Below are 56,868 nucleotides of genomic sequence, written 5' to 3'. Positions count from 1 at the left end.
CCGGCGCCGGGGCTGGCCAAGCTGGCCTGGTGGCAGGAGGAACTGGTCGGCTGGAGCAGGGGCGCGCGGCGGCATCCGCTGGGCGTGACGCTGCAGCGGCTTGAGGCGCCCTGGGAACCCCTGGGGCGGGCGCTGGCTGCCTTGCCCGCCACGCGTGCGCCCGAATCGGCAGGCGACGACAACCGCGCACTGGAACTCTTCGTCGGCGCAATGCTCGCCTGCGAGGCGGCCCTGTTCGACGGAAGCGCGGTGCAGGGTCCCGCGCTCGCCGCCGGCGTAGGCGACCTGCGCGCCATGCGCGCGCTGGTGCAGGGTGGCCCGCTGCCCGAAGCCGGCATGGGTGCCGCGCCGGTGGGCCTGACCCGGCCGCGACGCCTGCACCAGGTCGCCCTCGACGAGCGCCTGCGCCGGCAGGCCAGCGGCGAGGCCATGGTGCGACCGGCAACGCTGCGCCTGCTGCTTGCCGGCTGGCGCGCCGCGCGCTGCGGATAGCGACAACGCAGCGTTGCGCGGGCGTTGCAGCCTGGGCCGTTAAACTGTCGCCTTTCCCGCTGTTGGATGTCCCGTGACCCAGACCCCCGCCCGCAACCTGCCCGACGTCGCCGGCGATGCCGCCCGCGCCGCCCGAGTGCTCGACTGGGTGGGCATGGACCGCATCTCGCTGCCGCTGCGTATCGCAGGGGAGGGCGGGGAGACCCACCTCGTGCCGGCCATGGTCGACGTGGCGGTGAACCTGTGCAACCCCGACGCCCGCGGCATCCACATGTCGCGGCTTTACCTGCGCCTGCAGGACGCGCTGGCCAGCGAATTGCCGGGCCACGCGATGTTGCGCCGGGTGCTGCAGGACTGCATCGACTCGCAGCAGGGCCTGTCCTCGAGCGCACGCGTGGTGATCCGCTACGGGCACATGCTGCGGCGGCCCGCCCTGGCCAGCGGGCACAGCGGCTGGAAGACCTACCCGGTCGAACTTTCGGCGCAGTTGGCCGATGGCCACCTGGCCTTGGACCTGGCGTTCTCGGTCGAGTATTCGAGCACCTGCCCCGCCTCCGCGGCGCTGTCGCGGCAGCTCAACGCGGAGCGCTTCGCCGGGGATTTCGCCGCGGCCGAACCGTTGTCCGTTGGCGTCGTCCATGACTGGCTGGCCTCGCCGCGCGGGCTGGCCGCCACGCCGCACGCGCAGCGCAGCCGCGCCGACATCAGCGTGCGCCTGCGCCCCGCCTTCGACCGGCTGCCCTTGGCCGAGCTGGTCGACGCGATCGAGGACAGCCTGGGCACGCCGGTGCAGACCGCGGTCAAGCGCGAGGACGAGCAGGCCTTTGCCGCGCTCAACGCCGCCAACCTGATGTTCTGCGAGGACGCCGCGCGCCGTGTTGCCGCGGCGCTGCAGGCGGACGCGCGGGTCGAGCGTTTCGAGGCCACCGTGTCGCATTTCGAGAGCCTGCACGCCCACGACGCCGTGGCGAGGGTCAGCTCGGCCCGCTGAACCCGGTCCGCCGATGGTTCCCCGACAGCGGCGATCGGATACGATCGCGCCATGGGGGATCCACGTCATCGTGATGCGTGGTGCGGCTGGCTGCTGTGCCTGCTGCTGTTGTGCCCGTCGTTGGCGGGTGCAGTCGGTCTGAGCGTGCGCGAACTGCGCGACGACCCGCCGGTCGCCGAGGTGCTGGCAGGCCGGCACGACGCGCGGCTGCTACCCCCACAGCCGACGCCCTATCTCCAGCAGGCCGGGCGCGAGGCGCAATGGTGGAGGATCGAGGCCGCCGCGCCGATCGATGCGGCTGACGCGCCGCAGCTGGTGATGCGCTCGCCGCGCTACTACCAGGTCGAAGCCTGGACACCCGGTTCCGTAGCGCCCACCCGACACGCGCTCTACGGTGAACATGCCGACGACCGTTACTCGCACCGCGCCCTGGTGATCGACCTGCCCCACGGGATCCCGGCGGGGCAGGCGGTGTGGCTGCGCGTGGAGCACCGCTCCAGCAATGTGTCGCCGCTGTCGGTGGAACCGCGCGACCAGGTGCATCGGGAAGATCTGGTGTTCGTCGCTTGGCGAAGCCTGGTGCTGACCAGCCTGGCGGTACTCGCGGTCCTGGGGCTTGCGTTCTGGGGCGGTACCGGCGAGCGCAGCTACGCGTACTTCAGCGCCATGCTGATCTTTGCGTTCGGTTACCTGGCGGCGATCAGCGGCGATCTGCGCTGGCTGGGTGGCGCGGACGTGTTCGGTGATGTCAGGGCCAACCGCGTCCTTGGGTGTCTGGGCGTGGTGTTCAGCAACCTGTTCCAGAGCGCCTACCTGGATCTGCGTCGGAAGGCACCCGTGTTCGACCACCTGCTTCGCGGGGGCACCCTGGTTGCAGCGGTCGCGGGGGGCATTTCAGTATTTGCGACCTGGAAGGTGCTCGCGTTGGCGGGCAACCTCTCGTTGCTGTATTCGGCCGTGGTCCTGCTGGCGGCAAGCAGCGTGCTTTCGCTGAGGGGCGAACGTGCGGCACGCGTGGTCCTGGCCTCGTGGAGCGGGCTGATGGTGTTCTGCGGCCTGGCCGCTGCGGAGATGATGGGCTTCTGGGTCGGCCCCACGTGGCTCGGCCAGGGGCTGGCCGGCAGTTTCGTCCTCGCCAGCCTGCTGCTGGCGTTGGGCCTGTCGGACAAGCTGCTGCAGCTGCGCCGCGATCGCGACCACGCCAGCCGCCAGGCCTCGGTCGACCCGGTGACCAAGACCCTGAACCGGCACGGCATCGAAGAGCGCTTGTTCAAGGAAGTCGAGGCCGCGCGCAACCGCAAGGGTTCGCTGTCGATCGCGTTCATCGACGTGGACTGCTTCAAGGACATCAACGACCGCCACGGACACAGCGTCGGCGACCAATGCCTGCGCATCGTGTGCTGGCGGCTGCGCAATCAATTGCGTCGCAGCGACGCGCTCGGCCGCTACGGCGGTGACGAGTTCCTGGTGGTGCTGCCGGGCCACGACGCGGACTCGGCGCTGCGGATCGCCGAGCGCATGCGGGTCTCGGTCAACTGCCGGCCGCTGTCGATGCCCGATGCCAGCATCCGCTCGACGCTGAGCATCGGCGTGGCCGAACTGACGCCGGGCGAATCGATGTCCAGCCTGTTCGAGCGGGCAGACACGGCGCTGTACGCCAGCAAGTCGGCCGGGCGCGACCGCGCCCTGGCCGCCTCCCCACCGGAAGGCCTCTGGACCACGTGACCCAAGGAGTCATCGCCATGGATATGCAAGCGGATAAAGCAGCGACACCTACTCTTCCTCTTCCCGCAGCGGAGCTTCGCACCGGCGACGTGCTGCTGATGATGGGCGATGGGCCGCTGTCGGACCTGATCGCCTGGGCCAGCGACAGCATCTACAGCCACGCAGCCATCGTGGCCGACGCGGGCGACCTGATCGAGGCCTCGACTGCGGGCGTGCGTCGCTATCCGATCGCCACGCGCCTGGAAAACAAGACCAAGTACCATTTTATCGACGCTCTGCGGATGGAGGGCCAAGGCGCTGCCCCGCTGACCGGCGCCGACAGTGCAGCCGTGCTCTCCAGGGCGGTGAGCCTGCTCGGCACCCCTTACCCCATCGACCAGCTGGCCCTGTTTGGCGCGATCATGGCCGTGCGCGGCAAGTGGCCGACGCACCCGTTGGGCAGGCTGGTGGTCCGCGTGGCCCTCGACCACGCCGTGCCGGACCAGACCGACAGCGTGGTCTGCAGCGAAGTGGTGTACCGCGCCTACGCCGAATGTGCGGCCACGCCGCAGGGCCGGCTGGCGCCGGTGATCGTGGTCGGTGAGCGCGGCACCGCGCCGTTCCCGGAAATCGACTGGAAGACGTTGTTCGACGAGATCTGGCCGCTGCTCCATCCCGAGGGCCAGCAGCGCCTGCAGGCAACGCGGATGCAGCTCAACTCGATGCGCAGCGCACAGGTGCATGGCCTGCATGCAGAGTTCGAGGCGCTAGCGGACATCAGCGACGAGGAGCTGGAGTTGGCACGCCAGGCGGTGCTGGGCCAGAGCGGGCTGCTGGCAGGCGCGGGGACAGAAGCCGTGGACGCGCGGATGGGTGGCCCCGGCACCGTGGTGCCCAGCCCCAACCCGCGACTGGTCTCGCCGCAGGACCTGGCGGTCTCGCCAAGCCTGTCGCTGCTGGGACGGCTGATGCAGCGCGACGCGGGGTGATCCTGAAGGGGGACGCCAGTCTGGCGAAGGTTTTGCCACGGATTGCGCGGATGACGCGGATTAGCAGCACGGATGGCGTTGCAGCGACTCACCGGGGGTCTGCCATGACCTGATCCGCGTCATCCGTGGCCAAAACACCGGCTCCACAGCCGACGCCATCCAAACGCAGTGGAAGATCTGGCTTTGGTGGTTGCATGCGCAGATCCCTCGCTGGCGCTCGGGATGACAGCGTTGGGGCGGATCGAGGGGACGCGGAGGGGCTGCAACGTGCCGCCGCGTGCGGAGCAGTGACGGTCCTAGAGCTGTCGTTCCAGCACCAGCTGCGGATCGATCCGCACGTCGAACCAGCTCATTCCCCAGTGCAGGTGCGGCCCGGTCGAGCGTCCGGTCGAGCCCACCGCCGCAATCACCTGTCCCTGTTCCACGCGGTCGCCCGGCTTCACGTCGATCCGCGATAGGTGCAGGAAATTGCTGCTGATGCCGTGGCCGTGGTCGATCAGCACGGTGCCGCCGGTGAGGTAGAGGTCCGGGTCGGCGAAGGTCACGACGCCTGCCGCGGGCGCCTTGACCGCCGTGCCGCTGGCGGCGGCGATGTCCATGCCCGAATGTGGTGCGCCCGGCTTGCCGTTGTAGACGCGCGCACGTCCGAAGCGCCCGCTGATGCGGCCTTCGACGGGGCGGACGAAGGGCGTGGTGAAATCGGTGCGTGCGTCGTCGCGCAGCCGTGCCTCGGACACGCGCGCCTGTTCGCGACGGATGCGTTCGGCGGTGGCCGGCGGCGGATCGACCGTCTTCTGCGGTACCCCGTCCACGCGCTGGAGCGGCCAGTCACGCGGCGTGACAGCGATGCGGACCTGTTCGCTGCTGCCGTCGGGGCGGATCACCTTCACCGACAGCGGGCCGGCGGTATCGCGTCCCACCCCGAACACCGCCGTGCCGTAGCCGGTGGTCCGCAGGCGCCGGCCCGCGTATTCCACCGCGCTGCCCGGCGGCACCTTGCCGATCACCATCGCGCCCTGATGGACGCTGGCAGGAAAGACCACGCGCTGGTCCGAAGTGGCCGCCTCCGGCAGCGCCAACACCGGCAGGCTGCCAGCAATACCTGTTGCGAGCGCCACGCTGGCCGCAACCGCCAGGGTCCGTGCCCGCAGGCTGCGCCCCGACCTCAACGTGCGAACTCCAGGCGTCGGCCCGCCGGCGAGCCGACCAGCTCGGCGCCGTTCCAGGCCAGCGCGCCATTGACCCAGGTCGAGGCGATGCGCGAACGGAAGGTCGTCCCCTCAAATGGCGACCAGCCGCACTTGGAGAGCACGTCCTCGCGCCGCACGGTGAACGGCGTGTCCTCGACCAGCACCAGGTCGGCGAAGAAACCTTCGCGCAGGAAGCCGCGCTCCTTCACGTCGAACAGCTGCGCCGGCGCGTGCGCGAACTTCTGCACCACGCGCGCGATATCGAAATGTCCCTCGTGCACGCATTCCAGCGCCGCCACCAGGGCGAACTGCACCAGCGGCAGCCCGCTGGGCGCGCGCACGTAGGGGTTCTGCTTTTCCTCCCAGGTGTGCGGCGCGTGGTCGGTGGCCAGCACGTCGATCACGTCCCCCGCCAGCGCTTCGAGCAGGGCGGCGCGGTCGCTTGCGTCCTTGATCGCCGGGTTGCACTTGATCTGGTGGCCCAGCCGTGCGTAGTCGGCGCGGTCGAAGCGCAGGAAATGGATGCAGGTCTCGGCGGTGATGCGCTTGCGGCTGCCGTCGGCACGGATCATCGGCCCGCGTTCGAACAGCGCCAGCTCGTCGGCCGTGGAAATGTGCAGCACGTGCAGGCGGGTGTCGTGGCGACGCGCCAGCTCCAGTGCCAGGCGGGTGGACTTGATGCAGGCTTCGCGCGAGCGGATGTCCGGGTGGCATGCGGCCGGGATGTCGTCGCCGTACTTCGCCCGATACTCGGCGAGGATCGCGTCGATGGTCGGCGTGTCCTCGCAGTGGGTGATGATCGGCACCGGCGTGTCGCGGAAGATCGCGTCCAGCGTCTGCGGGTTGTCCACCAGCATGTTGCCGGTGGACGCGCCCATGAACACCTTCAGCCCGGGCGTGGCGCGTGGATCGATGCCGCGCACGTCTTCGAGGTTGTCGTTGCTGGCGCCGAAATAGAAGCCGTAATTGGCGCGGGCGCGGCCGGCCGCGCGCGAATACTTGTCTTCCAGCGCCTCGCGGTTGAGCGTCGGTGGGCTGGTGTTGGGCATGTCCATGAAGCTGGTCAGGCCGCCCGCGACGGCCGCGGCTGATTCGCTGGCCATGTCGGCCTTGTGCTCGAGCCCGGGTTCGCGGAAATGCACCTGGTCGTCGATCATGCCCGGCAGCAGGCGTCGGCCGGCGGCATCGACCACGGTCTCGCCGGCCCGCGCGGACAGGCCGCTGCCGATCGCGGCGATGCGATCGCCGCTGATGCGCAGGTCGCCCTCGAATTCACGGCCTTCGTTCACCAGCCGGGCGTTCACGATCAGGGTGTCGGACATTCAGCCGTTTCCATCGGTCTTGGGCGGCACTGGGTCCAGGCCGCCCGGGTGAAGGGGATGGCAGCGGCCGATCCGGCGCAGGGCCAGCCAGCCGCCGCGCAGCGCGCCGAACCGCCCGATTGCCTCCATCGCGTATTCCGAGCAACTGGGCACGAATCGACAGCGCGGGCCGAGCAGCGGACTGATGAAGCGCTTGTAGCCGCGCAGCAGGGCGATGAGGAGGCGATCGATCACGGCGATGGTGGAAAACTCCGGCGCGGTTGCCGCTGCCGCCGGGGCAGGGTATAACACCCCGCTTTTCCCGTCCAAGGGAATCAAGAGGGATCGCATCAAGTGGCAGTCAAGAAGTCGGCGAAAAAGCCCGCGCAGCCAGCGAAAACGGCAAAGCCCATCGCCAAGGCGGCAAAGCCCGCAGCCAAGGCAGTGAACAAGGCGCCAGCGAAGAAGTCGCCGGTGAAGAAGGCGGCCGTGAAGCCGGCTGCGAAAAAGGTGGTCGCAAAGCAGGCGCCGGCGAAGAAGGTCGCACCGGCGGTCCGCAAGCCGGCCAAACCGGTTGCGGTCGTGAAGCCGGCCGCGAAGGCGGCGCCCGCGCCCGTGAAGAAGGCGGCCAAGCCGATCGCGAAGAAGGCGGCGGCTCCGGCGGTGAAGACCGCCCCGGCCAGGCCGGCACCGGCGCCGAAGAAGTCCGCCGTGGCCAAGGCCGCGCCGGCACCGGCCAGCAAGAGCGCAGCGGTCGCGAAGAAGACCAAGGCCGCGCCCGCCGCGCCCCAGGCCAGCAAGGCATCGCCGGCGCGGGTCAGCAACCGCCCGCGCGTGCAGGGCAAGGTCGCGGTCGCCCTGACCGGCAGGTCCTCCACCCCGGCGCCGCGCGCCAAGGTCAAGGTGGTGCCCTACGAGACCGATCCGGAAACCGGCCGTCCGATCCCCCCGGAGGGCTACAGGCCGAGCGCGGACGAGGAGTACATGAACCCGCTGCAGCTGGAGTATTTCCGGCAGAAGCTGCTCAGCCGCCGTGAGGAACTGGTCGACGAGTCGCGCCAGACCATCGAGAACCTCAAGGACGAGGTGCGTGACGTCGGCGACGAGGCCGAGCGCGCCAGCCGCGAGACCGAGAACGCACTCGAGCTGCGTACTCGCGACCGCTACCGCAAGCTGATCAACAAGATCGAGAGCATCATCCGCCGCGTCGGCGAAGGCGACTACGGCTACTGCGTCGAAACCGGCGAGGAAATCGGCCTCGATCGGCTGGAGGCGCGCCCGCAGGCCGAACGCACCATCGACGCCCAGGAACGCTGGGAACATATGCAGAAGCAGATGGGCGACTGAGGTCCAGAAAAACCCCGCGAAAGCGGGGTTTTTCTTGGTTCTTCTCCCAATCAAGGGCGAAGGTGGGCACGGTTGCTGGAAGTCCCGTGCGGGCTTCGAATTGGACGCCGCTGCTTCTGGCGCGAAGCTTCGATGCCATCTGTTCGAAGCCACATCAGTCACTGGGCGATGGTCGTTCCGGGGCGGGGGTTGCGGAGAGCAGCGCATGGATGCGCTGCGGCGGCGAGTCAGCCATGGATGGCTGACCGAGCCGGGGAGCAACCCCCGGCCCGGGACGACCCCCGGCCGCAGACCTGATCCATTTGCTTGCAATCCGACTGACTCCTCGAATGGGAGGAGAGCCTCCTTTCATTGCTGGCGGAGGGCCGTGACCGAAATTGCGGAGCTCGTCCCTCGCTCCGAATCTCCATCCCTTCACTTCAGTTCGCTGAACTGCAGTCTGCGCAGCCGTGGCGCGCGCCATGCGGTGACCGCAGCCACGCCCATCGTCACGCAGCCGCCCAGGACCACGGCGGGCACCAGGCCCAGCAGGCGCGCCATGGAGCCGGCGTAGAAGGCGCCGATCTCGTTGGATGATCCAACGAACAGGCCGTTGATCGACGAGACGCGCCCGCGCATGTGGTCGGGCGTGGCCAGCTGCATGATGGTCGAACGGGTGACGACCGACACGCCGTCGCACACCCCCGACAGCAGCAGGAAACAGGCCGACAGCCAGAACGCGCCCGACAGGCCGAAGCCCACCATGCACAAGCCGAATCCGACCACGGACAGCAGCAGCACGCGTCCGGCATGGCGGTCCAACGGATGCCGCGCCAGCCAGATGCCCACCGCGACCGCGCCCAGTGCCGGTGCGCCGCGCAGGATGCCGAGGCCTTCCGGCCCGTAATGCAGGATCTCCTGGATGAAGGCCGGCGCCAGCGAGATCGCGCCGCCGAACATCACCGCGAACATGTCCAGCGCCAGCGCGCCCAGCAGCACCTGGTGGCCGAACACGAAGCGCGCGCCCTCGGCGATGCTGGCGAAGATCGGCGCACGCTGCAGCTGCGGCGCCGGTTCGCTGACCCGCAGGCGCAGCATCGCCACCGCCGCGCACACCGCGAACACCGCGGCCACGCCGTAGGCGACGGGTTTCCCGGCCCAGCCGACCAGGACGCCGCCGATCGCCGGCCCGGTCACCAGTCCAGACTGGAACACGATGCTGCCCAGGCTGGCGCCGCGCACGTACTGCTCGCGCGGCAGCACGCGTGCAAACAGCGCGTTGTAGACCGGGCCGAGGAAGGCGCGCACGCAGCCGGTGAGCGCGATGGCCGCGTAGATCGCGGCCGTGCCGGCGGATGCCCACCAGCCCGTGGCGATCGCGACGAGCAGCAGCGGCGTGATCGCCAGGCAGCCGGCGGCGAGGGCACCGAGCCGGCGCCGCGGCAGCACGTCCACCAGGTAGCCGGCAAACGGCGCCACGCAGAAGTAGGGCAGCACCTCGGCCAGGCCGATCAGGCCTAGCATCCAGGGGTCGCGGGTCAGCTCGTAGACGTGCCAGCCAACCGTCACCGCGACGCACTGGTAGGAAAGGATCGTGAAGATCCGAAACCCCATCAGCAGGCGGAAGTCGCGGTTGCGCAGCGGTGCCGCGCGGCTGTCCTGCGGGCGGGTGGTCGTACCGCGGCTCACGCGAGCGCGCGCTGGGCAGCCTCGCGGATGAAGGCCAGCAGCGAGGCCAGGCCATTGCTGCGCGTCGGCGACAGGTGCTTGGCCAGGCCGATATCGGCGATGTAGCTGGCGTCGTTGTCGAGGATCTCGCGCGCGCTGCGCCCCGAGTACACGCGCAGGGCAAGGAAGATCAGCCCCGAGACGATGGCCGAATCGCTGGCCGCGGCGAAATCCAGGCGCGAGGCGTCGCCCGAAGGAACGATCCAGACCAGCGACTGGCAGCCAAGCAGGCGATGTTCCTCGATCCTGAGCACATCCGGGAACGGCGGCAGCTTGCGGCCGAGGTCGATCAGGTACTGGTAGCGCTCGGACCAGTCGCTGAAGAAGGCGAATTCCTCACGGATCGTCGCCTGGGCCTCGGCGGCAGTGGATTCGAGGGGGAAGGGGGAGTCGTTCACGTCGTTCCTGTTGATGTGCTCCCTCCTCCGCGAAGCGGGGGGAGGGTTGGGGTGGGGCCCGGCTTGCGCCACGTCGGCCCCGTCCCCACTCGGGTCTCGTATCGCGCATCCTGCGCCTGCGAGGAAGGCCTCAGGCCCGCTTCCAGCGTACGCCCTGCGGCGTGTCCTCGAGCAGGATGCCTTCGCCCGCGAGCTGGTCGCGGATCGCATCGGCGCGCGCGAAGTCCCGCGATTTCTTCGCCGCCGCGCGCTCGTCCACCAGCGCCTGGATGCGCGCCTCGTCATCACCCGATGCGCCGCGCGCGAACCATGCCTGCGGCGACTGTCGCAGCAGGCCCAGCGCCAGGCCCGCGCCCAGCAGTTCCGCCTTCAGGCGCGCGCGATCCTGCGTCGACTGCGCCTTGCGTGCCTCGCCGGCAATGCGGGCCAGCTCTGCCAGCGCAGCGGGCGTGTTGAGATCGTCGTCGAGCGCACTCTCGACCGCCTGCGGGATCGCCGGGCCCGCGTCGACATCGCCGAGGTCGCGCAGCGTGCCGTACAGCCGGTCCAGTGTGCGCACGCTCTGCTCGATCAGCGAATCCGACCAGTCCAGCGGCTGTCGGTAGTGCGCCGACAGCAGCGCGTAGCGCAGCGCCTCGGGCGGATGCTGGCCGACCAGGTCGTGCACCTTCTCGATGTTGCCCACCGACTTGGACATCTTCGCGCCCGAAAGCGTCAGCATGCCGTTGTGCAGCCAGGTGCGGGCGAAGATGCGGCCGCCGTGCGCGCATTCGCTCTGCGCCACCTCGTTCTCGTGGTGCGGGAACTGCAGGTCCACGCCGCCGGCGTGGATGTCGATGGTTTCGCCCAGGTGCGCGGCCGCCATCGCCGAGCATTCGATGTGCCAGCCGGGCCGGCCGCGGCCCCATGGCGAATCCCAGCCGGGCAGGTCTTCCGTGGACGGCTTCCACAGCACGAAATCGCCGGCGCTGCGCTTGTACGGTGCCACTTCCACTCGCGCACCGGCCAGCATGTCGTCCGGATCGCGGCGTGAGAGCTTGCCGTAGCCGGCAAAGGTGTCGACCGCGAACAGCACATGTCCCTCGGCCAGGTAGGCGTGGCCGGACTCGATGAGCCGCGTGATCATCTCCACCATCTGCCCGATGTGTGCGGTCGCGGCCGGCTCGATGTCGGGCGCGAACGCGCCGTCCACGCCCAGCGCGGCCATGTCCTCGCGGTAGGCGGCGGCGAAGCGGTCGGTGATGGTCGAGATCGGCACGCCCTGGGCGCGGGCGGCGGCATTGATCTTGTCGTCGACGTCGGTGATGTTGCGCGCGTAGCGCAGCGTGCCGTGGCGGCGGCGCAGCAGGGCAGCCAGTACCCCGAACACGACCGGCCCGCGCGCATTGCCAATGTGCACGTAGCTGTAGACCGTTGGCCCACACAGGTACATCGTCGGGCCGGCCGGGTCGAGTGGCGCGAAGGCTTCGACCTGGCGGGTGAGGCTGTTGAACAGGCGCAGGGACATCGGCACGCAGCAGGCGAAAGCAGGCGATTCTAGAGCGTACGCAGGCCAGCGGATACCGCCGCCCACCCGCTCGACGCTGCGCGGGCCCTGCGGAAGCCCGGCGTCGCAATGACGCACAGGGCACTGCCGACAGGCGCGAGGGTTCAGCGCGGGTCCGGCATCGCTCGCCTACACTGCCGCGGATGGTCCGTCCTGCAACCTTCGCTGCCCCCCGTCGCTATCTGCCTGCTGCCCTGGCGCTGTGCCTGGCGCTGCCGGTGGCTGCGCAGCAGCCCGCTGCGCCGGCGCCGCCTTCGCAGCCGGAAAATGTGCGGATCGACTACGCCCAGGTGCTGCGTGCCGAGCCGGTGTACCAGACCCTGCGCGCGACCAGCATGGTCGAGCGCTGCGAGGCGTCGACCCCGGTCGACGACGCCGATGGAAAGACCGGCTTTGCCCGCGTCATCGGCGTGGTCAAGGGGGCGCTGACTCCCGACCCGAAAGTCGAGGAAGTGGCACCGTCGGCCGGAGGCGAATGCCGGATGGTGCCGGTGGAGCGCGAGTTCCGTCGACCGGTCGGCTACGACGTCGACTACGTGCACAAGGGCGTGAAGTACCGCTCGCGGCTGCCGGTCGACCCGGGCAACCGCGTGCAGGTGCGCGTGTCGGTGACGCCGGTGGTTGCAACGGAAACCCCTTGATTGCAGCGTTTGTGTTGCAGTGCACGGTGCCGCCATGAGACGATGCCGCCCGTGAAAAACGTCCTTGCCCACGCCGACATCCTGACCTCCGCCCGCATGGCGGCAGGCATGACCTCGCGCGCACGTCGACCGGACTCCCGCACCTGAGCTGGGTCGACCGGACGTTGTTTCCGTCATGCCGAAACCCAGCTTCCAGGCTGGGTTTTTTCGTTTCCGCGCCACCAACCGAACGTTCTTCGACCACTGGATGCCCTCGATGAAGCATTTCCTGAACACGCAGGATTGGAGCCGCGCAGACCTCGATGCCCTGCTCACGCAGGCCGCGCTGTACAAGCGCAACCGCATCGGCGATGAGCTCAAGGGCAGGTCCATCGCGCTGGTGTTCTTCAACCCGTCCATGCGCACCCGCACCAGCTTCGAGCTGGGCGCGTTCCAGCTGGGCGGCCATGCCATCGTGCTGCAGCCCGGCAAGGATGCCTGGCCGATCGAGTTCGACCTGGGCACGGTGATGGACGGCGACACCGAAGAGCACATCGCGGAAGTCGCGCGCGTGCTCGGCAGCTATGTCGATCTGATCGGCGTGCGCGCGTTCCCGAAGTTCGTCGACTGGCAGTACGACCGCCAGGACGTGGTGCTGCAGGCGTTCGCCAAGTACTCGCCGGTGCCGGTGATCAACATGGAGACGATCACCCATCCCTGCCAGGAGCTGGCCCACGTGCTGGCGCTGCAGGAGCAGTTCGGCACCACCGACCTGCGCGGGAAGAAGTACGTGCTGACCTGGACCTACCATCCCAAGCCGCTCAACACGGCAGTGGCGAACTCGGCACTGGCCATCGCCACGCGCATGGGCATGGACGTGACCCTGCTGTGCCCGACACCCGAATACGTGCTCGACGAGCGCTATATGGGCTGGGCGCAGGCCAATGTCGCCGAGAGCGGCGGTTCGCTGGCCGTCAGCCACGACATCGAGAGCGCCTACGCCGGCGCCGACGTGGTCTACGCCAAGAGCTGGGGCGCGCTGCCGTACTTCGGTAACTGGGCGCCGGAGAAGCCGATCCGCGACCAGTACCGCCACTTCATGGTCGACGAGGCCAAGATGGCGCTGACCAACAACGCCGTCTTCAGCCACTGCCTGCCGCTGCGACGCAACGTCAAGGCCAGCGACGCGGTGATGGATGCGCCCAGTTGCATCGCCATCGAGGAGGCCGGCAACCGCCTGCACGTGCAGAAGGCGGTGATGGCCGCGCTGGTGCGACAGTAACGCTTACTCGCTTTGCTCCTTGCCCCGGCATGCAGGGGCAAGGCCGGGATGGCGGCAAACGGCCGCCGTAAAGTTTCACCCCGTCCCACACCCCCACCCAACTCTCCCCCGCGAAGCAGGGGAGGGAGCAGTACGAGAAACCTGACATGAGCGCTTCCGAATCCAAAGACATCGTCGTCGCCTTTTCCGGCGGCCTGGACACCAGCTTCTGCGTGCCCTACCTGCAGGAGCGCGGCTGGACCGTGCATACCGTGTTTGCCGATACCGGCGGAGTCGATGCCGACGAGCGTGCGGTCATCGAGAAGCGCGCCGCCGAGCTGGGCGTGTCCAGCCACGTCACCGTCGACGGCGGCCCTGCGATCTGGGCGGGCTTCGTCAAGCCGTTCGTGTGGGCCGGCGAGGGCTACCAGGGCCAGTACCCGCTGCTGGTCTCGGACCGTTACCTGATCGTGGACGCCGCGCTGGCGCGCGCCGCCGAACTGGGCACCAACGCCATCGCCCACGGCTGCACCGGCATGGGCAACGACCAGGTGCGCTTCGACCTGGCGATCAAGGCCAGCGGCGACTACCGCATCATCGCGCCGATCCGCGAGATCCAGAAGGAACACACCCAGACCCGCGCCTACGAGCAGGCCTACCTGGAGGAGCGCGGCTTCGGCGTGCGTGCCAAGCAAAAGGCCTACACGATCAACGAGAACCTGCTGGGCGTGACCATGTCCGGCGGCGAGATCGACCAGTGGGAGGCCCCGGGCGAAGGCACGCGCGGCTGGTGCGCACCGCGCAGCGCGTGGCCGGTCGAGCCGTTGACGGTCGTCCTGAAGTTCGTCAACGGCGAAGCGGTCGAGCTCGACGGCAAGGCGCTTCCGGGCGAGCAGATCCTGGGCAAGCTCAACAAGCTGTTCTCGCAGTACGGCGTCGGCCGCGGCATGTACACCGGCGACACCGTGATCGGCCTCAAGGGCCGCATCGTGTACGAGGCGCCGGGACTGGTCGCGCTGCTGACGGCGCACCGCGCGCTGGAGGAGGCGGTGCTGTCCAAGCAGCAGAACCGGTTCAAGCCCGAGGTCGCGCGCAAGTGGGTGGAGCTGGTGTACGAGGGCTTCTTCCATGACCCGCTCAAGACCGACCTTGAGGCATTCCTGGCCTCGTCCCAGACGATGGTCAACGGCGAGGTCGTGCTGGAGACGCGCGGCGGCCGCGTCGATGCGGTGGCGGTGGAATCGCCGCACCTGTTGCATTCGAAGGGCGCCACCTACGCGCAGTCGGCGGACTGGGGCGTGGAGGAGGCGGAGGGCTTCATCAAGCTGTTCGGAATGAGCAGCACACTCTGGGCGGAGGTCAACCGCTGAGCGGCAACCGTCATCCCCGGCACCGTCATTCCCCGGGCCGTCATTCCAGCGCAAGCTGGAATCCATTGTCCGGACAGCCCGGAAAGCCAAGGTGGATCCCGGCTTGCGCCGGGATGACGGCCTGGGCCGGATCCCGATAGCGAACATCGCCATGCTGCCTTCCATCCTCCAACACCTCGAAGCCCTGGTGTCATTCGACACCCGCAATCCGCCGCGTGCGATCACCGCCGGCGGCATCTTCGACTATGTCCGTGCGCAGCTGCCGGATTTCCGCATCGAGGTCAGCGACCACGGTGCCGGCGCCGTGTCGTTGTTCGCCGTGCGCGGCAATCCCACGCGGCTGTTCAACGTGCACCTGGACACGGTGCCGTCCTCGCCCCATTGGAGCGCCGATCCGCACGTGCTGCGCGTGGACGGCGAGCGCGCGACCGCGCTGGGCGCCTGCGACATCAAGGGCGCGGCGGCCGGCCTGATTGCCGCGGCGCAGGTGACGCAGGGCGACGCGGCCTTCCTGTTCAGCAGCGACGAGGAGGCCAACGATCCGCGCTGCATTGCCGGCTTCCTGGCGCGCGACCACGGTTTCCGCGACGTGGTCGTGGCCGAGCCGACGGAGTGCGAGGCGGTGCTGGCGCATCGCGGCATCAGCGCGGTGCGCATGGCGTTCCGCGGAAAGGCGGGACACGCCTCGGGCACGGCCGCGCTGGACGCGAGCGCGGTGCACCACGCGGTGCGCTGGAGCAGCCGTGCGCTCGACTTCGTCGGCATGGAATCGCACCGGCGTTTCGGCGGACTGACTGGGCTGCGCTTCAACATCGGCCGGGTCGAGGGTGGGATCAAGGCCAACGTGATCGCGCCGGCGGCCGAGGTGCGCTTCGGCTTCCGTCCGCTGCCCTCGCACGACATCGACCAACTGCACGCGGCCTTCCGCGGGTTCGCTGCACCCGAAGGCCTGGAGGCCTACGAGGAAACCTTCCGCGGCCCCTCGCTGCCGTCCGGCGCCATCGCCGCGGCCGAGGAGCGCCGCCTGGCCGCGCGCGACCTCGCCGACGAGCTCGGCCTGCCGATCGGCAACGCGGTGGATTTCTGGACCGAGGCCTCGCTGTTCTCCCAGGCAGGGATGACCGCGCTGGTGTTCGGCCCTGGCGCCATCGCCCAGGCGCACACCGCCGACGAATGGGTTTCGCTTGAACAACTGCAACGCTACGGCGGCATCGTCCGCGACATCCTGAGCGCATGAACATCCAAGCCAACCGCCAGACCCGGCAGACCATCGTGCGCCTGCTTTCGAGCATGGGCAGCGCGAAGGAGATCAGCCAGTACCTCAAGCGCTTCTCGCAGATCGACGCCAAGCGCTTCGCCGTGGTGAAGGTCGGCGGCGCGGTGCTGCGCGACGACCTGGAGGCGCTGACCTCGTCGCTGGCGTTCCTGCAGGAAGTTGGCCTGACCCCGATCGTGCTGCACGGCGCCGGCCCGCAGCTGGATGCCGAGCTGTCCGCCGCGGGCATCGACAAGCAAACCGTCAACGGCCTGCGCGTGACCTCGCCCGAGGCGCTGGCGATCGTGCGCCGCGTGTTCCAGGCCTCGAACCTGGCCCTGGTCGAAGCGCTGCAGCAGAACGGCGTGCGCGCGACTTCGATCACCGGCGGCGTGTTCGAATCCGAATACCTCGACCAGGCGACCTATGGCCTGGTCGGCGAGGTGCGCCGGGTCAACCTGGCGCCGATCGAGGCCAGCCTGCAGGCGACCTCGATCCCGGTGATCGCCAGCCTCGGCGAAACCCCGGGCGGGCAGATCCTCAACATCAATGCCGACTTCGCCGCCAGCGAGCTGGTGCGCGTCCTGCAGCCCTACAAGATCATCTTCCTCACCGGCACCGGCGGCCTGCTCGATGCCGACGGCAGCCTGATCGACTCGATCAACCTGTCGAGCGAGTACGAGCATCTGATGCAGCAGCCGTGGATCAACGGTGGCATGAAGGTGAAGATCGAGCAGATCAAGGATCTGCTCGACCACCTGCCGCTGGAGTCCTCGGTCTCGATCACGCGGCCGGCCGACTTGGCCAAGGAACTGTTCACGCACAGGGGCTCGGGAACACTGGTGCGCCGTGGCGAGAAGGTGCTGCGCGGAACCTCGTGGGACGAATTCGACCTGGGCCGCCTGCGTGAGCTGATCGAGTCGAGCTTCGGCCGCCGCCTGGTCCCCGACTACTTCGAGCGCACGCCGCTGCTGCGTGCCTACGTCAGCGAGAACTACCGCGCAGCGGTGGTGCTGACCGACGGCGGCGGCGTGACCTACCTCGACAAGTTCGCCGTGCTCGACGACGCGCAGGGGGAGGGCTTGGGCCGCGCGGTCTGGAACCTGATGCACGATGAGACGCCGCGGCTGTTCTGGCGCTCGCGCCACAACAACCAGATCAACATCTTCTACTACGCCGAATCCGACGGCTGCCTCAAGCAGGAGAAGTGGAAGGTGTTCTGGTACGGCCTGGACGGCTTCGCCGAGATCGAGCGCTGCGTGGCCCACTGCGCCACGCGCGTGCCAACGCTGCTGGACGGCTGACATGTCCATTGCCTCGCTGCCCACCGCATGGCGCACGGCGCCGCGACTGCCCGGCGCCCATGCCGTGCTCGAGCCGCTCGATGCGGCCCACGTGGACGGGCTGCGCGCGGCGGTGGAGGGCAGTGGCCTGGAGCGGCTGTGGTTCACCAACGTGCCGGCACCGGACGACGTGGGCCGCTATGTCGATGTGGCGCTTGCGGCCCAGTCCGACGGCTGCGTCCTGCCGTTCGCGGTACGCGATGCCGGTGGCGTCGTGGTCGGCACGACCCGCTTCTACGGACTTGAGCCGGAGGTGCCGAAGCTGCTGCTGGGCTACACCTGGTATGCGCCGCGCGTGCAGCGCACCGGCCTCAACACCGAGTGCAAGCTGATGCTGCTGCGACATGCCTTCGAGACCCTGGGCTGCGTCAACGTGAGCTTCGAGACCAGCTGGTTCAACCACGCCTCGCGCGCGGCCATCGCGCGCCTGGGTGCGAAACAGGACGGCGTGCTGCGCAACGCCAAGCGCCATGCCGACGGCTCCCTGCGCGATACCGTGGTGTTCTCCATCCTCGACACGGAGTGGCCGGCCGTGCGCAGCAACCTGCAGTACCGTCTGGAATCCCGTCAATGAGCAGATCTCCCGTTTCCATCGGCATCGTCGGCGCGCGCGGCCACACCGGCAGCGAGCTGATCCGGATGATCCACGACCACCCGGGCTTTGGGCTGGCGTTCGTGTCATCGCGGGAGCTCGATGGCCAGCGCGTGGCCGACCACAACGACGTCTATGCCGGCGAGCTGCGCTTTGAAAGCCTCGACGCGGATGCGGTGGCGGCCAAGGGTGCGGACGCGGTGATCCTGGCGCTGCCCAACGGCAAGGCGGCCCCCTTCGTCGCTGCGCTGGACGCTGCCAAGCCCGATACGGTGATCGTCGACCTGTCCGCCGACTACCGCTTCGACGAAGGCTGGTACTACGGGCTGCCGGAGCTGACCCGCGCACGCGGCGCGGACCAGGCGCGGATCAGCAACCCGGGCTGCTATGCCACCGCGATGCAGCTGGCGATCACACCGCTGCTCGACAGGCTTGCCGGTCCGCCGCAGTGCTTTGGCGTGTCGGGATATTCCGGCGCGGGCACCATGCCCTCGGACCGCAACAATGCCGAGCTGTTGCGCGACAACCTGATGCCATACGCGCTCGCCGACCACATGCACGAGCGTGAGGTTTCGGCGCGGCTGGGCGTGCCGGTGGAGTTCATGCCGCACGTGGCGCCGCATTTTCGCGGCATCACGATGACGGTCAACCTCTGGCTGCAGCAGCCGGTGACGGTGCAGCAGGTACGCGCCCTGTATCGCGAGCGCTACGCCGGCGAACCGCTGCTGCGCGTGGTTGACGACGCACCCTGGGTGAGCCGCATCGAAGGCCGCCATGGCGTGGAGATCGGCGGGTTCACGGTCGCGCCGGGCGGCAAGCGCGTGGTCGTGGTGGTGACGCTCGACAACCTGCTCAAGGGCGCGGCGACCCAGGCGCTGCAGAACCTCAATCTCGCGTTCGGCTTCGACGAGCTGGCCGGCGTGCCCGCCGACGCGCTGCTTCCGGTGGAGGATGGACGATGAGTGGACTGCTCTGGCAGAAGCCCGGCGTCGCGGTGGATGCTGATATCCAGCGCTTCCTGGCCGGGGATGACGTGGTCCTGGACCGCGAGTTCTTCCTGCACGACATCCAGGCCAGCACTGCCCACGCCGAAGGGCTGCAGCGCATCGGCATCCTGTCGGAAGACGAGCTGGGCGGACTCAAGCGCGAACTGGTGCAACTGGCGGAGGATTTCCGCGCCGGCGCCTTCGTGCTCGACGAGCGCTTCGAGGACGGGCACTCCGCGATCGAGGCGCGCTTGACCGAACGCCTGGGCGACGCCGGCCGCAAGATCCACACCGGCCGCAGCCGCAATGACCAGGTGCTGGTGGCGACGCGGCTGTGGCTGAAGGAGAAGCTGGCGCGCGTGGCTGCGCTGTCGAGGGACACGGCGAAGGTCGCGCTCGATCGCGCCCAAGCCGAACAGGGCCTGCCGCTGCCCGGCTACACCCACATCCAGCGCGCCGTGGTGTCTTCGGCGGGCATGTGGTGGGCGGGCTGGGCCGAGGCCTTCATCGACAACGCGATCCGTGCCGTCGACACCCTCAGGCTGGTCGACACCAACCCGCTCGGCACCGCGGCCGGCTACGGCGTCAACCTGAAGCTCGACCGCGAGCACACCACGCAGGCACTCGGCTTTGCGCGGATGCAGATCTCGCCCGTCTACGCGCAGCTCTCGCGCGGCAAGTTCGAGCTGGCCGCGCTGGAAGCGCTCGGCGGGGCGACGCTCGACCTGCGCCGGATCGCTTGGGACCTGTCGCTGTTCACCAGCGCCGAGTTCGGCTTCGTCGCGCTGCCGGCGCAGTACACCACCGGCAGTTCGATCATGCCCAACAAGCGCAACCCGGACGTGATCGAACTGATGCGCGCCACCCACGCCAGCGTGGCGGCGGCGCGTACCGAGATCGAACAGCTGCTGTCGCTGCCTTCGGGTTACCACCGCGACCTGCAGGCCTCGAAGGGCGCGATCTTCCACGGCTTCGGCCGCGGGATCGCCGCGCTGCAGCTGCTGCCCGCGCTGCTGGCCAACCTCGAATGGCGCGAAGATCGCCTGCGCGCGGCGATCGACTCGGGCATGTACGCCACCGACGTCGCCGTGGAGGCCGCGCTGGCCGGCGTGCCGTTCCGCGATGCCTACCGCGCCGCTGCCGCAAGCGCCGACAGCGCGGGGCAGGGGCGCTCGCCCGAAGGCAGCCTGGCCGCGCGGACCTCGCCTGGTGCGGCGGCCGACCTGCGGCTGGACGAGCTGCGCGCGCGCTGGGAGACCCTGTGAGCACGCCCACGACCCGCTACCTGGTGCTGCTGATGCGCCGCCCCGGCTTCGACGAGCGACTGGTCGCGCCGCACATCGCCTTCCTCGACGAACTGCGCGCCGACGGCCTGCTCGAACTCAATGGCGGCTTCAGCGATCGCAGTGGCGGCGCCTACCTGCTGCGCGGCATTGCCAGCCTGGAGGAGGCCGAGGCGATTGGCGCGCGCGATCCGCTGGCCATGCACGGTGCGTCCGACATCGTCGTGCACGAGTGGTTGGCGCGCTGAACCCATGACCACGTCCGCCTTCTCCGAACAACGCCTGCCGCCGTGGCGGCGCGCAGTGCTGAAGGTCGGCAGCAGCCTGCTGGCGGCAAACGGCGGCGGGCTGTCGACCGGCTACGCGCAGGCCATCGCCGGCTTCATCATCGCCTGCCACCAGGCCGGGCGGCAGGTGGTCGTGGTGTCGTCCGGCGCGGTCGCGGCCGGGCGCGCGATCCTGCGCGAGCAGCCGCAAGACGGCGCCGAGATGGCCGAACGCCAGGCACTGGCTGCGCTTGGGCAGGCGCGCCTGATCGGCTTCTGGCAGGGCCTGCTCGACCGCCACGTGGCGCAGGTGCTGCTGACCCACGACGACCTGCGCAACCGTCGCCGCTATCTCAACGCGCGCGCCACGCTGGCGGCGCTGCTGCGTCATCGCGCGGTGCCGGTGGTGAACGAGAACGACACGGTGTCGGTCGACGAACTCAAGCTCGGCGACAACGACAACCTCGCGGCGATCGTGGCGGCGCTGGTCGACGCGGACGTGCTGTTCATCGCCACCGACATCGACGGCCTGTACGACGCCGACCCGCGCCGTAATCCCGATGCCAAGCCGATCCAGGTGGTGTCGCAGCTGACGCCTGCGCTGCTCGCCGCCGCCGGTGGTTCGGGCAGTGAAGTGGGCACCGGCGGCATGCGCACCAAGCTTGAAGCCGCGCAGCGCGCCGCGGCCGCCGGCGTGCCCACCGTGCTGTTCAACGGCACCCGCGCCGACGTGCTGGAAGGCCTCGCGCGCGACAGCCTCTCCGGTACCCGCATCCACGCCCTGCGCAGCCGCGTGGCCGTGCGCAAGCACTGGCTGCAGAACGCACCGGCCGAACCCGGTGGCATCATCATCGATGCCGGCGCCGCGAACGCGCTGGTGGAGAAGGGCGCCTCGCTGCTGCCCGGCGGCGTGCTGACCGCGGAAGGCGACTTCCGCCGCGGCGACATGGTCGAAGTGCTGCTGCGTGACGAATCCGGCAGCCGGCGCGTCGCACGCGGCGTGAGCCAGTATTCGGCCGCCGACATCCGCCGCATCGCCCGTCGCCATTCGCGCGAGATCGAAGCTGCGCTTGGCTACAGCTACGGCGGCACCGTGATCCATCGCGACGACCTGATGCTGGTGTAGCGGCCCCCCGGCGGCGCCATCTCCGCAATGCCCACCCCAGGTTGCGAAGGAAACCGTCGAACGAACCACCGCCGCGCTGGATTACCATCACCTGCCAACTGCGCGCCACTTCACCGCACCGACAAACGCACGACGCACATGACCGACATCCGCCAGCTCGCCCTCCAGTGCCGTGACGCCGCGCAGGCGCTTGCCGTGCTGCCAACCGCGGCCAAGGACGCGATGCTGCGCGCGATGGCCGATGCGCTCGAAGCCGATGTCGCGGGCATCCTCCAGGCCAATGCACAGGATCTTGCGGCCGCCACGGAGAAGGGCGTCGGCACGGCCATGCTGGACCGGCTGCGCCTGGACCAGGCGCGTGTCGCCGCCATCGCCGCCGCGCTGCGCGAAGTGGCGGACCTGCCCGACCCGGTCGGGCAGGTCACGCGCCGCGACGTGCGCCCCAGCGGGATTTCCGTCGAGCGCGTGCGCATGCCGCTGGGCGTGGTGGCGATGATCTACGAAGCGCGGCCAAACGTGACCGCCGATGCCGCTGCGCTGTGCCTCAAGGCCGGCAATGGCGTCATCCTGCGCGGCGGCAGCGAGGCGATCCGCTCCAATACCGCGATCGCCGCCAGCCTGCATCGTGCACTCGAGGCCGCCGGCATACCTGCCGCCGCACTGACCCTGGTCGAGGACCTGCGCCGCGAGACGATGCTCGCGCTGCTGCAGCTCAGCGACATTGTCGATCTTGCCATTCCGCGCGGCGGCGAGGGCCTGATCCGCTTCGTGACCGAACACGCGCGCGTGCCGGTGATCAAGCACTACAAGGGCGTCTGCCATCTCTACGTCGATGCCGGCGTGGACCAGGACCTTGCACTGCGCCTGCTCGTGGACGGCAAGGTTTCGCGTCCCAGTGCCTGCAACGCCATCGAGACTCTGCTGGTGCATGCCGATGTCGCAAGCACATTCCTGCCACGCGCCGCGCAGACGCTGCGCGGGCACGGCGTGGCGCTGCGCGGCGACGACGCGTCGCGCGCGCTCGCCGACGGCGTTGCGCCGGCGACGGAGGCCGACTTCGACACCGAACACCTCGACCTGGTGCTCAACCTGCGCGTGGTCGATTCGCTCGACGCCGCGATCGCGCACATCCGCCGCCACGGCTCAGACCATACCGAGGTGATCGCCACGCGCGACGCTGCCAGCGCGCGCCGTTTTGTCGAGGCGCTGCGCTCGGCGGTGGTGATGGTGAACGCGTCCTCGCGCTTCAGCGACGGCGGCGAACTGGGCCTGGGCGCCGAAATCGGCATTTCCACCACGCGCCTGCATGCCTATGGCCCGATGGGGCTGGAGGCACTCACAATCGAACGCTTCGTGGTCCGCGGCGAAGGACAGACCCGGCACGCGCTGTAGGAGCGGCTTCAGCCGCGATGCGGCGTCAGATCCCGATCAGGGATGAAGCCGCTCCCGAGGTGCCGACGCGCTGCCGCTACTCGGCGAGTGCGCTGGCCTTGGCCGCGCAGATGAAGTCGTTCTCGCTCAGGCCACCGACATCGTGGGTGGAAAAGCGCACCACGCAGCGGTCGTAGTGCACGCCCAGGTCGGGATGGTGGTCTTCCCGATGGGCCACGTGGGCCAGCGCGTTCACGTAGGCCATCGTGCGGTGGTAATCGTCGAAGCGGAAGGTGCGCGTCAGCGCCCGGCCGTCCTCGGCCAGCGCCCAGCCGGGCACCTGCGGCAGCAGTTCGCGGACGCGGGCTTCGCCCAGCCGGTGTTCCACGCCGCGGCGCGGGATACAGTGGGCTTGGACAAGCGGGATGAGGTCCGACATGGCGGAATCTCCTGTACGGGGCGCGCGGGAATGAACGGATCTTGTGCAAAGGCCCCGCCCGCGGCGCGACGGGGGACCCGGGTGCCGGGCTCGGCCTAGAATACGTGCAAAGACGGACAGGACCATGATCGATATTACAGAGAGCGCCCAGACGCATTTTCGCAAGCTGATCGAGCGCGAGGCGCTGCCTGGCCTTGGCGTGCGGCTGTCGGCCGTGCATGCGGGCACGGCCAAGGCCGACGTGCAGCTGGAATTCGCCGAGCCCGGCGACCTGCAGGGCGACGAGTGGGCGATCGACTGCGAAGGCTTCACGCTGTGGCTCGACGCCGGCACCGCGTCCTACCTCGATGGCGCACGCATCGACTACGAGGCGCGCGCCACCGGCGGGCAGCTGCAGATCCGCGCTCCGAAGATCAAGGGCCAGGCGCCGCCCGAATCGGCCTCGATGGTCGAACAGGTGCGCTGGCTGATCGAGTCGGAAATCAATCCGCAGCTGGCCTCGCATCGCGGCCACGTCGCCCTGCAGGAAGTCACCGCCGATGGCGTGGTCGTGCTGCGATTCGGCGGCGGCTGCCACGGCTGCGGAATGGTGGACGTCACGCTCAAGAACGGAATCGAGCGCACCCTGATGGGCAAGGTGCCGGGCGTGACCGCGGTGCGCGACGCCACCGACCACGAGACGGGCACGGCCCCGTACATGCCGCGCGGCGCGGACTGACGGACCCCGCGCCGCGTGTTTTCGTCCAGCGATCTGCTCGAGGCGATCCAGCGCAGGCTGCGCAAGGGGCGCTCGATCCGGCCGCAACGGCCGGCCGGGGAGTTCCCGCCCGGATGGGACGAATGGTTCGCCGAGGCCCCGGCCCGGCCGCGCCGGGGCGCTCGCGCAATCGACGCGGTGATCGCGGTGCTGCTGGTGCGCGAGCCTGTGTACACCACCGGCTACCGCCCGCTCAACGGCTGGCAGGCCTTCATCCGCCTGTGGCGCTACGACTGGCGCGAACAGCCGACGCCCGACCGGCGCACCCGCGTGGCGTCGATTTCGCTGTCGCTGCTGCTGCACGTGCTGTGGCTGCAGCTGATGGTCCTGATGATGGTGGCGATCTACCCGGGCGAGGAGGAGGCCGAGCGCCTCGGCGAGAACATCACCCAGGTCGAGTTCATCGGCGAAGGTACGCCGCAGGACGAGGGCGGTGGCGAACAGCTGGCCGAGGAGCCGGTGCCGGAGCAGGCTGCGAGCCCGGCGCCCGCGGCGTCGACGCCGGCAGCAGCTGCACCGCAGACCTCACCGCCGCTGCCGCCGCCTTCGGTCGCCGAGACGCAGGCACCGCCCGAGGAGGTGCCGCCACCGGTGGCCGCACAGCCGTTGGAGGTCACCGAGACGGCGCAGCCCGATTCGGATTTCGTGCTGGTGCCGCCGCGCATCGACCTGCCGCCAACGCCGGCCTTGCCCACGCCCGAGTTGAGCGCGCCTGCGCCGGATGTGCGCGTGGTCGAAGTGCCGCTGGTCACCTCGCCGCAGATCCAGCCGCTGCCGCGCCGCGAGATCGACGTGCCCGACCTGCGGCAGCCGGAGATCGAGATCGTCGAGCGTGACCTGCCCGCGCCGGTCGCCGAAGTGGTGTTGCGCGCGCCGCGGCCGGCGCCGTCCGCGCCCGAGCTGCGGCGCGATGGGCCGGCCGTTGCGCAGCGCGATATCGAGCTGCGTGCGCCCGCGCAGGGAACCGGCAGTACCGAGGCGGCATCCGATCGCGGCAGCGCGCAGGGTCCACCGGCCGCGAGCGGCCAGTCGGCGGCGAATGCCGCGTCGGCCGGCGGCACGCGTGACGCCGGGCAGGGCGCATCCTCGACGGCCTCGACTTCCGGCGCCGGCACCTCTCCGCAGGCGCCGCCCGGTGGCCTGCCGTCGCCACGCCGTGGCGATGACTGGGGCGACTCGGACCGCAACGTGCCGGGCGGGCAGGTCGGCAGTCCATCCGGGTTGTTCAATGCGGACGGCAGCCCGCGCCTGGCCGGCAACACCGGTGCCGTGGGCGGCGGACTGCCGCCGGGGACGATCACCGAGGACTACGAGAAGATCGACCGCATGGGCACCTGGCTCAAGCGCCCGCCGATCGGCTACGAGCCGACCACGCTCGACCGCTTCTGGGTGCCGCACGAGAACCTGCTGGAGGAATGGGTCCGGCGCAGCATCAAGGAAGTGCTGATCCCGATCCCCGGCACCGGCAAGCGCATCAAATGCAGCGTTGCAATGCTGATGCTCGGCGGCGCTTGCGGCATCACCGATCCCAACATGCTCGACATCGAGGCCGGTGCGCGCAAACCGCCGGACGTGCCGTTCAAGCCGGAGCTGCAGCAGGACCAGGAAAGCCTGCGCCCGCCGGGGGGATAGTTGTCGGGCTTCGGACGCCGAGCTGGTCGGCGCTGCTCTGGCTCCCTCCCCCGCAGCGCGGGGGAGGGTTGGGGTGGGGGCGGTCAGGTCGCGGGGTGGTTTCTCGCGCGCCTTCGGCGCGCACCCCCATCCCGGCCTTCCACCCCGAGGGCACCCAGCCCCGCGCGCGGGGGAAGGAGAATCAAGGTGACCCAGGCATGAAAAAGCCCGCAAGAAGCGGGCCTTTTCCATCCAACCTGGCCGGCGTGGCTCAGTGCACGCCGTGCAGGTCGCGCAGTTGCGAGGGCCGGGACGCGAAGAAGGCCGCGAGGTCGGCGATCTGCTGGTCGGTCAGGTTTGCCGCCTGCTGCGACATCAGCGCGTGCTCGCGGCGGCCATCTCGGTACTGCACCAGCGCATGCTCGAGGTAGTCGTAGTGCTGCCCGCCGAGCTTGGGATAGGTCTCGTCCAGCGGCTGGTTGCCGTCGGCGCCGTGGCAGTCGACGCAGGACTGGCCCGTGGCTTGGCCCTTCACGCCGGCCTGGGTCTCGCCCTCGGCCATGCGGCCATCGGGCAGGCCCGCAGAGGAGGACATCTGGCCACTTTCGCCGGCGTCGCCGCCACCGCAGGCGGCGAGCGCGAGCGCGAACAACAGGGGCAGGGCGATGCGGCCGGCGCGGCCGGCGGACGACAGGCGGATCATGGGGTCAGCTCCGACAGGAAGGCGGCGATGTCGGCGATGTCCTGGTCCGAAAAGCTCTGCGCCTGCGCTTCCATGGTTGGATGCTTGCGGGTGCCCTTCCGGTATTCGGTCAGCGCGTTGGTGAGATAGACCGCCGACTGCCCGCCGATCATGGGCACGTGGTAGGTCGGATACACGTTGCGGTATCCGACGATGCCGTGGCAGCCCAGGCAGGTGTAGGTCAGCTGGCGTCCGCTGTCGGCATTGCCGGCCAGCGCGGCCGGGGTGGCGGAGGCGGGCGCTGCGGGCTGCGCTGGGGCGGCAGATGCCGGGTCCTGGGCGGTGGCGGCATCGGTTTCGGCCGGGGCGGCCTGCTCCGTGGTCGGGGTGGCTTCCTGCGCCGGGGCGCTGTGCGGCAGCGAGGCCAGCGCGAGCACGGCGGCGAGGCTGGCGGCGATCGTCAACGGTCGCGTCATGGAGTGGTTCCGCAATCCTGTGGCTGTTGGCTGGGTGGATCGGATGGCGACGACCCGGGCCGTCGTGCAATCGCGGCAGTATAGCTTGCGCTCCACGGCCTGTTAACGCATGGCCACGCCTTCGCCACCATTGCCGGCTTTGCACCGGCTTTGCACCGGCTTGGGGCAGCAGCGCAGGGGTCGTTAGCAGTGCAACCGCATCGGTCACGTCGGCATCCCTGCCTGCGTCGAACTTGTGCTGCCGCCGGGAGTCACCATGACCTTCGGCGGATGTTGCCCATCCAGCTAGTGATATACCTTGCTACAACACCATAGGGGTCGCGTCCGTCCATGTCCACGAACCACGCATTTCCGGGGCTTCGCCCCGTCCTGGCGATCGCCGCGCTGTCCGCTTTGCTGATGCTTGCGGGCTGCAGCGGCGGCGGCGATGCAGAGGCCAAGTCCGACGAGGACAAGGGGCCCGAGGCGATCCCGGTCGAAGTGGAGAAGGTCAGCCGTCGCGCGATTGCCGCGAGCTATGGCAACACCGCCACGCTCGAACCGCGCGCCGAGGCCCAGGTGGTGGCCAAGACCTCGGGCGTGGCGCTGGAGGTGCTGGTGGAGGAAGGCCAGAGCGTTCGCGCCGGCCAGGTGCTGGTGCGCCTGGATCCGGATCGGGCGCGCCTGCAGGCCGCGCAGAGCGCAGTCCAGGCCCGCAAGCTGGAGGCCAACTTCAGGCGCGCCCAGCAGCTGGAGGCGCAGCAGATGGTCAGCGCGAACGATCTTGACCAGATCCGCTACGACCTGGAGAACGCGCGCGCGGTGAACCGGCTGGCCAACCTCGAGCTGTCGTACTCCAACGTGGTTGCGCCGATCTCCGGCGTGATCGCCTCGCGCGACATCAAGCCGGGCAACTTCGTGCAGATCAACTCGCCGATCTTCCGCATCGTCGATACCGCGCGCCTGGAAGCGACGCTCAACGTGCCCGAGCGCGAGATCGCCAAGCTGCGCCCCGGCCAGACGGTCGAACTCACCGTGGACGCGCTGCCGGGCCGGCGTTTCACCGGCACCGTGGACCGCGTGTCGCCGGTGGTGGATACCGGCAGCGGCACGTTCCGCGTGGTGGCCGCTTTCGAGGGTGAAGGCGAACTGCAGGCCGGCATGTTCAGCCGCCTGGCGATCCGCTACGACCAGCGCGAGGATGCGCTGGTAGTGCCGCGCCGCGCGCTGCTGGAGGATGGCGGCGAGCCGGCGGTATATGCGGTCCGCGAGGGCAAGGCCTCGCGCGTCCCGCTGGAGCTGGGCTATTCGGACGGCGGCTGGGTGGAGGTGCGCAAGGGCCTGGGCGAAGGCGATGCGGTGGTGGTCGCGGGCAAGGCGGCGCTGCGCGAAGGCACCGCCGTGCAGGTGCTGGATGACGCCGTCGCGGCCAAGGCCGAGCCGAAGGCCGAAACCGCCGATGCCGGCAAGCGGGCGGCCGACTGATGGCTCCGCAGGATCCGCCGCCGGGCACGGGCGGCTTCGACATCGTCGAGTTTTCCACCAGGCGCCGCGTCACGATCGCGATGATGACGCTGACCCTGGTGCTGTTCGGCATGATCTCGCTGTCAGGGCTCAAGGTCGAACTGCTGCCTGACCTGAGCTATCCGACGCTCACCGTGCGCACCGATTACGAGGGCGCTGCGCCGACCGAGATCGAGACGCTGATCTCGCAGCCGGCCGAGGAAGCGCTGGGCGTGGTCAAGGGCCTGCGCAAGCTCAAGTCGATCTCGCGCACCGGGCAAAGCGATGTCGTGCTCGAGTTCGCCTGGGGCACGGACATGGAGCAGGCCGGCCTGGACGTGCGCGACAAGATGGAGACCCTGCAGCTGCCGCTGGAGGCCAAGCCGCCGGTGCTGCTGCGCTTCAATCCGTCCACCCAGCCAATCATGCGCCTGGCGCTGTCTTCCAAGCAGGCCGAGGCCAGCGATGCCGAGGCCGTGCGCCGGCTGATGGAACTGCGCCGCTACGCCGACGATGACCTCAAGCGCAAGCTCGAGCCGGTGGCGGGCGTGGCTGCGGTCAAGGTCGGTGGCGGCCTTGAGGACGAGATCCAGGTCGAGATCGACCAGCGCAGGCTGGCACAGCTGGGCATCTCGCTCGACACGGTGATCCAGCGCCTGCAACAGGAGAACGTCAACCTGTCGGGCGGGCGCCTGGAGGAAGGTTCGCAGCGTTACCTGGTGCGCACGGTCAACCAGTTCTCCACCGTCGAGCAGATGGGCGAGATGCTGCTCAATCCGGCCGGAGCTGGATCCTCGACGACGTCGACCGGCGAGAACCAGCAGCTGATGACCGCGATCCTCGGCAGCCGCGATCCCAACGTGATCGCCGCGCTGCGCAGCGATGCCGGCGGTGGTGGCGGTGCTTCACCGGTGCGGCTGAAGGACGTGGCGGTGGTCCGCCAGGGCTACAGCGAACGCGAGGCGGTGATCCGCGCCGCCGGCAACGAGGCGGTTGAGCTGGCGGTCTACAAGGAAGGCGACGCCAACACCGTGTCCACCGCCGATGCGCTGGAGGCGCGCCTGAAGCAGGTGCGCGAGGAGCTGCCTGGCGATATCGAGCTGACCGTGGTCGAGGACCAGTCGGTCTTCATCCGCCATGCGATCAGCGACCTCAAGTTCGATGCGGTGCTGGGCGGACTGCTGGCGGTGCTGATCATCTTCCTGTTCCTGCGCGATGGCTGGAGCACCTTCGTCATCTCGCTGTCGCTGCCGATCTCGATCATCACCACCTTCTTCTTCATGGGCCAGCTCGGGCTGAGCCTCAACCTGATGTCGCTCGGCGGCCTGGCGCTGGCCACCGGCCTGGTGGTGGACGATTCGATCGTGGTGCTCGAATCGGTGGCCAAGGCACGCGAGCGCGGCCTGGGCATCCTCGAGGCGGCGATCTCCGGCACGCGCGAGGTGTTCATGGCGGTGGTGGCCTCGACCCTCACCACCATCGCGGTATTCCTGCCGCTGGTGTTCGTCGAGGGCATCGCCGGCCAGCTGTTCCGCGATCAGGCGCTGACCGTGTCGATCGCGATCGCGGTGTCGCTGCTGGTGTCGATGACCCTGATCCCGATGCTCAGCTCGCTCAAGGGGCGCGCGCCGCTGGCGTTCCCGGACGATGAGGCGCCGCTTCCGCAGTGGCGTCCGGCCAGCCGCTGGCAGAAGCCGGTGGCGGCGACGGGGCGCGGCATCGGCGCAAGCGTGCGCGGCCTGGCCTTCGGCGTCGTCTGGCTGGTCGTGCGCGTTTGGCGCGGGCTGGTGAAGGTGGTCGCGCCGGTGATGGGCAAGGCCAGCGACATCGCGATGGCGCCGTACAACCGCGCCGAAGCCGCCTACCTGCGGATGCTGCCGCGCGCGCTGGCCAGACCGTTGCCGGTGCTTGCCGGCTCGGTGCTCGCCTTCGCGCTGACCCTGGCGGTGCTGCCGTTCATGGGCATGGACCTGATCCCGCAGCTGGCGCAGGACCGCTTCGAGATGACCGCCAAGCTGCCGCCGGGCACGCCGCTGGCGCAGACCGACGCGCTGATCCGCGAGGTGCAGCGCAAGCATGCCGGCGAGGAGGGCGTGCGCCTGCTGTACGGCGTGTCCGGCACCGGCACGCGCCTGGACGCCAGCCCCACCGAGAGCGGCGAGAACATCGGCAAACTGTCGGTGGTGATGGACGACACCTCGCGCGAGCAGGTGCTGATCGACCGCCTGCGCGGCACCATGGCCGAGTACCCGGCCGCGCAGGTGGACTTCGCGCGGCCCGAACTGTTCGCGCTGTCGCCGCCGCTGGAGATCGAGATCGAGGGCAGCGACCTGGAGGCGATCCGCGTCGCCGGCGTGCGCCTGGCCGGGCTGCTGCGCGAGAACCCGCACTACGCCGACGTCAAATCGACGGTGGAGCAGGGCTACCCCGAGATCCAGATCCTGTTCGACCATGACCGCGCCGCAGCCCTGGGCCTGACCTCGCGCCAGATCGCCGACGCGGTGGTCAACAAGGTGCGCGGCAATGTCGCCACGCGCTACAGCTTCCGCGACCGCAAGATCGACGTGCTGGTACGGGTGGCGGAGTCCGAGCGTTCGTCGGTGGAGGACATCCGCCGCCTGATCGTCAATCCCGGATCAGCCGCGCCGGTGGAACTGGGCTCGGTGGCCGAGGTGGTCTCGACCACGGGGCCGAGCGAGATCCACCGCGCCGACCAGCGCCGCGTGGCGCTGGTGTCGGCCAACCTGCGCGACATCGACCTGGGCGCGGCGGTCACCGAAGTGCAGCAGATGGTCGCCGCCGACCCGCTGGGCGCCGAGGTCGGCATGCGCATCGGTGGCCAGGGCGAGGAGCTGGCTGAATCGTTGCGCTCGTTGCTGTTCGCCTTCGCGCTGGCCGTGTTCCTGGTCTACCTGGTGATGGCCTCGCAGTTCGAATCGCTGCTGCATCCGTTCGTGATCCTGTTCACCATCCCGCTGGCGATGGTCGGCGCGATCGCGGCGCTGCTGCTGACCCGCTCGCCGATCTCGGTGGTGGTGTTCATCGGCCTGATCCTTCTGGTGGGCTTGGTGGTCAAGAACGCGATCATCCTGGTCGACAAGGTCAACCAGCTGCGCGAGGCCGGGATGGCCAAGCGCGAGGCGCTGGTGGAGGGCGCACGCTCGCGCCTGCGCCCGATCATGATGACCATGCTCACCGCGGTGTTCGGCTTCATGCCGCTGGCGCTGGCCTTCGGCGAAGGCGCCGAGGTGCGCTCGCCGATGGCCATCACCGTGATCGGCGGCCTGCTGGTCTCGACCCTGCTGACCCTGGTGGTGATCCCGGTGGTGTACGACCTGCTCGACCGCAAGCCCGACGGCTACTACGCCGAGCGCGGCCGCCGCGTGCAGGCCACCGCCACCCAGGTGGCGCAGGTGCTGGCCCGCGAGCAGGACGCGCTGGACGGCCCGGGCGAACGGAGCTGAGCCGATGAACATCACCGAGCTCTCGATCCGCCGCCCGGTCACCACCATCATGCTGTTCGTCTCGATGGTGGCGATCGGCCTGATCGCCTCGTTCCGGCTGCCGCTGGAGGCCGAGCCCGAAGCGACGATCCCGTTCTTCTTCGTCTCGCTGCCGTATCCGGGCTCCACGCCGGAGGAGGTCGAACGCAACGTCCTGCGGCCGGTGGAGGAAGCCCTGGCGACGATGGCCGGCATCAAGTCGATGAACTCGCGCGCCAACGCCGAGGGCGGCCAGATCCAGGTCGAGTTCAGCGACTGGAGCCGCGACATCGCCATCGCCGCCTCCGAGGCGCGCGAGCGCATCGACGCGGTGCGCGACGAGCTGCCGGACGACTTCCGCCGCTACTACGTGCAGCGCTGGAGCACCAGCGACCGCGAGGCGATGAGCCTGCGCCTGACCAGCGACGACGACCTGACCGCGCGCGCCGAGCTGATCGAGCGCAGCATCAAGCAGCGCTTGGAGCGCCTGCCGGGCGTGGCGCGGGTGGAGGTCGAGGGCGTGGCCCGCCAGGAGGTGCTGGTGGCGCTCGACAAGGACCGCATCAGCGCGCACGGCGTGGCGCTCAACGAGCTGGTGCAGCGGCTGCAGGCAGCCAACTTCTCGGTCTCGGCCGGACAGATCACCCAGGAAGGGCAGCGCCTGCGCGTGCAGCCGCGCGGCGAGCTGCAGGAATTGCAGGCGCTGCGCGACCTGCCGATCGGCGACCGCGGCACGCGCCTGTCGGACGTGGCCACGGTCGAACTGCAGCCACAGCGCATGGACTACGTGCGCCAGCTCGAGGGCAGGCCCAGCGTCGCGGTGGACGTCTACAAGGAGCGGTCGGCCAACCTCGTCGACCTGTCGCGCGCGGTGCGCGCCGAGGTCGCGGTGCTCGAAGGCGATCCTGCCATGCGCGGTGTCGAGATCGAGGTCACCGACGACCAGGGCGAAGCAGTCACCGGCTCGCTGCTGGCGCTGGCCGAGGCCGGCGGCATCGGCCTGGCGCTGTCGGTGATCGTGCTGTACGCGTTCCTGCGGCACTGGCCGTCGACGCTCATGGTGACCGCCGCCATCCCGATCTGCTTCATCATGACGTTGGGCTTCATGTACTTCGCCGGCATCTCGCTCAACATCATTTCGATGATGGGTCTGCTGCTGGCGGTGGGCATGCTGGTGGACAACGCGGTGGTCGTGGTGGAGAGCATCTACCAGGAGCGCGAGAAGTATCCCGACCAGCCCACGCTGGCCTCGATCATCGGTACCCGCCACGTCGCCATTGCGCTGTCGGCCGGCACGCTGTGCCACTGCGTGGTGTTCCTGCCGATGCTGTTCGGCGAGAACAACATCATCACCATCTACCTGTCGCAGCTGGCGGTGACGATCTCGGTCTCGCTGCTGGCCTCCTGGCTGGTCGCGGTGAGCCTGATCCCGATGCTGTCGGCGCGGATGAAAACGCCGCCGGCGCTCAAGTCACCCTTCATCAGTGGCATGCAGCAGCGCTATGCGCGGCTGTTGCGCTGGACGCTCGAGCATCGCGGCTGGAGCGTGGCCGGGATCCTCGCCATCTCGCTGGTCAGCGCCGTGCCGATGATGAACACCAAAGGCGGCGGCGACGACAGCGACCCCGGCCAGATCAACATCTACTACCAGTGGAAGGGCGCCTATTCGAAGGAGGAGATGGGCCGCGAAGTGGCGCGCGTGGAGGAGTTCGTCAACGCAAATCGCGAACGCTTCCATATCGACAAGGTCTACAGCCGCTACAGCGAGCAGGGGTGGGCGTTCACGCGGCTGTTCCTGGACGACGTCGACGACCGCGAACTGGGCAAGCAGATCCAGGAGCAGGTGCGCGAAGGGCTGCCGAAGTCTGCGCGGGCCACCATGGGCATCGGCTGGCCGGGCGGCATGGGCAGCGAGGGCGAGGGCCTGCGCTTCAGCCTCATCGGCGATTCGACCCAGGTGCTGGAGGAGCTTGCCGCCGACATCGTGCCCATGCTCGACCGGATTCCGGCGCTTCGCGACGCACGCGTGGATACCGGCGATGCCAACACCGAGCTGTCGGTGCGGGTGGACCGCGAGCGCGCCGCCGCCTATGGCTTCAGCGCGCAGGAAGTGGCGCAGTTCGTCGGCATGGCGCTGCGCGGTTCGTCGCTGCGGGATTTCCACCGCGACGACGTCGAGATCCCGGTCAACGTGCGCTTCGCGGGTTCGGAAAGCTACGGCTTCGAGGACCTGGCCACGTTCATGGTCCGCGCGCCCGGCGGTACCGAAGTGCCGCTGCTTGCGATGGTGGACGTCTCGCTCAACCCTGCCTCGACTTCGATCCAGCGCATGAACCGCCAGACCATCCTCAGGATCGAGGCCGGGCTGGGGCAGGGCGTGTCGATGGAGGACGCGCGCAAGGCGGTGGAAACGACGCTGGACGGCATGCAGTTCCCGCCCGGCTACGGCTACACCTTCAGCGGCATGGGCTTCAACATCAACATCGACGGCATGGAGCAGATGGTGCAGGCGATCGTGATCGCGCTGGTGCTGATGCTGGTGATCATGGCGGCGGTGTTCGAGTCGCTGCTGTTCCCGACCGCGATCATGTCCTGCGTGCTGTTCTCGATCTTCGGCGTGTACTGGCTGTTCTGGATCACCGGCACCGAGATGAACATCATGGCGGTGATCGGCATCCTGGTGCTGATGGGCGTGGTGGTGAACAACGGCATCGTCATGATCGAACACATCAACAACCTGCGCCGGCGCGGCCTTGCGCGGACCGACGCGCTGGTGGAGGGCAGCCGCGAACGCCTGCGGCCGATCCTGATGACCATGGGTACGGCGATCCTGGCGATGATCCCGATCGCGCTCAATACCGACACCGCCGAAGGCATGCCCGCCTACCATCCGATGGCGCGTGCGATCGCCGGCGGGCTGGCGTTCTCGACGGTGGTGAGCCTGCTGTTCCTGCCGACCATCTACGCGCTGCTGGACGACCTGCGCAACGGCACCTCGCGCCTGGTGGCGCGGGCCCGCGGCCGCAAGGCTGGCGCCACGGATGAAGCGTTGCCGGCGCTGGGCGTGGACGGTTGATGCTGACCCCGGGCACGTGCCACGCGCACCGGCAGCCTGCTGCCGGTGCTGGCGCACTACGTGGTCAACGGCGCGTTTACGCTGTTCTGAGCCAGCGGCTCATGCGAACAGCCGCGCCAGCATCCTCGCGCCGCCGGTCCATACGCCGATCGCGGTACCGAGCGAGGTCAGGAAGAAGTTGACCAGCACGCGCGCCACGCGGTTGCGCCACCAGCCGCGCACGCTGTTCACATCCGCGCGCAGGGCCATGAAGTCGGCGTAGGTGGGCTTGCGCACCCAGGCCTCGATCAGCGCGCTGACCGTGCCCGAGGCCAGCGCGGGATGCAGCGGCGTGAACGGCGAGGACACGAATGCGCCGAGGATGCTCAGCGGATGGCCGCCGGCGATCAGGCAGCCCAGCGCACCCAGACCGCCGGTCCACAGCACCCAGTACAGGAGCAGATCGGTGCCAACGGCGAAGCCGCCGGCTGCAAAGCCCCAGGCGAACCCGCCCAGCAGGAAGGCGCCGATGCACAGCTCCATGATCGGCAGCTTCGATTTGGGCTTCACCGTCTCCAGCGACGCGGTCACCGAGTGCGGCGTCGCCTGTTCGTCGCGCAGGTGCAGCGCCAGGCCCTCGAGGTGGCCGGCGCCGACCACGGCCAGCACCTCGCGTGCGCTGCCGGCGGTTTCGCGAAGGCGGGCAGCCATGTAGCGGTCGCGCTCGGTGATCAGCGCGTCGTAGAGTTCGGGCGTCTGTTCGGCGAACTCGCTGAAGCTGGCCTGCAGCATGTCGCCCTGCTTGAGCTTCTCGATGTCGTGTTCGGCGACTTCCTCGTCGATGATCAGGCCGGCGACGATGCCACCGCCGAGCTTGGCCCGCTGCCACCAGCCCAGCCGCTGCAGTGCCCGCTTGAAGGTCAGGCCGACGTCGCGGTCGATCAGGTGGGTCGGCAGGCCGGCCGCGCGCGCATCCTCGACCGCCGCCTTGAGTTCGGCGCCCGGTTCGATGCCCAGCTGTTCGGCCAGGCGTCGCTGGTAGCTGGCCAGGGCGAGGTTGGCGGCGAACAGCGGGGTCTTGCCCTCCCGCAGCACCTTGACCAGATCGAGCCTGGCCAGCGCATCGGGGTCGCTGATCGCCTGCAGCCGCTGCGCATCGAGCTCGACCGCGACCGTGTCGAACTCGCCGCTGGCGATGGCTTGGCGCACGGCCGCGACGCTCGCGTGTGAGACATGCGCGGTGCCGAGCAGGGTGTAGCGCACGCCATCGCGTTCGACGATGGCATGGGGCTGCGAACGCCAGTCGGCGTCGGCGGAAATATCGGATTCGGTCACGGGATCGGCTTCTTCGGGGTGTCGCTCAACGGCGGGACGGCACCTCGTGGCGCCGTCCCGGTTCAGCGGGTCACAGGGTAGTGCCTGTGCCGCGGCTGGAAAAGTCGCCGACGCGATACGGCGCCCGCGTGCGTAGGCGACATCGTGCCTAGTCGATGTAGCGCTTGAGCAGCCCATCGTAGGCGTCGATGCGGCGATCGCGCAGGAACGGCCAGATGCGCCGCACGTGCTCGCTGCGCTGCAGGTCGACCTCGGCCAGCAGCACGGTCGCCTCGCCACCGGCTTCGGCGATGAACTCGCCCTGCGGCCCCAGCACGTGGCTGTTGCCCCAGAAGTCGACGCCGCTGGCGCCCATCGGCGAAGGCTCATGGCCGACGCGGTTGCAGGAGAGCACCGGCAGGCCGTTGGCGACCGCGTGGCCGCGGTGGCTCAGCACCCATGCGTCGCGCTGGCGGTTCTTCTCGGCCTGGTCATCGTCGGGGTCCCAGCCGATCGCGGTGGGGTAGAGCAGCACTTCGGCGCCGGCCAGCGCCATCAGGCGCGCGGCTTCTGGGTACCACTGGTCCCAGCACACCAGCACGCCAAGCCGGCCGACCGAGGTGTCGATCGGCGTGAATCCCATGTCGCCCGGGGTGAAGTAGAACTTCTCGTAGAAGCCCGGATCGTCGGGGATGTGCATCTTGCGGTACTTGCCCGCGACCGAGCCGTCCTTTTCGAACACCACCGCGGTGTTGTGGTACAGCCCGGCGGCGCGGCGCTCGAACAGCGAGGACACCAGCACCACGCCGTGCTGCCTGGCCAGGGCGCCGAGGCGCTCGGTGCTGGGCCCGGGGATCGGTTCGGCGAGATCGAACTCGTCCACCGATTCGTGCTGGCAGAAATAGCAGCCGTTGTGCAGCTCCTGCAGCAGGACCAGCCTTGCGCCCTGCTTCGCGGCCTCGGCGACACGCTCGGCGATCACCGAAAGGTTGGCTTCGGTGTCGCCGTGGTTCTTTTCCTGGATCAGTGCAACGGGGAGGGTGCGCTTGTTCATGCGGCCATTGTAGGACCCGCTGCGTGTCCGCTTCGGGAACGCCCCGGCGCGTCAGGCGACCAGGCCCGCCGGCAGTTGCATGGTCACGCAGTGCAGGCTGCCGTTCTGCCAGATCAGCGGCCGGCAGGGCACCTGCACGATCTCGCGGTCCGGAAAGGCCTGCTGCAGTACGGCCGCGGCATCGGCATCGGCCGGATCGCCGTAGGCCGGCATCAGTACGGCGCCGTTGATGATCAGGAAATTGGCGTAGGACGCGGCCAGGCGACGCCCTTCGTCGAGTACCGGCTTGGGCCAGGGCAGCGGGAACAGCCGATAGGGCCTGCCGTCGGCGGTGCGCAGGGCGGCGAGTTCGGCGGCCATCGCCTGCAGGCCCGGATAATGACTGTCGGACGGGTCGTCGCAGGCCTGGTAGGCGATGGCGTCGGGCGCGGCGAAGCGGGCGAGGGTGTCGATGTGGGCGTCGGTGTCGTCCCCTTCCAGGTGGCCGTGGTCGAGCCACAGCACGCGATCCTGCGCCAGCCAGCCGGCAAGTTTTTGATCGAGTTGCTCGCGTGTCGCCCCCGGGTGGCGCTCGCCCAGGCAGGTCCAGGTGGTCAACAGCGTGCCCGCGCCATCGGTTTCAATGGCGCCACCTTCCAGTGCGAAATCAACGGCTTGCCTGGAACTGTTCGAGAAGATTCCCAGTCCATGCAGGCGCTCGACCAGCTGATCGTCCTGGCGCGCATCGAACTTGCCGCCCCAGCCGGTGAACCTGAAATCCATCAGCCGGAAGCCGTCTCCGTCGTGCAGGGTGATCGGCCCCGAGTCGCGCAGCCAGGTGTCGTCGTAGGGCACCTCGACAAAGCGCACCTGGTCCATCTGCACGCGCGCCGAGGACAGGCGCGCGCGCGCATAGGCCTCCACGTCGGCATCGGCCACACAGACGATCGCTGGCTGGAAGCGGGTGATCGCCGCGACCATGGCGATGTAGGTGTCCTCGACTTCGCCCAGCCTGTCGGCCCAGTCGGTGTCGGCGTTCGGCCAGGCGATGAGGACTGCGGACTGGGGCTCCCACTCCGCGGGGAATCGCGCTGTCGCCTGGGTCATGCGGGGAGGGCTGGCTCTGGAAGCTCAGCGGATCGCCGGCCTGGGGCCGGTTTCGCTGGCGGTGGACTGGTTGAGCACCGCATCGATGACGCGGTCGCGCTCGAAGTACACGGTGAACTGCGGGTAGACCCAGCGGTTGATCGTCGGCCACTGGCTCTTCTGGCCGCCGCGAGGGTCGAGCCGTTCGCTGGGTGCGCCGAACCTGGCCTGCACCTGCGCGGTGCTGAGGCCGCGCTCGGGCAGTGCGACGTGCGCCTTGTGCTGCGCGCGGTCGACCAGCAGGGTGTCGGCAGAGGCGGCGCCCGCGCAACACAGCAGTGCGGACAGGACAAGGCATGAGGTCAGGCGCATCTTCAGGGCTCCTCAGGCCCGCAGGCCGTGTTGTGGTGGCCCGGGCGTTGTATCAGATTCACGGGTGCCGCGCCGTGCGCATGTGCGCGCTGCGAAGTGCGCAGCGCATCGGTCCGGCGAAACGCAGGCACGCAAAAAGGCCGCATCGCTGCGGCCCGTTTGCGTACCATCCGACCCGACATCCGGCCTGGGCCGGGCGGGTCGCGCGGATCAGCGCTGGCGCGCCTTGAAACGCGGGTTCGACTTGCAGATCACGAAGACCTTGCCACGGCGACGAACGACCTTGCAGTCGCGGTGACGGGCCTTCGCCGACTTCAGGGAGGACAGGACCTTCATGGGAAACCTCGAAAGCGGGGTTGAAAAAGTAAGCCGCGCATTATAGCGGTGTCGCCGGCGCAGGTTCAAGCCTGTTTTGTGGCGGGTGGCCAGCGCCGCCGTACGGGCGACGTCAAGGGAGCCTGCGGAGCGGTCATGCGGGCGTGGCGCGGACACTGCTTGCTTTTCCGGTGTCCCCTGGGGCGCTTGCTCGGCATGTTGGCCTTCCCTTGGCGCGCTGCGGGATAATCCGCGTCCTCCAGCCACGACCGCAGGCCCATGCCAGATACCGTTCCAGTCCTCACCATCGATGGTCCTTCCGGCTCCGGCAAGGGCACGATCAGCCGCCTCGTGGCGCGGCAACTGGGTTGGAACTATCTCGATTCGGGCGCCCTGTACCGGGCGGTCGGGGTGGCTGCGGGCTGGGCGGGGGTCGACCTGGGTGACGCGGGCGCTCTGGTTCGCTGCACCTTCGATACCGAGGTCGGCTTCCTCGAGGCCGCCGACGGGGAACTGCGCGTGCTGGTTAACAGGCATGACGCGACCGACGAACTGCGCACGGAAACGGCCGGTGCGGCCGCTTCGGCCATCGCCGCCATCGCCGAGGTGCGCGCCGCCCTCACGGACCGGCAGCGCGCATTCCGCCAGCCGCCGGGGCTGGTGGCGGACGGCCGTGACATGGGCACGATCATCTTCCCGGACGCGGCGTTCAAGGTGTTCCTGACCGCCAGCGCCGACGAGCGTGCGGAAAGGCGCTATAAACAGTTGAAGGACAAGGGGGTTTCGGTCACAATGGCCGGTCTGCTGCGCGAGATCCTCGCGCGCGACGCCCGTGACGCCAGTCGCACGGTGGCGCCGTTGCGGCCGGCCATTGATGCCGTCCACATCGACACCACAGGCCTTGGCATCGACGCGGTCGTCGGGCGCGTGCTGGCGCTGGTCGCCCCGTAGGCCGCTTCTGGCGGTCAGCGGGGCGCCGGCGTCTTCGCTGGTCGCGCCGGCAGACAAGCTCCGCCCGGGATGTCCCGTGCGGTTCCATCCACCACCACACTCACGGCCCCACGCATCCCGCGCAGGCCGACAAACGGGTGGACCGTCACGCCTTCATCGGCATGCGGTCTGTGTCATCAACCGGGTATTTGTCCAAATGACCGAATCATTCGCAGAACTGTTCGAAGCCAGCCAGTCGTTCCTGGCAAAGCTCAAGCCGGGCGCCATCGTCACCGGCACCGTGGTCCAGGTGCGCACCGACGTGGTCGTGATCAACGCCGGGCTCAAGTCCGAAGGCATCGTGCCGATCGAACAGTTCCGTAACGACGCCGGCGAGATCGACGTCGCCGAGGGCGATATCGTCAAGGTCGCCCTCGACTCGCTCGAGAACGGCTTCGGCGAGACCGTGCTGTCGCGCGAGAAGGCCAAGCGCGCCATGGTGTGGGACGAGCTGGAAGAAGCGCTCGAGAAGAACGAGACCATCGTTGGCCGCATCAGCGGCAAGGTCAAGGGCGGCTTCACCGTCGACATCAAGGATGTCCGCGCGTTCCTGCCGGGTTCACTGGTCGACGTGCGCCCGGTCCGCGACCCGGTGTACCTCGAGGGCAAGGAACTCGAGTTCAAGCTCATCAAGCTCGACCGCAAGCGCAACAACGTGGTCGTGTCGCGCCGCGCCGTCGTCGAGAGCGAGCACTCCGAGGAGCGCGAGGCGCTGATGGAGAAGCTGGTCGAGGGCGCCGTGCTCAAGGGCGTGGTCAAGAACCTCACCGATTACGGTGCGTTCGTCGACCTGGGCGGCATCGACGGCCTGCTGCACATCACCGACATGGCCTGGAAGCGCGTGCGCCATCCGTCCGAAGTCGTGGAAGTGGGCGCCGAACTCGACGTGCGCGTGCTCAAGTACGACAAGGAACGCAACCGCGTCAGCCTGGGCCTCAAGCAGCTGGGCGAGGATCCGTGGGACAACATCGCGCGCCGTTACCCGTCCAACACCCGCGTGTTCGGCAAGGTCTCCAACGTCACCGATTACGGCGCGTTCGTCGAGATCGAGCCGGGCGTCGAGGGCCTGGTGCACGTGTCGGAGATGGACTGGACCAACAAGAACGTCAACCCGTCCAAGGTGGTGCAGGTCGGTGACGAGCTCGAGGTCATGGTGCTGGACGTGGACGAAGAGCGTCGCCGCATCTCGCTGGGCATCAAGCAGGTCACGTCCAACCCGTGGGAGACCTTCGCGGCCATCCACAAGAAGGGCGACAAGGTCGACGGCCAGATCAAGTCGATCACCGATTTCGGCATCTTCATCGGCCTGGACGGCGGCATCGATGGCCTGATCCACCTGTCCGACATCACCTGGAACTCCACCGGCGAGGAAATCGCGCGCAACTTCAAGAAGGGCGACACGCTTGAGGCGGTGGTGCTGGCGGTCGATCCGGAGCGCGAGCGCATCTCGCTGGGCGTCAAGCAGCTTGAGCAGGATCCGTACGGGCAGTTCCTGGCCAACCACCCGCGTGGCTCCAAGGTCACCGGCACGGTCAAGGAAGTGGACGCCAAGGGTGCGGTCATCGACCTGGGTGAGGGCGTGGAAGGCTATGTGGCCGCCCGTGACGTCGCCGACGTTCGTGTCGACGATGCCAGCCAGCACCTCAAGGTCGGCGATGAGATCGAGGCCAAGTACACCGGCCAGGACCGCAAGAGCCGCACGCTGCAGCTGTCGATCCGCGCCAAGGACGAGGCCGAGGCGGCCGACACCCTGGCCGAGTACAACAAGGTCGCGGCCGAGGCTTCCAGCGGTACCACCAAGCTGGGCGCGCTGCTGCGCGAGCAGTTGGAGAACAAGTCCGAGTGATCGGGCTTGCGGCGTCAGCCGCGTCGTCCGGCCGCAAGGCCGGGCGTCTGGAAAGACGGATGGCCCGGCATTGCCGAGCCATCCATCCGATTGCCCACGGATGCGTCGACGATGACCAAATCGGAACTGATCGAGATCCTCACCCAGCGCCAGGCGCACCTGAAGGCCGACGACGTCGACCTGGCGGTGAAGTCGCTGCTGGAGATGATGGCGGGTTCCCTCGCCAACGGCGACCGGATCGAGATCCGCGGCTTCGGCAGCTTCTCGCTGCATTTCAGGCCGCCGCGCACCGGACGCAATCCCAAGACGGGCGAGGCCGTTGCGCTGCCCGGCAAGCACGTTCCCCACTTCAAACCCGGCAAGGAGCTGCGCGAGCGCGTCACCGCCGTGGTTCCGCTGCCGCTCGAGGAGTAGGGCGCGCCCCTGCGCCTGGCCGCAGCGCATGCGACTGTTCCGCATCCTCTTCGCCATCGTATTCATCGCGCTGGGCATTGCCCTCGGCGCACTCAACCCGCAGTCCGTTGTCCTCGACCTGGGGATCACCGTGCTGCACGCAGGCCTGGGCGTTGTCCTGCTCGCGGCGCTGCTGCTGGGTGCCATCCTCGGTGGCCTGGCGCTGGCCCTTGGCGTGATCGCGCCGCTGCGCCGGGATATTGAACGCAAGCGCGGGCGCGATGACGCGCCGCGTCCCCCCTACGACATGGGAGTCTGAGCCATGGCCTTCGTCACCGAGTGGTTCTGGTTCTTCCTGCTGCTGCCGCTGGCTGCGCTCAGCGGCTGGGTGATCGGCCGGCGCGGCGGTGAGCGCCACAGCGACAGCCAGGTGAGCCGGCTGTCGACCACCTACTTCCGCGGCCTCAACTACCTGCTCAACGAACAGCCGGACAAGGCGATCGAGCTGTTCCTGCACATCGCCGAGCTGGACAAGGAAACCTTCGAGACCCAGCTCGCGCTTGGCCATCTGTTCCGGCGCCGCGGCGAGGTCGACCGGGCGATCCGCCTGCACCAGGGGCTGGCGCAGCGACCGGACCTGAGCGACCCGCAGAAGGTGCAGGCGCTGCTGGCGCTGGGCGAGGACTACATGAAGTCCGGCTTGCTCGATCGCGCCGAGGTGGTGTTCACCGACCTGGCCAAGATCGACCAGCGCGCGCCGCAGGCGCTCAAGCACCTGATCGACATCTACCAGGCCGAGCGCGACTGGGCCAAGGCGATCGAGAACGCGACCCGCTACGAAACAGCGACCGGCGAGCCGATGGGCAAGCTGATCGGGCATTTCGAGTGCGAATTGGCCGACCGCCTGCGCCTGGCCGGGGACGGCGAGGGCGCCCGTGCGGCGGTGGCGCGGGCCTACGCCGCCGATTCGAAGTCGGTGCGGGCGGGCATCCTCGATGGCCGCCTGGAGACCGACGCCGGCAACGACGCGGCGGCAATCCGCGCCTACGAGCGCGCCGCGCGCCACGACACCGATTTCCTGCCCGAGGTGTTGCCGGCGCTGCTGGCTGCCTATGGACGCGTCGGCGACGCGTCCGGGGCACGCAAGTTCCTGGCAGAGATGAGCGAGCATTACCGCGGCGTCGCGCCGGTGCTGGCGCTGGCGCGCCTGCTGGAGGAGCAGGACGGCGTTCCTGCCGCACGCAGCTACCTGGCGCAGCAACTCAAGGACCGTCCCTCGGTCCGGGGCGAGGCGGCGCTGATCGACCTGACCCTCGCCGAGAACCAGGGCTTTTCCACCACCCTGCAGGACCTGCGCCTGATCACCGAGCAGCTGCTGGTACGCAACCCCAGCTACCGCTGCAACCGCTGCGGTTTCGGCGCACGCAGCCACCACTGGCAGTGCCCGAGTTGCAAGGAGTGGGGCACCATCAAGCCGCTGCTGAACTACGCAGTGGTCTGAGATGGGCTGGGCCGGGCTTGTCCTGTGGTTGTTGACCGGGTTCGTGCTGGGCTGCGCAGCCACATGGCTGGCGCGCGGCTACGCGTTGCGGCGGCAGTTGATCGACCAGCCGGGCGCGCGCCGCAGCCACCGCGACGCGACCCCGCGCGGCGGCGGCATCGCGATCGTGCTGGTGCTGCTGGTGGCGATGGCGGTGCTGGCTGCCCGCGTGCCGGCCAGCATCCCCGAGCTGGCCCTGGCCGCAGCCGGGCTTGTGCTGGTGGCGGGCATCGGCTGGATCGATGACCACCGTCCGCTCCCGGCCACGCTGCGGCTGTGCGTGCACGTGCTGGCCGCAGTCCTGCTCTGCATCGGGCTGTGGCTTGCGGGCGCAAGTCCCCTCGACCTTGCCGTGGCTTTCGTCGCAACCGTCGTGTTGACCAATATCTGGAATTTCATGGATGGCATCAACGGCATCGCCGCCAGCCAGGCCGTGCTGGTCGCGAGCGCCTACGCATTGTTCGCGGGACAGGGGCCCGTGTTCTGGCTGGGCCTGGCGCTCGCGGCCGGCGCGTCCGGTTTCCTGCCGTTCAACTTTCCACGGGCGCGAATCTTCATGGGAGATGTCGGCAGTGGCGCGCTGGGCTATGCGCTGGCCTCGCTGCTGGCGGTCTCGTCGCTGCGTGCCGATCCGGGTGTACGGATCCTGCTGCTGTTTCCGCTGCTGCCATTCCTTCTTGACGCCTCGTTGACATTGCTTTCGCGCATGGTGCGTGGAGATCGCTGGTGGGAGCCGCACACCCTGCACGCCTACCAGGCGTGGGCGCGGCGCCGTGGCCATGCACGTGTCGCCCTGTCGTATGTGCTGGCAACCGCAGTCGTTTCCGTCGTCATGTTTGCCATGCGTTCATCGCACTGGTCCTTTATCATGTTGTTGTACGTGGCGTTTCTTTGCTTGGGGGGGCTGGCATGGATGCTGTTGCGAGAATGTCCCGTGGATAGGTATCCGGACACCCTTCGAGACGGGAAGCGCTGAGCATGCAAAGCTGGAAGGATCGGGTCACCGTGACCATGCCGCGACTGGCCGTGGTCGTACACGACCTCGGCATGGTCTGGCTGTGCTGGCTGGCGCTGTACCAGTTCCGCTATACGCTGCAGCCGCTTGCCGCGGTGCCCACGCTGGCAGCGGCCGAAATCCTGCTGGTGCTGGCGGCACAAGGCGCGGTGTTCTGGCAGGTTGGCCTTTACCGCGGCGTGTGGCGCTTCGCGAGCCTGCCCGACCTGCTCAACATCCTCAAGGCGTCGGTGATCGGCCTGTTGGCGATCATGCTGGCGCTGTTCGTCTACAACCGCCTCCATCACGTGCCGCGTTCGGTGCTGCTGCTGTATCCGCTGCTGCTCACTGCATTGCTGGGGATGCCGCGGCTGCTGTACCGGGCCTGGAAGGACCACAGCACCGCGCGCACCGACAAGGCCGTGCTGCGCGTGCTGATCCTGGGCGCGGGCCAGGCCGGTGAAACGCTGGTGCGTGACCTGCGCCGCACGGGCGCCTACTCCCCCGTGGGCTTCCTGGACGATGCGGCCAAGCTGCGCGGCAGCCGCATGCAGGGCATCCCGGTGCTGGGCCGGATCGATGAGGTGGCCAGGATCGCTCCGGAAACCGCTGCCGGCCTGCTGGTCATCGCCATGCCCTCGATCGACGCGGCAACGATGCGCCGTGTGGTTGCGGCCTGCGAACAGACCGGCCTGCCGTTCCGTACCGTGCCCAGGCTGGACGACATGCTGGAGGGCCGTTCGCTGCCCGGCGAGCTGAAGGAAGTCGCGATCGAGGACCTGCTGGGCCGGCAGCCGGTGACGCCGGACTGGAAGGCGATCCGCGGCTGGCTCGGCGGACGCAGCGTGCTGGTGACCGGTGCCGGCGGATCGATCGGTGGCGAGCTGTGCCGCCAGTGTGCGCGCCATGGGGCCAGCCGCATCGCGCTGATCGAGATCGACGAGCTCGCGCTGGTCAAGGCCGAAGCCGGGCTACGCCGGGACTTTCCCCAGATCCAGTGCTTTCCGGTGCTCGGCGACTGCGGCGACCCGGCAGTGATGCGCCACGCACTTGCCCTGTGCAACCCGGATGCGGTCTTCCATGCCGCCGCCTACAAGCAGGTGCCGGTGCTCGAGGGCCAGTTGCGCGAGGCGGTGCGCAACAACGTGCTGGCCACCGAGGTGGTGGCACGCGAGGCGGCGGCGGCGAAGGTCGGCACCTTCGTGCTGATTTCCACCGACAAGGCGGTCGACCCGGTGAACGTGCTCGGTGCGACCAAGCGGCTGGCGGAGATGGTCTGCCAGGCGGTGGCCGAACCCGACGGCACCCATTTCGTCACGGTCCGCTTCGGCAACGTGCTCGACTCGGCCGGCAGCGTGGTGCCGCTGTTCCGTGCGCAGATCCGCAGCGGAGGCCCGGTGACCGTCACCGATCCGGAGGTCACCCGTTACTTCATGACCATCCCGGAAGCCTGCCAGCTGATCATGCAGTCGGTGGCCATCGGCTCCCGCGAGGCGGTCTATACCCTGGACATGGGCGAACCGGTTCCGATCCGCCTGTTGGCCGAACAGATGATCCGACTCGCCGGCAAGCAGCCCGAGCGCGACATCGCGATCGTCTATACCGGCCTGCGCCCCGGCGAGAAGCTGCACGAAACGCTGTTCCACGCCGACGAGCGTTATCGCCCGACGGTCCATCCCAAGATCCTCCAGGCGGAAGCACGGCCGTTCTCGCGCGAGAAGATCCAGCATGCGCTGGTCGTCCTGCGCGAGGCATCGGTCGCCTACGACGTCGAGCTTCTGGGCAGGCTGCTGCGCGAGGCGCTGCCCGAGTTCCAGCCCGCCAAGGGCCTGCCGGGACGCGAGGTCGCCGGCACGGTCGTGGCATTCCCCGCAAGACAGGCGCGCAAGACATGACGCAACGCATCCGCAAGGCCGTATTCCCGGTTGCCGGCCTGGGCACGCGGTTCCTTCCCGCGACCAAGACGGTGCCCAAGGAGATGCTGCCGATCGTCGACCGGCCGCTGATCCAGTACGCCGTCGACGAGGCGGTCGAGGCCGGCTGCGACACCCTGGTGTTCGTGACCAACCGCTACAAGCACGCGGTCGCGGACTATTTCGACAAGGCCTACGAGCTCGAGCAGAAGCTGGAAAAATCCGGCAAGTTCGAGCAGCTCGAGCTGGTGCGCAACGTGCTGCCCGCAGGCGTGCGCGCGGTGTTCGTGACCCAGGCCGAAGCGCTTGGCCTGGGCCATGCCGTGCTGTGCGCGAAGCCGGTGATCGGCGATGAACCGTTCGCCGTGCTGCTGCCGGACGACCTGATCTGGAACCGCAACGGCGATGGCGCGCTCAAGCAGATGGCCGACCATGCCGAAGCCAACGGTGTCGGCGCGATCGCGGTGCAGGATGTGCCGCCGGATCAGACCGGCAGCTACGGCATCGTTGAGACCGAGGGCTTCCATGAGCGCAGCGGTGCGATCCGCCGCATGGTCGAGAAGCCCAGGCCGGAAGACGCGCCAAGCACCCTGGCCGTGGTCGGCCGCTACATCCTGCCGAGCGCGATTTTCGGTCACCTCGAGAACACCGGCCGCGGCGCGGGCGGGGAGATCCAGCTCACCGACGCCATCGCCAGCCTGCTGGCCGAGCACCAGATCGACGCCTACCGCTTCCGCGGCACCCGCTTCGACTGCGGCACCCATATCGGCCTGGTCGAAGCGACGATCCGCTTCGCCCTCGACCACGAGAAGATCAGCGACGCCGCGCGCGACAGCATGACCAGGGCATTGCGCGAGCTTGGCGTCACCGATATCAGCTGAGTCCTCGCGGCGTCGGACGTGCCAACGAGAACGGCGCCCGAAGGCGCCGTTCTTCCCTTGCCGGATGCGACGACTCAGAGCGCCTCGAAGATCCCCGCCGCGCCCATGCCGGTGCCGATGCACATGGTCACCATGCCGTACTTCTGCTTGCGACGGCGCATGCCGTGGACGATGGTCGCGGTGCGGACAGCGCCGGTGGCGCCGAGCGGATGGCCCAGCGCGATCGCGCCGCCGAGCGGGTTGACCTTGTCCGGGTCCAGGTCCGAATCGCGCATCACCGCCAGCGCCTGCGCAGCGAAGGCCTCGTTGAGCTCGATCCAGTCCAACTGGTCCTTGGTGAGGCCGGCCTGCCTGAGCGCCTTCGGGATCGCGGCGATCGGGCCGATGCCCATCACTTCTGGCCGTACGCCGGCCACCGAGAAACTCACGAACCGGGCCAGCGGCGTCAGGCCGTAGTCCTTCACCGCTTGCCCGGAGGCCAGCAGCACGGCGCCTGCGCCATCGCTCATCTGCGAGGAGTTGCCGGCAGTGACCGAGCCTCCGAACTGGCCGTTGCGGAACACGGTCCGCAGCTTCGCCAGTCCCTCGATCGAGGTGTCCGCGCGCGGCCCCTCGTCCTGTTCCACGAGCAGCTTCTTCAGGCGGATGGTGTTGCCGGCGACGTCGGGCAGGCGCGAGACGATCTCGTAGGGCGTGATCTCGTCGTTGAACTCGCCTGCGGCCTGCGCGGCAAGCGCCTTACGGTGCGAAGCGAGCGCGAACGCATCCTGGTCCTCGCGCGACACCTTCCATTCCTCGGCGACCTTCTCGGCGGTGATGCCCATGCCGTAGGCGATGGCGACGTGGTCGTCGCGGAACACCGATGGCGACAGCGCCACCTTGTTGCCCATCATCGGCACCATCGACATCGATTCGGTGCCGCCGGCCAGCATCAGGTCGGCGTTGCCCAAGCGGATCTGGTCGGCCGCCAGTGCGACGGCCTGCAGGCCCGAGGAGCAGAAGCGGTTGATGGTCTGCGCAGCGACGGTGTCGGGCAGGCCGGCCAGCAGCACGCCGATGCGCGCCACATTCATTCCCTGCTCGCCCTCGGGCATGGCGCAGCCGATGATGGCGTCGTCGATGCGCGCGAGGTCGATGCCCGGCGCCTGCGCGACCACGGCCTTGAGAACGTGGGCAAGCATGTCGTCGGGACGGGTGTTGCGGAATACGCCCTTCGGGGCCTTGCCAACCGGGGTGCGGGTGGCGGCGACGATGTAGGCGTCCTGTACTTGTCTGGTCATGATGTCTTTCCGTAAGGAGATGAGGCTGGGGAGGTGAGGTCGGCGGAAACAACCGCTCCACTGACGCTCTTGCGCGCGCGGCGCGCCTGGCTCCCTCACTAGTTCCTGAGCGGCTTGCCCGTCTTGAGCATGTGCCCGATGCGCGCCTGGGTTTTCTCCTGCTGCGCCAGCTCGACGAAGTGGCGGCGCTCGAGCCTGAGCAGCCACTCCTCGTCGACGGTCGCGCGGCGGTCGACCTCGCCGCCGCACAGCACGGTGGCAATGCGGGTGGCGATCTCGTCGTCGTACTCGCTGATGAAGCGGCCTTCGAGCATGTTGACCAGCAGCATGCGGAAGGTGGCGATGCCGACGTCGCCGGCCACCCGGATGCGGCGCGCGGGCAGGGGCGGGCGGTAGCCGGTCTCGGCCAGTCCGCGCGCTTCCTGCCTGGCGATGTGCAACAGCTCGTGGGCGTTGAAAACGACCTTGTCGCCGCCGCGCATCAGGCCGAGTTCCTTCGCCTCGACAGCGGAGGTCGACACCTTGGCCATGGCCACCGTCTCGAAGGTCTTCTTCAGCTCGGCGAACACGTCGCCGCCGGAGCCAGCCGCTTCCGAGGCGCGAACCGCGATCTCCTTGAGGCCGCCGCCAGCCGGCAGCAGGCCGACGCCCGCCTCGACCAGGCCGATATAGCTTTCCAGGTGCGCGACCGTGCGGGCGCTGTGCATCTGGAACTCGCAGCCACCGCCCAGCGCCAGCCCTCGCACTGCGGCCACCACCGGCACCTGCGAATACTTGATGCGCTGGCTGGTGGCCTGGAAGTTGGCCACCATCGCCTCGAACGCGTCCAACTTGCCGGCCTGCAGCAGGCCGAGTGCACCGGCGAGGTCGGCACCGGCCGAGAACGGCTCCTTCGGCTGCCAGATCACCAGGCCGGCGAACTTCTTCTCGGCGATGCCGATTGCTTCCTGCAGCCCGTCCAGCACCTGGTCGGAAACCGTGTGCAGCTTGGTCTTGAAGCTGACCACGCCGATGTCGTCGCCGTCGGTCCACAGGCGCACGCCGTCGTTCTCGAACACCGTCTCGCCCTGCGCGAACGACTCGCCCAGCAGCGGATCGGGGAAGCGCTGGCGCTTGTACACGCCCAGCCCGGAGCGCGGCAGCTTGGCGTCCTGGGCCGGGCTGTAGCTGCCCTCGGCGCCATGCACGCCCTCGCGGCCATCGAACACCCAGTTGGGCAGGGGCGCATCGCTCATGGCCTTGCCGGCGACGATGTCGTCGGCGATGAACGAAGCCACCTGCTTCCAGCCTGCGGCCTGCCAGGTCTCGAACGGGCCCAGCGACCAGCCGTAGCCCCAGCGGATGGCCAGGTCCACGTCGCGCGCCGTCTCGGCGATGTCGGCCAGGTGGTAGGCGCTGTAGTGGAACAGGTCGCGGAATACGGCCCACAGGAACTGCGCCTGCGGATGCTGGCTTTCGCGCAGTTTCGCGAACTTCTCGGCCGGATCCTTCGTCTTGAGGATCTCGACGACCTCATCGGCGGCCTTGCGGTCGGCCGGACGATAGTCCTGCTTCTCGACGTCGAGGACCAGGATGTCCTTGCCGGCCTTGCGGAACACGCCGGCGCCGGTCTTCTGTCCCAGGGCGCCCTTGCCGACCAGCGCCTCCAGCCACTTGGGCGACTTGAAGTAGCGGTGCCAGGGATCATCGGGCAGGGTGTCGGCCATGGTCTTGATGACGTGGGCCATCGTGTCCAGGCCGACCACGTCGGAGGTGCGGTAGGTCGCCGACTTCGGGCGACCGATCAGCGGGCCGGTCAGGGCGTCGACCTCGTCGAAGCCGAGCCCGAACTCGCCGGTGTGGTGCGCGGTGGCCAGGATCGAGAACACGCCGATCCGGTTGCCGATGAAGTTCGGCGTGTCCTTGGCGTAGACCACGCCCTTGCCGAGGGTGCTGGTGAGGAAGGCTTCCAGCCCTTCCAGCACCGCCTTGTCCGTGGTCGTGGCCGGAATCAATTCGGCAAGGTGCATGTAGCGCGGCGGGTTGAAGAAGTGAACGCCGCAGAAGCGCGGGCGAATCTGTTCCGGAAGAACCTCCGCCAACTTGTTGATTCCCAAGCCGGAAGTATTGCTCGCGAGGACCGCATGAGCGGGCACGAACGGGGCGATCTTGCGGTACAGGTCCTGCTTCCAGTCCATCCGCTCGGCGATCGCCTCGATCACCAGGTCGCAGTCGCGCAACTGGTCCAGGCCGGTTTCGTAGTTGGCCGGCGTGATCGCCTCGGCCAGCGAGCGGCTGGCGAGCGGGGCAGGGCTGAGCTTGCCGAGGTTGGCGATCGCCTTGAGAACCACGCCGTCGGGAGCACCTTCCTTGGCGGGCAGGTCGAACAGCACCGTATCGACGCCGGCGTTTGTCAGGTGCGCGGCAATCTGCGCGCCCATGACGCCGGCGCCCAGCACCGCGGCGCGTCGTACAAGCAATTTCTCAGACATGTTCTGCATCCATCTGTTGACTAAGGAAAATCCGTCGACTTCAAGCCTTGAAGCCGGCGGCCGAGAATCGGATCAGTTCGTGTGCCGCATGCTGCCGGTGGGCCGCCTCGCTGACCCCGGCGGGGCGCTTGATCAAGCCGAAATCGGCCATGGCATAGGTCAGCGCGCCGCCAAGGAAATCCAGGCGCCAGTACAGCTGTTCCTTGTCCAGATGCGGCAGGCAGCCGGTGAGGGCGCGGGCGAACTCGCGCTGCACGTGGCCGTACTGGTCGGAGAGGAACTTGCGCAGGCGCTCGTTCTTTTCAGCATAAGCCCGGGCGATCACGCGGATGAAGGCGCCGCCGTGGCGGTCCTGGGCCAGGTCCAGGGCAGGCTCGACGAAGGCGGCCAGGATCGGCTCGAGTTCGCCCGGATGCTCGGCCAGCGCAAGCCGCAGCCGGTCCAGGCGTTGCCCGCTCATCGCGTCCATGCGCCGGCGGAAGACCTCGTTGACCAGGTTTTCCTTGCTGCCGAAGTGGTAGTTGACCGCGGCAATGTTGACGGCGGCGCGGCTGGTCACCTGGCGCAGGGATGTGCCGGAGAAGCCATGCAGGGCGAACAGCTCTTCGGCCGCGCCCAGGATCCGCTCCTTCGTAGAGAACTGCTGGCCCGTCACCCGTCACCTGTCTCAATCAAACGCTTGTTTGATCTTAGGCCGGTCGGTGGCCGGGTGCAAACAGGGGGTGCCGCAGTTGCCACGCAATCCGATAGAATTACCGTAGCCTTGTCGGCTAAACCCGCGCCCACACGCGGGTTTTCCCATGTTAATCTGGCCGTCTCCTGAGCGAGCGGCCCTGCCCGGAGAGCAACAATGGCGCTGGAGCGCACCCTGTCGATCATCAAGCCCGATGCCGTTGCCAAGAACGTCATCGGCGAAATCTATTCCCGCTTCGAGAAGGGCGGCCTGAAGGTCGTCGCTTCGAAGATGAAGCAGCTCTCGCGCAAGGAGGCTGAAGGCTTCTACGCGGTGCACCGCGAGCGTCCGTTCTTCAACGCGCTGGTCGAGTTCATGATCAGCGGCCCGGTGATGATCCAGGCGCTCGAGGGCGAGGGCGCGATTGCCAAGAACCGCGAACTGATGGGGGCCACCAATCCCAAGGACGCCGCGCCGGGCACGATCCGCGCAGACTTCGCCGACAGCATCGACGCCAACGCGGTGCACGGTTCGGATGCGGCCGAAACCGCAGCGGTGGAGATCGCGTACTTCTTCCCGTCGACCGACGTCTACGCGCGTTGATTTCTTGTTTGCCACGGATTACGCGGATGCACACGGATAAAGCAAACGCGCTGGAAGTGAGGATGTGTTTCTCGTTCCGCTGCCTTTCGCTCTATCCGTGCAATCCGCGTCGATCCGTGGCAGATGCTCCTGACCTGATGCCTCACCCGTGACGGAAACAACTACCAAACAGAATCTCCTGGACCTCGATCGCGAGGGGCTGGAGCACTTTTTTGCCGACACGCTCGGCGAGAAGCGTTTCCGCGCGCATCAGGTGATGAAGTGGATCCACCATCGGTACGTCACCGATTTCGAGCAGATGACCGACCTGGGCAAGGCGTTGCGCGCCAAGCTGCACGCGCACGCGGAAGTGCGCGTGCAGCAGGTCCAGTTCGAGAAGCCATCCACCGACGGCACCCACAAGTGGCTGCTGGCGATGGACGGCAGCAACGCCATCGAAGCCGTCTTCATCCCGGACAAGGGACGCGGCACGCTGTGCGTGTCCTCGCAGGTGGGCTGCGCGCTGAACTGCCAGTTTTGTTCCACGGCGACCCAGGGCTTCAACCGCAACCTGTCCACCGCCGAGATCGTCGGTCAGGTGTGGACCGCGGCGCGACACCTGGGCAACGTGCCGCACAAGCAGCGCAAGCTGACCAACGTGGTGATGATGGGCATGGGCGAGCCGCTCATGAACTTCGACAACGTCGTGCGCGCGATGAGCGTGATGCGCGACGACCTGGGTTACGGCCTGGCCAACAAGCGCGTGACCCTGTCGACCGCCGGCGTGGTGCCGATGATCGACCGTCTGGGCGAGGTCAGCGACGTGTCGCTGGCGGTCTCGCTGCACGCGCCCAATGACGAGCTGCGCACCGAGCTGGTGCCGCTCAACAAGAAGTATCCGATCGCCGTACTCATGGACTCCTGCGTGCGCTATGCGCAGCGCAAGCGCGGCGCCTCGGTGACCTTCGAATACACGCTGATGAAGGACGTCAACGACCAGCCCGGGCATGCGCGCGAGCTGGTCGGGCTGATGCGCGACTTCGACAACCGGGTGCAGATGAAGGACGCGGCCAAGGTCAACCTGATCCCGTTCAATCCGTTCCCGGGCACGCGCTTCCAGCGTCCGGACGACACGGCGATCCGCCGCTTCCAGAAGCTGCTCAACGACGCCGGCCGCATCGCGCCGGTGCGCCGCACCCGCGGCGACGACATCGATGCCGCCTGCGGCCAGCTCAAGGGCCAGGTGATGGACCGCACCCGGCGCCAGGCGGAATTTCGCAAGCGGCTGGAAGCCGGGGGCAACGATGCGACTGCGTGAGTCATGCCTGCTCGCCGTTGCGGCGGCGGTGCTGGCCGGCGGCTGTTCGCGGCTCACCTTCGTCAAGCCCAGCGCCGAACGCAGGGGTACCGAGCGGCTCGCCCAGGAGTACACCTTCAAGGAAACGAAGGAGAGCAAGGCGCGTCAGGAGGCCCGGCTCCAGGTCTCGGTTGCGGACCGGCACCTGCGCGCAGGCGAACTCGAAGCCGCGGCGGTGGCCGCGAAAGCGGCGCTCAAGGCGGACGCCTCGCAGCCCGGGCCGCATACCATGATGGCGCTGGTGGCCAGCCACCAGGGACGGTATGAATTGGCCGGCAGCCATTACGCCGAGGCCGCGCGGCTGGGTCCGTCGGGCGTCACCTACAACAATTACGGCGCATGGCTGTGCGGCAACGACCGCGCGCAGGAGTCGCTGCGCTGGTTCGACGACGCCGTGAGCGACCCGCGTTACCGGGACAAGGCTGGCGCGCTGGCCAATGCCGGCGCCTGCGCCGCGCGCGCGGGCGAGCATGACCGCGTGGAGCGCGACCTGCGCGCCGCGCTCGAGCTCGACCCGCGCAACGCCGTCGCCCTCGAGAGCATGGCTGCACATGCCTTCCGCGAAGGCCGCCACCTCGAGGCGCGCGCTTTTTCCGAGCGCAGGCTTGCAGCAGCCCCCGTCACACCCGCTACACTCGAACTGGCGTCACGGATTGAAGAACAACTCGGCGACACCGTCGCCGCCACTCGCTATGTTCAGCGCCTGAGGACGGAGTTTCCGCAGGCACGGAACACGATCCCAGGGGGCAGTACGCAACCATGACGTCGTCCGACCAGAAGACTGGCCAGATTGACCGCGGCCAGGGGGAACGCTTGCGCCAGGCGCGCGAGGCGGCCGGCCTTGGGGTGGCCGACGTGGCGCAGCGCCTGAAAATGCCGATGCGGGTGGTGGAATCGCTCGAATCGGGAAACTGGGACCGGCTCGATGCCCCGGTCTTCGTCCGCGGACAGCTGCGCAGCTACGCGCGCCTGCTGGGCGTGCGCATCGACGAGGACTTGCCCGCCGCTTCGGCGTCGGTGCCGATCGAACCGGCCCGCCTGGAGCCGCGTACCTTTACCCCGCCGCTGCGACGCACGCTCGACCGGATGATGGGTCGCATGGTCTACATCGTCATCACCGCACTGATCGCGGTGCCGGCGTGGATGGCGACGCGCTCGCACCTGGATTCGCAGATCCGCATCGACGCATCGCTGGACCTGCCGCCCGGCGCCAGCGCCGAGCCGGCCGGTCCGGTGCCCGCCACTCGCGTGGAGGACGGGCCGCGCCCGCTGGTGGCGTCGATGACGTCGCTGCCGCCACGCGCTGCAAAGCCGGCCGAACCGGCCCCGTCGCTTTCGCTGCGGTTCACCGCCGACAGCTGGGTGGAAATCTTCGGTGCCGACGGCCAGGCGCTCGAGCGCGGACTGCTCAAGGCCGGCGAACGTCGCGACTACAACAAGGGCGAAGTGGGCCGCGTCGTGCTCGGCAACGCCGGTGCGGTGGAAGTGCGCGGCGACGGCAACATTCAGGATCTGGCCGGCTTCCAGCGAGCGAACGTCGCGCGCTTTACGGTATCCTCTGACGGCTCCATCCAGCCGGCCGGCCACTAGCGCCGCGACAGATCTGGTGGAATGCGCGCCCGGTCCAGACGCCGGGTGTTCCCGATCGCTCCGCTTGTCCCGCCATCGGCCGCGGACAGGACCTCATGGCAGCACACGATGGCGTTGGATGAACTGCTCGACGAGCACGAACAAGGCGAACGAGTCCGCAGCTGGCTCAAGCAGAACAGCTTGGGCCTGCTTGGTGGCCTCGCGCTCGGCCTGGCCCTGATCTGGGGCGGCCGCTGGTGGATCCAGGAGGCCCACGACAAGCGCGTGGCCCTGGGCGAGTCCTACAGCAGCGTGGTCGAAACCCTCAAGGCAGGCGATCGCGACAAGGCCAAGGAACTCTCCGCTGCACTGGCCGGCACCGCCTACGCGCCGCTGGTCGCTCTGGACCTGGCCAAGGCCCAGGTCGAAGCCGGCGAGCAGGAAGAGGCGATCGCGACCCTGCGTGCCGCCGGCAGTGAGGAACCGGCTCTGGCCGCAGTGATCGAACATCGCCTTGCGCGCCTGCTGATCGATGCGGACAAGGCCGACGAAGCGCTGGCCCTGCTGGCCGATGCCGAAGACCCGGCCGCGCTCGAAACCCGCGGCGACGCACGGCATGCCAAGGGCGAGGTCGACCAGGCCCGCCAGGATTACGAACAGGCATTGCGCAAGCTGGATCCGGCCGCGCCGCAGCGCAGGCTGCTTGAACTGAAATTGACGCAGACCGGCGGCTCGCCGGAAACGACTGGGACTCCATCCTGATGAAGCCGGAACACAATTCGCCAGCGCTCGCGCAACCGGGCGCGTGGTCGCGCGGTGGCCGCACGTTCGCCGTGGTCGCCTGTGTCGTCATGCTCGCCGGCTGCGGCACCATCAAGGGCTGGTTTGGCGGCGACGGCGAGAAGGCGCGCGCCAAGCGCGCGGCCGAGCCGGCCGAACTGGTCGAGTTCACGCCTTCGGCAAGTGCATCGCGCCTGTGGTCGGCCAGCGCCGGCAAGGGCGAGGACCAGCTCGGCGTGGGCCAGGGCCCGGTCATCGCCGACGGCCGCGTGTATGCCGCGGCGGTGCGTGGCGGCGTGCGCGCGTTCGACCTGCAGAGCGGGGCCTCCGTCTGGCATCACGATTCGGATCTGCGCC

Annotated in this window: 52 protein-coding genes (2 of these 52 running past the window's edge); 35 read left to right on the top strand and 17 right to left on the bottom strand. The window is 68.7% G+C overall.

The window, feature by feature from the left end; all coding sequences use genetic code 11:
- The 4 genes from ACW5DW_RS08610 to ACW5DW_RS08595 form a co-directional block, all read left to right on the top strand.
- Window positions 1–492, top strand: the 3' portion of a protein-coding gene (locus ACW5DW_RS08610; protein WP_457018341.1) for a phytoene/squalene synthase family protein. The gene continues 165 nt to the left of window position 1, outside the view; only the last 492 of its 657 coding nucleotides appear in the window; the start codon falls outside the window, past its left edge; it ends in the stop codon at window positions 490–492.
- 73 nt (window positions 493–565) lie between these two features.
- Complete coding sequence (gene folE2 / locus ACW5DW_RS08605; protein WP_457018340.1) at window positions 566–1,483, top strand: GTP cyclohydrolase FolE2; 918 nt, start codon at window positions 566–568, stop codon at window positions 1,481–1,483.
- 51 nt (window positions 1,484–1,534) lie between these two features.
- A complete protein-coding gene (locus ACW5DW_RS08600) occupies window positions 1,535–3,208 on the top strand; it encodes a sensor domain-containing diguanylate cyclase (RefSeq protein WP_457018339.1) in 1,674 nt (557 codons plus the stop codon).
- Between the two features lie 17 nt (window positions 3,209–3,225).
- A complete protein-coding gene (locus ACW5DW_RS08595) occupies window positions 3,226–4,176 on the top strand; it encodes a hypothetical protein (RefSeq protein ID WP_457018338.1) in 951 nt (316 codons plus the stop codon).
- Between the two features lie 296 nt (window positions 4,177–4,472).
- On the opposite strand, the gene ACW5DW_RS08590 is transcribed toward ACW5DW_RS08595, so the two are convergent.
- The 3 genes from ACW5DW_RS08590 to yidD form a co-directional block, all read right to left on the bottom strand.
- A complete protein-coding gene (locus ACW5DW_RS08590) occupies window positions 4,473–5,276 on the bottom strand; it encodes a M23 family metallopeptidase (RefSeq protein ID WP_457018440.1) in 804 nt (267 codons plus the stop codon).
- Between the two features lie 65 nt (window positions 5,277–5,341).
- Window positions 5,342–6,688 (bottom strand): dihydroorotase, encoded by a 1,347-nt coding sequence (locus tag ACW5DW_RS08585; RefSeq protein ID WP_457018337.1) that lies wholly within the window; start codon window positions 6,686–6,688, stop codon window positions 5,342–5,344.
- Complete coding sequence (gene yidD / locus ACW5DW_RS08580) at window positions 6,689–6,922, bottom strand: membrane protein insertion efficiency factor YidD (RefSeq protein ID WP_457018439.1); 234 nt, start codon at window positions 6,920–6,922, stop codon at window positions 6,689–6,691.
- 99 nt (window positions 6,923–7,021) lie between these two features.
- Here yidD and dksA point away from each other — a divergent pair, with 99 nt between their 5' ends.
- Window positions 7,022–8,014: an RNA polymerase-binding protein DksA gene (gene dksA, locus ACW5DW_RS08575; protein ID WP_457018336.1), complete on the top strand. Its 993-nt coding sequence runs from the start codon at window positions 7,022–7,024 to the stop codon at window positions 8,012–8,014.
- A 414-nt stretch (window positions 8,015–8,428) separates the two neighbouring features.
- Here the strand turns inward: dksA and ACW5DW_RS08570 are convergent, their stop codons facing one another.
- The 3 genes from ACW5DW_RS08570 to cysS form a co-directional block, all read right to left on the bottom strand.
- On the bottom strand, window positions 8,429–9,607 hold the full coding sequence (locus ACW5DW_RS08570; protein WP_457018438.1) for an MFS transporter: 1,179 nt from the start codon (window positions 9,605–9,607) through the stop codon (window positions 8,429–8,431).
- Between the two features lie 71 nt (window positions 9,608–9,678).
- A complete protein-coding gene (locus tag ACW5DW_RS08565) occupies window positions 9,679–10,119 on the bottom strand; it encodes a SufE family protein (RefSeq protein WP_457018335.1) in 441 nt (146 codons plus the stop codon).
- Between the two features lie 130 nt (window positions 10,120–10,249).
- Window positions 10,250–11,626, bottom strand: coding sequence for a cysteine--tRNA ligase (cysS, locus tag ACW5DW_RS08560; RefSeq protein WP_457018334.1), 1,377 nt, complete (start codon window positions 11,624–11,626; stop codon window positions 10,250–10,252).
- 182 nt (window positions 11,627–11,808) lie between these two features.
- Between cysS and ACW5DW_RS08555 the strand changes: the two genes are divergently transcribed.
- The 11 genes from ACW5DW_RS08555 (at window position 11,809) to ACW5DW_RS08505 (ending at window position 23,159) form a co-directional block, all read left to right on the top strand.
- The gene (locus ACW5DW_RS08555) at window positions 11,809–12,306 is read left to right on the top strand and encodes a hypothetical protein (RefSeq protein WP_457018333.1); all 498 of its coding nucleotides are present in this window, start codon (window positions 11,809–11,811) and stop codon (window positions 12,304–12,306) included.
- Between the two features lie 247 nt (window positions 12,307–12,553).
- Entirely contained in the window at window positions 12,554–13,567 is a 1,014-nt protein-coding gene (locus ACW5DW_RS08550) for an N-acetylornithine carbamoyltransferase (RefSeq protein ID WP_457018332.1), read from the top strand.
- 146 nt (window positions 13,568–13,713) lie between these two features.
- Window positions 13,714–14,916 carry an argininosuccinate synthase gene (locus ACW5DW_RS08545; RefSeq protein WP_457018331.1) on the top strand — a complete coding sequence of 401 codons (1,203 nt, stop codon included), beginning with the start codon at window positions 13,714–13,716 and terminating at the stop codon, window positions 14,914–14,916.
- A gap of 151 nt (window positions 14,917–15,067) precedes the next feature.
- On the top strand, window positions 15,068–16,153 hold the full coding sequence (locus ACW5DW_RS08540; RefSeq protein WP_457018330.1) for an acetylornithine deacetylase: 1,086 nt from the start codon (window positions 15,068–15,070) through the stop codon (window positions 16,151–16,153).
- Window positions 16,150–17,475, top strand: a complete 1,326-nt coding sequence (locus tag ACW5DW_RS08535) for an acetylglutamate kinase (protein ID WP_457018329.1) — start codon at window positions 16,150–16,152, stop codon at window positions 17,473–17,475. The genes ACW5DW_RS08540 and ACW5DW_RS08535 overlap by 4 nt, the downstream gene beginning before the upstream one ends.
- Window position 17,476: 1 nt before the next feature.
- Window positions 17,477–18,088 carry a GNAT family N-acetyltransferase gene (locus ACW5DW_RS08530; RefSeq protein ID WP_457018328.1) on the top strand — a complete coding sequence of 204 codons (612 nt, stop codon included), beginning with the start codon at window positions 17,477–17,479 and terminating at the stop codon, window positions 18,086–18,088.
- Window positions 18,085–19,068, top strand: coding sequence for an N-acetyl-gamma-glutamyl-phosphate reductase (argC, locus tag ACW5DW_RS08525; RefSeq protein ID WP_457018327.1), 984 nt, complete (start codon window positions 18,085–18,087; stop codon window positions 19,066–19,068). Before ACW5DW_RS08530 ends, argC begins: the two co-directional genes overlap by 4 nt.
- Complete coding sequence (gene argH / locus ACW5DW_RS08520; protein WP_457018326.1) at window positions 19,065–20,357, top strand: argininosuccinate lyase; 1,293 nt, start codon at window positions 19,065–19,067, stop codon at window positions 20,355–20,357. The genes argC and argH overlap by 4 nt, the downstream gene beginning before the upstream one ends.
- Window positions 20,354–20,623 carry a YciI family protein gene (locus ACW5DW_RS08515; RefSeq protein WP_457018325.1) on the top strand — a complete coding sequence of 90 codons (270 nt, stop codon included), beginning with the start codon at window positions 20,354–20,356 and terminating at the stop codon, window positions 20,621–20,623. Before argH ends, ACW5DW_RS08515 begins: the two co-directional genes overlap by 4 nt.
- Window positions 20,624–20,627: 4 nt before the next feature.
- Window positions 20,628–21,767 (top strand): glutamate 5-kinase, encoded by a 1,140-nt coding sequence (proB, locus tag ACW5DW_RS08510; protein WP_457018324.1) that lies wholly within the window; start codon window positions 20,628–20,630, stop codon window positions 21,765–21,767.
- A gap of 138 nt (window positions 21,768–21,905) precedes the next feature.
- Window positions 21,906–23,159 (top strand): glutamate-5-semialdehyde dehydrogenase, encoded by a 1,254-nt coding sequence (locus ACW5DW_RS08505; RefSeq protein ID WP_457018323.1) that lies wholly within the window; start codon window positions 21,906–21,908, stop codon window positions 23,157–23,159.
- Window positions 23,160–23,235: 76 nt separating this feature from the next.
- On the opposite strand, the gene ACW5DW_RS08500 is transcribed toward ACW5DW_RS08505, so the two are convergent.
- Complete coding sequence (locus ACW5DW_RS08500; protein ID WP_457018322.1) at window positions 23,236–23,577, bottom strand: 4a-hydroxytetrahydrobiopterin dehydratase; 342 nt, start codon at window positions 23,575–23,577, stop codon at window positions 23,236–23,238.
- A 124-nt stretch (window positions 23,578–23,701) separates the two neighbouring features.
- On the opposite strand from ACW5DW_RS08500, the gene ACW5DW_RS08495 reads away from it, so the two are divergent.
- Complete coding sequence (locus ACW5DW_RS08495) at window positions 23,702–24,295, top strand: NfuA family Fe-S biogenesis protein (protein WP_457018321.1); 594 nt, start codon at window positions 23,702–23,704, stop codon at window positions 24,293–24,295.
- Window positions 24,296–24,310: 15 nt separating this feature from the next.
- The gene (locus tag ACW5DW_RS08490) at window positions 24,311–25,966 is read left to right on the top strand and encodes a hypothetical protein (RefSeq protein ID WP_457018320.1); all 1,656 of its coding nucleotides are present in this window, start codon (window positions 24,311–24,313) and stop codon (window positions 25,964–25,966) included.
- Window positions 25,967–26,216: 250 nt separating this feature from the next.
- Here the strand turns inward: ACW5DW_RS08490 and ACW5DW_RS08485 are convergent, their stop codons facing one another.
- Both ACW5DW_RS08485 and ACW5DW_RS08480 read right to left on the bottom strand, forming a co-directional pair.
- Window positions 26,217–26,639: a c-type cytochrome gene (locus ACW5DW_RS08485; protein ID WP_457018437.1), complete on the bottom strand. Its 423-nt coding sequence runs from the start codon at window positions 26,637–26,639 to the stop codon at window positions 26,217–26,219.
- 5 nt (window positions 26,640–26,644) lie between these two features.
- Window positions 26,645–27,103, bottom strand: a complete 459-nt coding sequence (locus tag ACW5DW_RS08480) for a c-type cytochrome (RefSeq protein WP_457018319.1) — start codon at window positions 27,101–27,103, stop codon at window positions 26,645–26,647.
- Between the two features lie 330 nt (window positions 27,104–27,433).
- On the opposite strand from ACW5DW_RS08480, the gene ACW5DW_RS08475 reads away from it, so the two are divergent.
- The 3 genes from ACW5DW_RS08475 to ACW5DW_RS08465 are packed head-to-tail and all read left to right on the top strand — an operon-like array spanning window position 27,434 to window position 35,143.
- Complete coding sequence (locus tag ACW5DW_RS08475; RefSeq protein ID WP_457018318.1) at window positions 27,434–28,567, top strand: efflux RND transporter periplasmic adaptor subunit; 1,134 nt, start codon at window positions 27,434–27,436, stop codon at window positions 28,565–28,567.
- Window positions 28,567–32,049 (top strand): efflux RND transporter permease subunit, encoded by a 3,483-nt coding sequence (locus ACW5DW_RS08470; protein WP_457018317.1) that lies wholly within the window; start codon window positions 28,567–28,569, stop codon window positions 32,047–32,049. The genes ACW5DW_RS08475 and ACW5DW_RS08470 overlap by 1 nt, the downstream gene beginning before the upstream one ends.
- Window positions 32,050–32,053: 4 nt before the next feature.
- Window positions 32,054–35,143: an efflux RND transporter permease subunit gene (locus tag ACW5DW_RS08465; protein WP_457018316.1), complete on the top strand. Its 3,090-nt coding sequence runs from the start codon at window positions 32,054–32,056 to the stop codon at window positions 35,141–35,143.
- Between the two features lie 99 nt (window positions 35,144–35,242).
- Here the strand turns inward: ACW5DW_RS08465 and ACW5DW_RS08460 are convergent, their stop codons facing one another.
- From ACW5DW_RS08460 to ykgO, 5 genes are all read right to left on the bottom strand, one after another.
- A complete protein-coding gene (locus ACW5DW_RS08460; protein WP_457018315.1) occupies window positions 35,243–36,457 on the bottom strand; it encodes a TraB/GumN family protein in 1,215 nt (404 codons plus the stop codon).
- Between the two features lie 148 nt (window positions 36,458–36,605).
- Entirely contained in the window at window positions 36,606–37,490 is an 885-nt protein-coding gene (locus ACW5DW_RS08455; protein WP_457018314.1) for a carbon-nitrogen hydrolase, read from the bottom strand.
- A gap of 51 nt (window positions 37,491–37,541) precedes the next feature.
- Complete coding sequence (locus tag ACW5DW_RS08450) at window positions 37,542–38,576, bottom strand: agmatine deiminase family protein (protein ID WP_457018313.1); 1,035 nt, start codon at window positions 38,574–38,576, stop codon at window positions 37,542–37,544.
- A gap of 24 nt (window positions 38,577–38,600) precedes the next feature.
- Window positions 38,601–38,927 (bottom strand): hypothetical protein, encoded by a 327-nt coding sequence (locus ACW5DW_RS08445; protein ID WP_457018312.1) that lies wholly within the window; start codon window positions 38,925–38,927, stop codon window positions 38,601–38,603.
- A gap of 210 nt (window positions 38,928–39,137) precedes the next feature.
- A complete protein-coding gene (gene ykgO, locus ACW5DW_RS08440; RefSeq protein WP_010342887.1) occupies window positions 39,138–39,263 on the bottom strand; it encodes a type B 50S ribosomal protein L36 in 126 nt (41 codons plus the stop codon).
- Window positions 39,264–39,521: 258 nt separating this feature from the next.
- Between ykgO and cmk the strand changes: the two genes are divergently transcribed.
- The 8 genes from cmk (at window position 39,522) to galU (ending at window position 47,799) form a co-directional block, all read left to right on the top strand.
- Window positions 39,522–40,193, top strand: coding sequence for a (d)CMP kinase (cmk, locus tag ACW5DW_RS08435; RefSeq protein ID WP_457018311.1), 672 nt, complete (start codon window positions 39,522–39,524; stop codon window positions 40,191–40,193).
- Window positions 40,194–40,389: 196 nt separating this feature from the next.
- Window positions 40,390–42,078, top strand: a complete 1,689-nt coding sequence (gene rpsA, locus ACW5DW_RS08430) for a 30S ribosomal protein S1 (RefSeq protein WP_457018310.1) — start codon at window positions 40,390–40,392, stop codon at window positions 42,076–42,078.
- Window positions 42,079–42,189: 111 nt separating this feature from the next.
- On the top strand, window positions 42,190–42,492 hold the full coding sequence (locus ACW5DW_RS08425) for an integration host factor subunit beta (protein WP_457018309.1): 303 nt from the start codon (window positions 42,190–42,192) through the stop codon (window positions 42,490–42,492).
- A gap of 28 nt (window positions 42,493–42,520) precedes the next feature.
- A complete protein-coding gene (locus tag ACW5DW_RS08420; protein ID WP_457018308.1) occupies window positions 42,521–42,790 on the top strand; it encodes a lipopolysaccharide assembly protein LapA domain-containing protein in 270 nt (89 codons plus the stop codon).
- 3 nt (window positions 42,791–42,793) lie between these two features.
- Entirely contained in the window at window positions 42,794–43,972 is a 1,179-nt protein-coding gene (lapB, locus tag ACW5DW_RS08415; RefSeq protein ID WP_457018307.1) for a lipopolysaccharide assembly protein LapB, read from the top strand.
- A gap of 1 nt (window position 43,973) precedes the next feature.
- Entirely contained in the window at window positions 43,974–44,987 is a 1,014-nt protein-coding gene (locus tag ACW5DW_RS08410; protein ID WP_457018306.1) for an MraY family glycosyltransferase, read from the top strand.
- A gap of 2 nt (window positions 44,988–44,989) precedes the next feature.
- The gene (locus ACW5DW_RS08405; protein WP_457018305.1) at window positions 44,990–46,900 is read left to right on the top strand and encodes a polysaccharide biosynthesis protein; all 1,911 of its coding nucleotides are present in this window, start codon (window positions 44,990–44,992) and stop codon (window positions 46,898–46,900) included.
- On the top strand, window positions 46,897–47,799 hold the full coding sequence (gene galU, locus ACW5DW_RS08400; RefSeq protein WP_457018304.1) for a UTP--glucose-1-phosphate uridylyltransferase GalU: 903 nt from the start codon (window positions 46,897–46,899) through the stop codon (window positions 47,797–47,799). The genes ACW5DW_RS08405 and galU overlap by 4 nt, the downstream gene beginning before the upstream one ends.
- A gap of 74 nt (window positions 47,800–47,873) precedes the next feature.
- Here galU and ACW5DW_RS08395 read toward each other — a convergent pair whose 3' ends face one another.
- From ACW5DW_RS08395 to ACW5DW_RS08385, 3 genes are all read right to left on the bottom strand, one after another.
- Window positions 47,874–49,079, bottom strand: coding sequence for an acetyl-CoA C-acyltransferase (locus ACW5DW_RS08395; RefSeq protein WP_457018303.1), 1,206 nt, complete (start codon window positions 49,077–49,079; stop codon window positions 47,874–47,876).
- Window positions 49,080–49,177: 98 nt separating this feature from the next.
- Window positions 49,178–51,550, bottom strand: a complete 2,373-nt coding sequence (locus ACW5DW_RS08390; protein ID WP_457018302.1) for a 3-hydroxyacyl-CoA dehydrogenase/enoyl-CoA hydratase family protein — start codon at window positions 51,548–51,550, stop codon at window positions 49,178–49,180.
- A 40-nt stretch (window positions 51,551–51,590) separates the two neighbouring features.
- Window positions 51,591–52,205 (bottom strand): TetR/AcrR family transcriptional regulator, encoded by a 615-nt coding sequence (locus tag ACW5DW_RS08385; protein ID WP_457018301.1) that lies wholly within the window; start codon window positions 52,203–52,205, stop codon window positions 51,591–51,593.
- A 195-nt stretch (window positions 52,206–52,400) separates the two neighbouring features.
- Here ACW5DW_RS08385 and ndk point away from each other — a divergent pair, with 195 nt between their 5' ends.
- The 6 genes from ndk to bamB form a co-directional block, all read left to right on the top strand.
- Complete coding sequence (gene ndk, locus ACW5DW_RS08380) at window positions 52,401–52,826, top strand: nucleoside-diphosphate kinase (protein WP_457018300.1); 426 nt, start codon at window positions 52,401–52,403, stop codon at window positions 52,824–52,826.
- A gap of 148 nt (window positions 52,827–52,974) precedes the next feature.
- Entirely contained in the window at window positions 52,975–54,123 is a 1,149-nt protein-coding gene (rlmN, locus tag ACW5DW_RS08375) for a 23S rRNA (adenine(2503)-C(2))-methyltransferase RlmN (protein WP_457018299.1), read from the top strand.
- Entirely contained in the window at window positions 54,110–54,925 is an 816-nt protein-coding gene (locus ACW5DW_RS08370) for a type IV pilus biogenesis/stability protein PilW (RefSeq protein WP_457018298.1), read from the top strand. The genes rlmN and ACW5DW_RS08370 overlap by 14 nt, the downstream gene beginning before the upstream one ends.
- The gene (locus ACW5DW_RS08365) at window positions 54,922–55,752 is read left to right on the top strand and encodes a helix-turn-helix domain-containing protein (protein WP_457018297.1); all 831 of its coding nucleotides are present in this window, start codon (window positions 54,922–54,924) and stop codon (window positions 55,750–55,752) included. The genes ACW5DW_RS08370 and ACW5DW_RS08365 overlap by 4 nt, the downstream gene beginning before the upstream one ends.
- Before the next feature lie 108 nt (window positions 55,753–55,860).
- Window positions 55,861–56,493 (top strand): YfgM family protein, encoded by a 633-nt coding sequence (locus ACW5DW_RS08360; RefSeq protein ID WP_457018296.1) that lies wholly within the window; start codon window positions 55,861–55,863, stop codon window positions 56,491–56,493.
- On the top strand, window positions 56,493–56,868 hold the start of the coding sequence (bamB, locus tag ACW5DW_RS08355) for an outer membrane protein assembly factor BamB (protein ID WP_457018295.1). Its footprint extends 851 nt past the window's final position; the window shows 376 of its 1,227 coding nt (coding positions 1–376); it begins with the start codon at window positions 56,493–56,495; the stop codon falls past the right edge of the window. Before ACW5DW_RS08360 ends, bamB begins: the two co-directional genes overlap by 1 nt.

Source organism: Luteimonas sp. A482 (assembly GCF_054072655.1).
Note: the sequence above shows the minus strand (reverse complement) of the source record. Positions and strands in the feature narration are given on the sequence as shown.

Coding starts and splice junctions, on each gene's coding strand:
- ACW5DW_RS08600 (WP_457018339.1), top strand. CDS start 1,535: ATGGGGGATCCACGTCATCGTGATGCGTGGTGCGGCTGGCTGCTGTGC.
- ACW5DW_RS08595 (WP_457018338.1), top strand. CDS start 3,226: ATGGATATGCAAGCGGATAAAGCAGCGACACCTACTCTTCCTCTTCCC.
- ACW5DW_RS08585 (WP_457018337.1), bottom strand. CDS start 6,688: ATGTCCGACACCCTGATCGTGAACGCCCGGCTGGTGAACGAAGGCCGT.
- ACW5DW_RS08570 (WP_457018438.1), bottom strand. CDS start 9,607: ATGGGGTTTCGGATCTTCACGATCCTTTCCTACCAGTGCGTCGCGGTG.
- cysS (WP_457018334.1), bottom strand. CDS start 11,626: ATGTCCCTGCGCCTGTTCAACAGCCTCACCCGCCAGGTCGAAGCCTTC.
- ACW5DW_RS08555 (WP_457018333.1), top strand. CDS start 11,809: ATGGTCCGTCCTGCAACCTTCGCTGCCCCCCGTCGCTATCTGCCTGCT.
- ACW5DW_RS08550 (WP_457018332.1), top strand. CDS start 12,554: ATGCCCTCGATGAAGCATTTCCTGAACACGCAGGATTGGAGCCGCGCA.
- ACW5DW_RS08545 (WP_457018331.1), top strand. CDS start 13,714: ATGAGCGCTTCCGAATCCAAAGACATCGTCGTCGCCTTTTCCGGCGGC.
- ACW5DW_RS08540 (WP_457018330.1), top strand. CDS start 15,068: ATGCTGCCTTCCATCCTCCAACACCTCGAAGCCCTGGTGTCATTCGAC.
- ACW5DW_RS08535 (WP_457018329.1), top strand. CDS start 16,150: ATGAACATCCAAGCCAACCGCCAGACCCGGCAGACCATCGTGCGCCTG.
- ACW5DW_RS08530 (WP_457018328.1), top strand. CDS start 17,477: ATGTCCATTGCCTCGCTGCCCACCGCATGGCGCACGGCGCCGCGACTG.
- argC (WP_457018327.1), top strand. CDS start 18,085: ATGAGCAGATCTCCCGTTTCCATCGGCATCGTCGGCGCGCGCGGCCAC.
- argH (WP_457018326.1), top strand. CDS start 19,065: ATGAGTGGACTGCTCTGGCAGAAGCCCGGCGTCGCGGTGGATGCTGAT.
- proB (WP_457018324.1), top strand. CDS start 20,628: ATGACCACGTCCGCCTTCTCCGAACAACGCCTGCCGCCGTGGCGGCGC.
- ACW5DW_RS08505 (WP_457018323.1), top strand. CDS start 21,906: ATGACCGACATCCGCCAGCTCGCCCTCCAGTGCCGTGACGCCGCGCAG.
- ACW5DW_RS08500 (WP_457018322.1), bottom strand. CDS start 23,577: ATGTCGGACCTCATCCCGCTTGTCCAAGCCCACTGTATCCCGCGCCGC.
- ACW5DW_RS08495 (WP_457018321.1), top strand. CDS start 23,702: ATGATCGATATTACAGAGAGCGCCCAGACGCATTTTCGCAAGCTGATC.
- ACW5DW_RS08480 (WP_457018319.1), bottom strand. CDS start 27,103: ATGACGCGACCGTTGACGATCGCCGCCAGCCTCGCCGCCGTGCTCGCG.
- ACW5DW_RS08475 (WP_457018318.1), top strand. CDS start 27,434: ATGTCCACGAACCACGCATTTCCGGGGCTTCGCCCCGTCCTGGCGATC.
- ACW5DW_RS08470 (WP_457018317.1), top strand. CDS start 28,567: ATGGCTCCGCAGGATCCGCCGCCGGGCACGGGCGGCTTCGACATCGTC.
- ACW5DW_RS08465 (WP_457018316.1), top strand. CDS start 32,054: ATGAACATCACCGAGCTCTCGATCCGCCGCCCGGTCACCACCATCATG.
- ACW5DW_RS08455 (WP_457018314.1), bottom strand. CDS start 37,490: ATGAACAAGCGCACCCTCCCCGTTGCACTGATCCAGGAAAAGAACCAC.
- ACW5DW_RS08450 (WP_457018313.1), bottom strand. CDS start 38,576: ATGACCCAGGCGACAGCGCGATTCCCCGCGGAGTGGGAGCCCCAGTCC.
- ACW5DW_RS08445 (WP_457018312.1), bottom strand. CDS start 38,927: ATGCGCCTGACCTCATGCCTTGTCCTGTCCGCACTGCTGTGTTGCGCG.
- ykgO (WP_010342887.1), bottom strand. CDS start 39,263: ATGAAGGTCCTGTCCTCCCTGAAGTCGGCGAAGGCCCGTCACCGCGAC.
- cmk (WP_457018311.1), top strand. CDS start 39,522: ATGCCAGATACCGTTCCAGTCCTCACCATCGATGGTCCTTCCGGCTCC.
- rpsA (WP_457018310.1), top strand. CDS start 40,390: ATGACCGAATCATTCGCAGAACTGTTCGAAGCCAGCCAGTCGTTCCTG.
- ACW5DW_RS08425 (WP_457018309.1), top strand. CDS start 42,190: ATGACCAAATCGGAACTGATCGAGATCCTCACCCAGCGCCAGGCGCAC.
- ACW5DW_RS08420 (WP_457018308.1), top strand. CDS start 42,521: ATGCGACTGTTCCGCATCCTCTTCGCCATCGTATTCATCGCGCTGGGC.
- lapB (WP_457018307.1), top strand. CDS start 42,794: ATGGCCTTCGTCACCGAGTGGTTCTGGTTCTTCCTGCTGCTGCCGCTG.
- ACW5DW_RS08410 (WP_457018306.1), top strand. CDS start 43,974: ATGGGCTGGGCCGGGCTTGTCCTGTGGTTGTTGACCGGGTTCGTGCTG.
- ACW5DW_RS08405 (WP_457018305.1), top strand. CDS start 44,990: ATGCAAAGCTGGAAGGATCGGGTCACCGTGACCATGCCGCGACTGGCC.
- galU (WP_457018304.1), top strand. CDS start 46,897: ATGACGCAACGCATCCGCAAGGCCGTATTCCCGGTTGCCGGCCTGGGC.
- ACW5DW_RS08395 (WP_457018303.1), bottom strand. CDS start 49,079: ATGACCAGACAAGTACAGGACGCCTACATCGTCGCCGCCACCCGCACC.
- ACW5DW_RS08390 (WP_457018302.1), bottom strand. CDS start 51,550: ATGTCTGAGAAATTGCTTGTACGACGCGCCGCGGTGCTGGGCGCCGGC.
- ndk (WP_457018300.1), top strand. CDS start 52,401: ATGGCGCTGGAGCGCACCCTGTCGATCATCAAGCCCGATGCCGTTGCC.
- ACW5DW_RS08370 (WP_457018298.1), top strand. CDS start 54,110: ATGCGACTGCGTGAGTCATGCCTGCTCGCCGTTGCGGCGGCGGTGCTG.
- ACW5DW_RS08365 (WP_457018297.1), top strand. CDS start 54,922: ATGACGTCGTCCGACCAGAAGACTGGCCAGATTGACCGCGGCCAGGGG.
- ACW5DW_RS08360 (WP_457018296.1), top strand. CDS start 55,861: ATGGCGTTGGATGAACTGCTCGACGAGCACGAACAAGGCGAACGAGTC.